The organism is Microbacterium sp. EST19A (assembly GCF_019969685.1).
Taxonomy (GTDB): Bacteria; Actinomycetota; Actinomycetes; order Actinomycetales; family Microbacteriaceae; genus Microbacterium.
This window is the reverse complement of the sequence record NZ_JAHXYZ010000002.1, coordinates 282,191-337,045: the sequence shown is the minus strand read 5'-3', so window position 1 is coordinate 337,045 and position 54,855 is coordinate 282,191. Positions and strand designations below refer to the sequence as shown.

Sequence of the window (54,855 nt, the reverse complement as noted above, 5' to 3'; positions counted from 1 at the left end):
GAGTGCCGCGACCTTGCCTTCGTCGACGTCGATGCCGACGACGTCGTGTCCGATCGAGGCCATGGCCGCGGCGTGCACGGCACCGAGGTACCCGCAGCCGATCACTGACATGCGCATGACGTCAGCACAGCGGATGCCGATCTCGTCCCGGCATCCGGACGGTGAACGCCCCGTGGCCGGGACGTGTCCGATCCGCCGCACAGGTCCGCTCGCGGGATTCCGGGGATCCCGCTGGTAGGCTGGGTGAGGTTGACGTGTGTCGACTGCACAATTTCATATCGACTCATGGAGCGAGCGGCGGAGAAGCTGGTCCCCTGTGGTGGGTTCCTCGGCAGGAGATGTCGGGTGGCTTTCTACTGGTGGCCAGCGCAGGCGATGTTCGCGGGAGTGCCCGCGCGCCCGAACCCTGCTGTTTCCGCTCCTCTTGAATGCGCTCGCGCGTCATACGGATTCGCGAGTCTAAACAAAGAAGGAGAGACCTCTTGGAAGGTCCTGAAATCACCGCCACCGAGGCCGTTCTCGACAACGGCCGCTTCGGCACCCGCACCATCCGCTTCGAGACCGGCCGCCTCGCGCAGCAGGCTCAGGGCGCAGTCGCCGCGTACCTCGACGGCGAGACCATGCTCCTCTCGGCCACCAGCGCAGGCAAGCACCCGCGCGAGGGCTTCGACTTCTTCCCGCTGACGGTCGACGTCGAGGAGCGCTCCTACGCCGCCGGCAAGATCCCCGGCTCGTTCTTCCGTCGTGAGGGTCGTCCCTCCACCGAGGCGATCCTCGTCTGCCGTCTGATCGACCGTCCGCTGCGTCCGTCGTTCGTCGACGGCCTCCGCAACGAGGTCCAGGTCGTCATCACCGTGATGTCGATCGCTCCGGGCGAGTTCTACGACGCCCTCGCGATCAACGCCGCGTCGGCTTCGACCCAGATCTCGGGTCTCCCGTTCTCCGGCCCCGTCGCCGGTGTCCGCCTGGCGTTCGTGCCGGGCCACGGCGAGAACGCCGACCAGTGGGTCGCGTTCCCGACCGCCGACCAGGTGAAGGAAGCCGTCTTCGACCTGATCGTCGCCGGCCGCGTCGTCACCAAGGCCGATGGCACCGAAGACGTCGCGATCATGATGGTCGAGGCTGAAGCCACCGAGGGCAGCTGGAACCTGATCAAGGCCGGCGCGACGAAGCCGAACGAGGATGTCGTGGCCCAGGGCCTCGAGGCCTCGAAGCCGTTCATCGCGCAGCTGGTGAAGGCTCAGGCCGAGCTCGCCGCGACCGCGTCGAAGGAGCCGGGCGTCTACCCGGTCTTCCCGGCGTACAGCCAGGAGGTCTACGACTTCGTCGCCGGCCGTTCCTACGACGAGCTCGTCGGCGTCTACCAGATCGCCGACAAGGTCGAGCGTCAGACGGCGGACGACGCGGTCAAGGATCGCGTCAAGGCCGAGCTCATCGAGGCCACCGAATCGGGCTCGCTGCCTGCTGCGGCCCCGCTCGAGTTCTCCGCCGCGTACAAGTCGGTCACGAAGAAGATCGTCCGCGGTCGCATCCTCACCGAGGGCGCTCGCATCGACGGTCGTGGCCTTGCGGACATCCGTCCGCTCGACGCCGAGGTGCAGGTCATCCCGCGCGTGCACGGCTCCGCGATCTTCCAGCGCGGCGAGACCCAGATCCTGGGCGTCACCACGCTGAACATGCTCAAGATGGAGCAGCAGATCGATTCGCTGTCGCCGGTCACGAGCAAGCGGTACATGCACCACTACAACTTCCCGCCGTACTCGACCGGTGAGACCGGCCGTGTCGGTTCGCCGAAGCGTCGCGAGATCGGGCACGGCTTCCTCGCCGAGCGCGCGCTCGTGCCGGTGCTGCCGAGCCGCGAGGAGTTCCCGTACGCGATCCGTCAGGTGTCCGAGGCGCTGAGCTCCAACGGCTCCACGTCGATGGGCTCCGTCTGCGCGTCGACCCTGTCGCTGCTGAACGCGGGTGTGCCGCTGCGCGCTCCCGTCGCCGGTATCGCGATGGGTCTCGTCTCCGACGAGGTCAACGGTGAGACCCGCTACGCGGCTCTGACCGACATCCTGGGTGCGGAAGACGCTCTCGGCGACATGGACTTCAAGGTCGCCGGTACCAGCGAGTTCGTCACGGCGATCCAGCTCGACACGAAGCTCGACGGCATCCCGACGCAGGTTCTCGCCGGTGCGCTGACGCAGGCGCGCGATGCGCGTCTGACGATCCTCAACGTCCTGAACGCCGCGATCGACGCTCCCGACGAGATGGCGCCGACCGCGCCGCGCGTCATCAGCGTGCAGATCCCGGTCGACAAGATCGGCGAGCTGATCGGCCCGAAGGGCAAGACGATCAACGCGATCCAGGATGAGACCGGCGCGCAGATCTCCATCGAGGAGGACGGCACCGTCTACATCGGCGCGACGGACGGCCCCTCGGCCGAGGCCGCTCGTGCGCAGGTGAACGCGATCGCGAACCCGACCAACCCGGAGATCGGCGAGCAGTTCCTCGGAACCGTCGTGAAGATCGCCACGTTCGGCGCCTTCGTCTCGCTGCTTCCCGGCAAGGACGGCCTGCTGCACGTCACCGAGGTGCGCAAGCTCGCCGGTGGCAAGCGCGTCGAGAACGTCGACGACGTCCTCTCGGTCGGCCAGAAGATCCTCGTGAAGATCACGAAGATCGACGACCGCGGCAAGCTGTCGCTGGAGCCCGTCATCGACGAGGCGCCGGCCGCGGAGGCCGCGCCCGTCGAGGCTGCAGCCGAGTAAGCACCACGCTCGAACCGGAACCCGGGTCCGTCCGCACAGGACGGGCCCGGGTTCTGTCGTCGGAGACGTGATCAAACCGTTATCGGAAGTTTTCGCGCCGTTCCCCTGATTGGTCGGGACGTTCGCCGATGTCGCTTACCCTCGAAGTACGCACCGGGGGGTGCACACGAGCAGTGACGCAGGTCGGCACGCACCGATCGACGCGGGGGTGAGAGTATGCGGTTGTTCAGCGTAGGCGCGGGAGCGTCAGACGAGCGAGCCCAGGGGGCTGCAGAGCCCGCCTCCATCGAGCATCCCTCCGCCCCGATCCCGATCGTCGGACCAGGAGTCGGCGAGAACGTCCGGCAGCCGCTCGGAGAGACGGGTTTCGAGACCTTCCCGCTGATGCTGGGTGCTGCCGAGTTCGGCTGGAACGTCGACCTCGAGACGAGCCACGGCATCCTCGATCGCTACGTGGAGTTCGGCGGCAATGCGATCCACACCGCCGACGGATTCTCGGGCGGGCGCAGCGAGCACATCATCGGACAGTGGCTCCGGTCGCGCGGGCAGCGCGAGCGGGCGATCCTGAGCGTGCGCATCGGCGCCCACGCCGACAATCCCGGGCTCGGCTCCGTGAACCTCGTCCGCGCCGTCGAGGGATCGCTGACGCGTCTCGGCGTCGAGCGCATCGACGTGCTGTACCTCGATGCGACGCTCGACAAGACCACGAACGTCGAAGACACGCTCGCGACGGTCGAGTGGCTCAAGGACGCCGGCAAGATCGGTGCCGTCGGGGCGTTCGGGTTCGCGCCGGAACGTCTGGTCGAGGCGCGCATCCTGGCCTCGGCCGGCTACCCCCGCATCGAGGTGATCGACGCGCCGTACAACCTGCTGCGCCGGCAGCCGTTCGAGGGCGACCTGCGTCTCGTCGCCGGGGCTCAGAACCTCGCCGTGACGCCCTCGCACGCGCTCGAGCACGGCTTCCTGTCGGGTCGTCACCGCAGCAAGGCGCTGACGTCGCAGGGCGTCCGCGGCGAGCAGCTGCGCGGTCACCTCAACCGACGCGGGATCAAGATCCTCCGCGCTCTCGACCAGGTCGCCGCCGAACTCGCGGTACCCGTTGCCGCGATCTCGATCGCCTGGCTCCTGGCGCAGCGCACCATCGCGGCGCCGATCGTGAACACGTTCGCGACCGATCACGTCGACGAGCTGATGCAGGGTGCCGGTGTCACACTGTCGCGTACGCAGGTCGCCGAGCTCACGCGTGCCGGCAACTGAGCAGCGTCCGCCCTGTGACATAGGGTGGATGAGAGGCCCGGCGGATGCTGGCGATGAAGCGAGCGAGTTGTGACGCACTACATATATCTGGTCAGACACGGTGAACATCAGGATGCCGAGCACGGTCTCGCCGACGGACCCCTGTCGCCGCGCGGTCAGCGCCAGGCCGAGTTGATCGCCGACCGGCTCTCGGGTCTCCCGCTCGACGCGGTCTGGCACTCTCCGCTGCTGCGGGCCGACGAGACGGCCCGCGCCATCGCCGGGCGTCTGCCGTCGGTGACCCCCGAGCCGACGGCTCTGCTGTTCGACTGCGTCCCGACGGGTATGACCGACGAGACGCCCGCCGCGTACGAGCCCTTCTTCGGGTCGATCTCGGACGCCGAGATCGACGCCGGTCGTGCGCAGATGGACGACGCGGTCAACGAGTTCCTCATGCGCAAGAACGGCGAGGTCCACGAGGTCCTCATCACGCACAACTTCGTCATCGCGTGGTTCGTCCGTGAGGTGCTCGGTGCGCCGGAGTGGCGCTGGATGACACTCAACCAGGCGCACTGCGGGCTGACGATCATCGCGCAGAAGCAGGGGCGTCCCTGGACGCTGCTCAATCACAACGACACGGGTCATCTGCCCTTCGAGCTGCGCACCGGCATCCCCGACCCGATGCCGGTCTGAGCCCCGCGCGCCCCGGACCGGAAGCGGTCGCCCGCTCCATAGACTGGATGCATGACCTCGCAGGTAGCACTCGTCGGCGGAACCGGGAAGCTCGGAACGATCATCCACGCGGTGATCGACGAGCTCGAGGGCTTCGAGGTGAGCCGCGTGCTGACGTCGTCGAGCGACCTTTCCGAACTCGACGGCGCTGATCTGGTCGTCGACGCGTCGACACCGCAGATCAGCATCGACGTGGTCCGTGCGGCCGTCGAGCGGGGCATCAACATCCTGGTCGCGACGTCGGGCTGGTCGGCTGAGCGCATCGCCCTCGTACGCCCGCTCGTCGACGCAGCCGGCACGGGCGCGGTCTTCATCCCGAACTTCTCACTCGGATCCGTTCTCGGCTCCGCTCTGTCCGCGGCTGCGGCGCCGTTCTTCGGTTCGGCCGAGATCATCGAGGCGCACCGGGAGACCAAGATCGATTCGCCCAGCGGTACCGCCGTGCGCACGGCCGAGCTCATCGCCGCCGCACGCGCCGAGCAGGGCCCGGTGAGCGCCCCGCACGCGGATCAGCGTGCCCGTGGTCAGCAGGTCGGCAGCGTGCCGATCCACTCGCTGCGTCGCCCCGGCGTCGTCGCCAAGCAGGAGGTCATCCTCGCAGGTCCGGGCGAGTCCCTCACCTTCACGCACGACACGGTCGATTCGGCGCTCGCCTACGCGCCCGGCATCCGCCTCTCGGTGCCGTTCGCCCGCAACGCCACCGGCGTGTTCGTGGGTCTCGAGAACATGATCGACATCGGCATCCGCGCATGATGTCGCGGATCGGCGTCGGGCTGATGGCCGCGGCGCTGCTCGTCTACCTGGCCGTCGCGATCTGGCTCGCGGTGATGTTCATCTCGGTCGGCACTCCCATCTCGATCGGGATGGGGATCACGCTCCTCGTGCTCACCCCGATCGGCGCCTGGGCGCTCATCAGGGAGATGCAGTTCGGGTTCGCCGCCGACCGGCTCGGGCGACAGCTCGACTCCGAAGGCGGCATGCCGCCGGTCGAGACGGAGCTGACGCCCAGCGGGCGGATCGCCCGCGCCGACGCCGACCCGCTGATCGCGCGGTACATCGCGGAATCGGATGCTGCGGCGACGGACTGGCGTGCCCGATACCGGCTCGGCGTCGTGCAGGATGCTGCCGGCCGCCGCAAGGACGCGAGGGCCAGCATCCGCGAGGCGATCCGCCTCGCTCGCGCCGACCGCTCGCGAGCCTGATCAGGCGAGCGTGGCCTCGAGGGTGATCTCGATGCCGGCCAGCGCCTGAGAGACCGGGCAACCGGTCTTCGCCTCGGCGGCGATCTCCTGGAACTTCTCCGGCGACAGACCGGGGACGACGGCGTTCACGTTGAGGTGGCTCCCGGTGATGCCCACGCCCGGCTTGAACGTCACCGAGGCGCTGGTGTTGACCTTCTCCGGCGGGGTGCCGTTCTCGGCGAGGGCGTGCGAGAGAGCCATGCTGAAGCACGCGGAGTGCGCGGCGGCGATCAGCTCCTCCGGGGTGGTGGTCGTGTCGCTGCCTTCGCTGCGGGCCTTCCAGTTGATCGGGAAGGTGCCGAGGTTCGACGACGAGAAGGCGACCGTGCCCGAGCCCTCCATGAGGGATCCGGTCCACGTGCTGGCGGCTTCGCTGGTGACGGGCATGATTCCTCCGGTTCTCGCATCCCGCTCGGTGTGCGGGGTGCGTCGCCGCCAGCCTATCGACCGGGCCGACCCGACGGAACAGCGGTCAGGCGGTGGACGCCGCTCGACCGATGATGCCGACGCGCTGCAGCAGCAGGTACAGCTGGCAGCCGAGGCAGAAGGCGAAGGCGGCGTTCAGGAACGCGGCGATGAACGCGGCGGCCGTGGCGATCGGAAGCGCCCACGGCACACCGATCAGATGCAGGACCAGGCCGATGCCGACGACGAAGAGTCCGACACCCTGCGAGAACCGCGGCGGACGGGGGTCTTCGAGCTCAGCGGGGGGCGCGAGGCGCGGTCGGACGAGCCGACGGAAGAGCACGCCCCAGGGGGCGGTCGCCGGAGACGCGACGCTCCAGAGGAACAGCAGGGCGATCACGACGGTGAGGAGGAAGCCCGGGTCGAGCGCGCGCTGCGCCAGCGAGGCGGACGTGATCGCCCACGTGCCGGGGGCGAACGTCGCGTCGGCGAGGGGCTGGTAGGCGAACCAGCCGGGCGCCTGCGCCGTCGAGATGCCGATGAGCGCGAGGAACGTCGCCACGAGCAGCAGCACCGCCGTGATCGTGGCGGCGAAGCGGGGACCGCGAGGGTCGATGCCTGCGGAAGTGGTCATGGGTGCTCCGGTCTTCGAGCCTCAGACGGAGGCGACGGCTTCGGTGAGGGCGTGCCGGTGAGGCACGCCATGGAATCGGGCACGGACGGCCCCGGAGCCGTCGATCAGGAAAGTGGTCGGCGTCTGCAGCACCTTGTACCGGGCCGAGAGATCGGGCCGGTGGGTCAGGTCGACCTCGACGTGCCGCAGCCCGTCGTGGTCCGAGGCGTAGGCGTTCAGCATCCGTCGCACCTGCGGGCACCGCGCGCACATCTCCGTGCTGAACTGCACGAGCGTGGCGCGGGATCCGAGCTCGGCCGACGCGGCATCCGCCGGATCGAAGCGGAGTGCGCCCGCGTCGCGCCGACGTCCGTCGCGGCGGCGCAGGACCACGCCGATGATCGTGGCGAGCACCAGGAGTGCTGCCGCGACGGCTCCTGCGAGGACTGGCGACATGGGTCGAGAGTACGGCTCTCCGAGGGGTGCGAGGGCCGATGTTTCCGACCGTGACGATCGGCGCGCGAGCGGGACGGCATCCGCCCGTGCTCCTGGTCGGGCGGGTATCGTGGCTGTCATGAGCGCTGGCGTCCCGACCCCGTACGAAGACCTGCTCCGCGACGTGCGGGAGACCGGCACGCACAAGTCGGATCGCACGGGCACCGGCACGACCAGCGTCTTCGGCAGGCAGATCCGTTTCGACCTGTCCCAGGGCTTTCCGCTGATCACCACCAAGCGGGTCCACTTCAAGTCGATCGCCTACGAGCTCCTCTGGTTCCTGCGCGGCGAATCGAACGTGCGCTGGCTCCAGGACAACGGCGTGACGATCTGGGACGAGTGGGCCGACGCGTCCGGCGACCTGGGTCCGGTCTACGGCGTGCAGTGGCGCTCGTGGCCGACACCCGACGGGGAGAGCATCGACCAGCTCTCCCAGGTCATCGAGCAGATCCGCCAGTCCCCGGACTCCCGTCGCCTGATCGTGTCTGCGTGGAACCCGGCCGACATCCCCGACATGGCGCTCGCACCGTGCCACGCGCTCTTCCAGTTCTACGTCGCCGACGGCAAGCTGTCCTGCCAGCTCTACCAGCGCAGTGCCGATATGTTCCTCGGGGTTCCGTTCAACATCGCCTCGTACGCGCTGCTCACGATGATGATCGCCCAGCAGGTCGGTCTCGAGCCGGGCGACTTCGTGTGGACGGGCGGCGACTGCCACATCTACGACAACCACCTCGAGCAGGTCGACGAGCAGCTCACGCGCGAGCCGTTCGCGTACCCGACGCTCCGCTTCGCCCGCACTCCGGAGTCGATCCTGGACTACCGGTACGAGGACTTCGTGGTGGAGGACTACCAGCACCACGCTCCCATCCGTGCGGCGGTCGCCGTATGACGTGGGTGGGCCTGATCTGGGCGGAGGCGCACGGGGGAGTGATCGGTGCCGAGGGCGGGATGCCCTGGCACGTGCCCGAAGACCTGGCGCACTTCAAGCAGGTCACACTCGGTGCTCCCGTCGTGATGGGCCGCAAGACCTGGGATTCTCTTCCGGAACGGTTCCGACCGTTGGAGGGCCGCGAGAACATCGTGATCACCCGCCAGCAGGACTGGACGGCGGAGGGCGCGCACCGTGCGGCGAACGTCGCGGAGTCCGTGCGCGGCAAGGACAAGGTGTGGATCATCGGCGGGGCGGAGATCTTCCGTCTCGTCATCGCGGATGCCGACCGCCTCGAGGTCACCGAGCTCGACCTCGCGGTCGACGGCGACGCCTATGCTCCCTCCAAGGCCGGGTGGCGGCTCGTCGACGAGGGGGAGTGGCAGACGTCGCGCACGGGCGTGCGATACCGCTTCCTCGGATACGAGCGCTGATGCCCACTGCACTGATCACAGGGGCCAGCGCCGGGCTCGGCGCCGAGTTCGCCCGGCAACTCGCCCGCCGCCGCGCGGACCTGATCCTCGTCGCACGATCCGAGGATGCGCTGGACGCGCTGGCCGCCGACCTGCGGAGCGCGCACGGTGTCGCGGTCGAGGTGCTCGTCGCGGATCTCGCCGAAGAGGACGGCGTCGCGAAGGTCGCCGACCGGCTGCGGGATGCCGCCGACCCGGTCGATCTCCTCGTGAACAACGCCGGCTTCGGGCTGCCGCTGCAGTTCGCCGACAACGACATCGACGACGAGGTCCGCCATCTGCGCGTGCACGTCGAGGCCTCGATGCGGCTGATGCACGCGGCACTGCAGACGATGCGGGGTCGCGGCGGACGCATCATCAACGTCGCCTCGGTGGCCGGATTCATCTCCCGCTCCACGTACTCCGCCTGCAAGTCCTGGCTGATCGGCTTCAGCCGCTGGGCGGATGCCGAGTACGCGCGAGACGGCGTCACCGTCACGGCGGTCTGCCCCGGATTCACCCACACCACGTTCCATGAGCGGATGGGGCTCGCGGTGGGCCAAGAGGGTGTTCCGGCCTTCATGTGGCTGAACGCCCGCGACGTCGTGCGCGAGGGACTCCGCGATGCGGCACGAGGGAAGGCCGTGTCGATCCCGTCGCTGCGCTACAAGGCTCTCGTCGCCGTGACGCGTGTGCTGCCCAGCTCGCTCACGTCGGGTGTCGCCCGGCGCGGTCGCGTCTGATCGCGGAACCGCACGATGGGGTGGTTCGGCCGGAAGAAGCGCGATCCGCAGGACGCGAACGAGCTCCTGCGCCAGTACAACCAGGCGGAGGCGGCCCGCATCTCCGACCTGACATCGGGTTCGGCCGCGACACGCTCCGTTCCTTCGTTCCTCAGCGCGGGCGGCGCTGCGGCCGAGGTCTCCGTCGAGGACGTCTTCACGATCACCGGGCGGGGGCAGGTCGCGACCGGCACGGTGACGACAGGGACGATCCGCGTCGGCGACGCCGTCGTCGTGCTGCGCGAAGGCGCGCCCGTCGCGGAGACCGGGATCACCGGCATCGAGATGTTCCGCAAGCGCGCGAACGAGGCATCCGCCGGCACCATGATCGGCGTGCTGCTGCGGGACAGGATCGATGTGTCCCGCGGAGACGTCATCCGGGTCGCCTCGTCTGGGTGAGCGGCATCCGAACCGATACGCTGGAGGCATGACGCACTCGGGCAATCCTTTCGGACAGGTTCTCGTCGCGCTCGTCACTCCGATGACGGCCGACGGCGAAGTCGACTGGCCCGCCGTCGAGAAGCACATCGATGACGTGATCACCGCAGGCGCGGACGGCATCGTCGTGACGGGAACGACCGGCGAGACCTCGACCCTGACGGACCCCGAGAAGCTCAAGCTCGTCGAGGTCGGCAAGTCGGTCTCCGCGGGCCGTGCCAAGGTCATCACGGGCGGCGGATCGAACGAGACCGCGCACGCCATCGAGCTGTACAAGGCCAGCGAGAAGGCCGGCGCCGACGGCATCATGATCGTCACGCCGTACTACAACAAGCCGACGCAGGCCGGAATCCTCACGCACTTCCGCATGGTGGCCGACGCCACCGACCTGCCGGTGATCCTCTACGACATCCCCGGTCGCACCGGCGTGCCGATCAAGTACGAGACGATCCTGCGGCTCGCGAAGCACCCCAACATCCTCGCGGTGAAGGACGCCAAGGGCGACTTCTCCGAGGTGAGCCGCGTGCTCAACCAGACCGATCTGATGTACTTCTCCGGCGATGACGCCAATGCGCTTCCGCATCTCGCGATCGGCGCCACCGGCCTCATCGGCGTCACCGCGAACGTCGCCGCCGCTCCGTACCGCGCCATCATCGACGCGGTGAACGCCGGCGACCTGGCGACGGCCACGCAGGAGCACAAGCGCCTCGAGCCCCTCGTGCGCGCCGTCATGACCCACGTGCCCGGCACCGTCGCGGCGAAGTACATCCTGCATGGCCTCGGTCGCATCTCGAGCCCGCGCGTGCGTCTTCCCCTGGTCGGCCCGGAGGAATGGGAGGCCGCGCTCATCGAAGACGAGCTCGACCTCGTGAAGAACGTGCCCGGCGCCGATTTCTCGAACTTCCGACCCGACCGCAACGCGGCTGCGGGTGGTGCCCTGCCGAAGGTGCACGGCACGACGCGCTGAGTCGCGTCGCCACGAACGAACGGACGCGCAGAGTGTCCGACTGAGGAGACAGCATGTCCATCCCCCTGTCCGAACCGTCCGCACTCGACGAAGGGACGCTGCGGGTCATCCCGATCGGCGGCCTCGGCGAGATCGGCCGGAACATGACCATGTTCGAGTACGACGGCAAGATCCTGATCGTCGACTGCGGCGTGCTGTTCCCTGAGGAGCACCAGCCGGGCGTCGACCTGATCCTGCCCGATTTCGAGCCGATCCGTGACCGTCTCGACGACATCGTCGGCGTCGTGCTCACGCACGGCCACGAAGACCACATCGGCGCCGTTCCGTACCTGCTCCGTCTGAAGAGCGACATCCCCCTCATCGGATCCGGTCTCACGCTCGCGCTCGTCGAGGCGAAGCTCAAGGAGCACCGCATCAAGGCGTTCACGCTCACGGTGACCGAGGGCCAGGAGGAGCGCGTCGGACCCTTCGATCTCGAGTTCGTCGCCGTCAACCACTCGATCCCGGATGCTCTCGCCGTGGCCATCCGCACCCCCGCGGGCATGGTCCTCGCAACGGGCGACTTCAAGATGGATCAGCTTCCTCTGGACGGCCGGATCACCGATCTGCGCGCATTCTCGCGGCTCGGCGAGGAGGGTGTCGACCTCTTCCTGGTCGACTCGACCAACGCCGACGTCCCCGGGTTCACGCCCACGGAGCGCTCGATCGGACCGGTTCTCGACCAGGTGATCGCCAAGGCTCCCCGTCGGGTCATCGTGGCGAGCTTCTCGAGCCACGTGCACCGCGTGCAGCAGGTGATCGACGCGGCCTACGCGAACGGACGCCGCGTCGCGTTCCTCGGCCGCAGCATGGTCCGCAACATGACGATCGCCGAGCAGCTGGGGTACCTCAAGGTTCCTGCCGGCGTGCTGATCGACTACAAGAAGGCCCGTGATCTTCCCGACGACCAGATCGTCTACATGTCGACCGGATCGCAGGGGGAGCCGATGGCCGTCCTGAGCCGCATGGCGAACCTCGACCACGCGATCGAGGTGAGCGAGGGCGACACCGTGATCCTCGCCTCGAGCCTGATCCCGGGCAATGAGAACGCCGTCTACCGCGTGATCGACGGCCTCACCAAGCTCGGTGCGAACGTCGTGCACAAGGCCAACGCGAAGGTGCACGTCTCCGGGCACGCCGCCGCCGGTGAGCTGCTCTACTGCTACAACATCCTGAAGCCGAAGAACGTGCTTCCGGTGCACGGCGAGTACCGTCACCTGATCGCCAACGCGAAGCTGGCGCAGGACACCGGGATCCCCGAGGCGAACACGATCATCGCGTCGAACGGCACCGTGATCGATCTGAAGGACGGGGTCGCCCGCGTCACCGGGCAGCTGGATCTCGGCTTCGTCTACGTCGACGGCTCCACCGTCGGCGAGATCACGGATGCCGACCTCAAGGATCGTCGCATCCTCGGCGAAGAGGGATTCATCTCCGTCATCGTGGTCGTGGATGCCGCGACCGGCCGGATCATCTCCGGCCCGGAGATCCACGCGCGCGGCGTCGCCGAAGACGACTCGGTCTTCGACGACGTCACCCCGAAGATCGTCGCGGCTCTCAAAGAGGCGTCCGGCAACGGCGTCCACGACACCCACGCGCTGTCGCAGGTCGTGCGCCGGACGATCGGTCGCTGGGTGAACCAGCGGCTTCGTCGTCGCCCGATGATCGTGCCCCTCGTCATCGAGGCGTGAGACGCGGCCCGCATCGGGCGAAGGCACTCACGGCTGACCGACACATCGCCGTAACAGCGGCCCTCTAGGCTCACGTCATGTTCACGGGCTTCTCGATCCGGCGGGCGACGCAACCCGACGCGGGCTTCCTCGGCGACATGCTCGTCGAGGCCGCGAACTGGCGCGCCGGGGGAGTGCGCCCGCGCCACGAGGTGCTGACGTCGACCGACCACCGGCGATACCTGGCGGGGTGGAAGCGCGCCGCCGACGAGGGACTGATCGCCGTCGGCGACGACGGTGTGCCGGTCGGCGCCGCCTGGTACCGGATGCTGCCGCAGAACGAACCGGGACTCGGGTTCGTCGGTGCCGGGGTGCCGGAGCTCATCATCGGCGTGCATCCGCTCTGGCGCGCCCGCGGTGTCGGTCGTTCTCTGCTGCGGGGGATCGTGGACCTGGCGAGTGCGCAGGGCTACGCGCGCATCAGCCTCAGCGTGGAGCGCGACAACTTCGCGCGGAACCTGTATCGATCCGAGGGTTTCCACGTGACGGCGGAGGGTCGGATGCGCGACACGATGGTGCGGCGCACGGGCTGAGAACGCGTGCCGGATCGCCGGAAAGCCGCGTCATTACGGGAGATGTCGGCTGCTCGTCGTAACGTGAGAACATGGCCAGGAGTTCCACGAAGACCGAGCGTGCGTCGACGAGCGCACCGTCGCGCGCCAAGCGGCAGACGGCTCCCAAGGCCCAGCCCGCGCCCAAGAAGTACATCGACGAGCAGGACAAGCCGCCCGTGGCAGTCCGTGCCTGGGTCGGGCTGGCGCACGGCGTCGGCGGACTGTTCCGCGCCTTCGGTCCCGAGAGCCTCGAGAAGGACGATCGCCGGGACGGCTTCCCGTTCCTGCTCGTGCTCCTCGCCGTCGTCGGCGCCGTCACCGAGTGGTTCTTCATCGGCAATGAGGTCGCCGCGAACATCAGCGCCTACTCGGTCGGCGGGCTGATCGGACGCGTCGCCTTCGTGATGCCCGTGCTGCTGCTCCTGCTGGCGGGATGGCTGTTCCGGCATCCGTCCTCGGTGCACGACAACGGACGCATCGGGATCGGGTTCGGACTGTTCGTGCTGACGCTCGCCGGCATCTGCCACGTCGCCGGAACCCGGCCGCAGCCCAAGGAGGGCATGCTCGCGCTCAGCGAATCGGGCGGTCTCTTCGGGTGGATGCTGGGCCAGCCGCTCACGTACCTGACCGACATCCCCGCCTACATCGTGCTGGGGCTGCTCGCCGCGCTCAGCGTCCTGATCCTCACCAAGACCCCTCCGAACCGCATCGGAGCGCGTCTCGGAGACCTCTACGCGTGGATGTTCGACGCGGAACGCGCGGAGAAGCCCGCGAAGGATGCCGCGGCGATCGATGACGCCGACAAGGTCGACGACCCCGACGTGCTGCCCTGGTGGCGTCGCAACAAGACAGGTCGCGAAGAAGACCCCGACGAGGGCACTCTCGGCTCCGACGACATCACCGCGCTGCTGAACACTGCGGATCCGACCCCGGCTTACGACCAGGCGGTCGTCGTGGAGAACCCCTACGACGCGGCCACTGAGGTGCTGACCGACGTCCGCTCCGTCACCGATTCGCTCGCTGAGCAGCAGGCGACGGCGCTGCTCGACGACGAATCCGATACGGGCGAGGTGCCCGAGCTTCCCGGTCTCGACGGTTTCGGAACAGACGGGCCGGGCGAGCGCGGGCCGCAAGCGCCTGCGGCGCCCTACATCCTCCCGTCGCCCGGTCTGCTGGTCGAGGGGCCTGCGCCCGTCATGCGCTCCGAGGCGACCGACAAGGTGATCGAGCAGATCACGAGCGTCCTGACGCAGTTCAAGGTCGATGCGAAGGTCACCGGCTTCTCGCGCGGGCCGACGGTCACGCAGTACGAGGTCGAGGTCGGCCACGGCGTCAAGGTCGAGAAGATCCTCCAGCTCAGCAACAACTTCGCCTACGCCGTCGCGTCGAACGACGTGCGCATCCTCTCGCCCATCCCGGGCAAGAGCGCCATCGGCATCGAGATCCCGAACGCCGACAAGGAGATGGTGGCGCTCGGCGACGTGCTGCGCTCTCCGGCTGCGCAGAAGAGCACGCACCCGATGACGATCGGCGTCGGCAAGGACGTCGGCGGCAACATCGTGATCGCCAATCTCGCCAAGATGCCGCACCTCCTCGTGGCAGGTTCGACGGGTTCCGGTAAGTCGAGCTTCGTGAACTCGATGATCACGAGCCTGCTGATGCGGGCGCGGCCTGCGGACGTGCGCATGGTGCTCATCGACCCGAAGCGCGTGGAGCTCACCAGCTACGCAGGCGTCCCGCACCTGATCACGCCGATCATCACGAACCCGAAGAAGGCGGCCGAGGCGCTGCAGTGGGTCGTGAAGGAGATGGACATGCGGTACGACGACCTCGCGTCGTTCGGCTACCGTCACATCGACGACTTCAACCGCGCCGTGCGTGCCGGAGAGGTCGTGCTCCCGGTGGGCAGTGAGCGCGTGCTCAAGCCGTACCCCTACCTGTTGGTGGTCGTCGACGAGCTCGCCGACCTCATGATGGTGGCACCGCGTGACGTCGAGGACTCGATCGTTCGCATCACACAGCTCGCGCGAGCCTCCGGCATCCACCTCGTCCTCGCGACGCAGCGACCCAGCGTCGACGTCGTGACCGGTCTGATCAAGGCCAACGTGCCCTCCCGTCTCGCCTTCGCCGTCACCAGCGTCACCGACAGCCGCGTGATCCTCGACAGCCCGGGCGCCGACAAGCTCATCGGCCAGGGCGACGCCCTCTTCTCGCCGATGGGCTCCTCGAAGCCGTTCCGCCTTCAGGGTGCCTGGGTCGACGAGAAGGAGATCGACGCGGTCGTCAAGCACGTCACGCGTCAGGCGCGGCCCGACTACCGCCCCGATGTGCAGGAGGCTCTCGAGCCGACGAGGAAGAAGGAGGTCGACGAGGACATCGGCGACGACCTCGAGCTGCTTCTCGCCGCCGCCGAGCTCATCGTGTCGTCGCAGTTCGGATCGACCTCGATGCTGCAGCGCAAGCTGCGGGTGGGGTTCGCGAAGGCCGGTCGTCTGATGGACCTGCTGGAATCGCGGGAGATCGTCGGACCCTCCGAAGGCTCCAAGGCCCGAGACGTCCTCGCGACGGCCGAGCAGCTTCCCCAGGTGATGGCCAAGCTGCGCGGAGAAGACGCGCCTTCCGCGCCCGCGCCGTCTGCCGCACCGACGTCGACGGCGTCGGCGGGCCCGGCGTACGATGACCCGACCGAAGCCCAGTTCAGCGGGCTGCCCGTCGTGGAGGCCGAGGGCGATGAAGACGCCTGGGGCCTGACGGGTCGCGACTGATGGCCATCCCGCGTCAGCTCCCGAACGCCATCACGATCGCGCGCATCCCGCTCGCCGTCGTCTTCTTCGTGCTGCTGCTGCTCGGCGGCACCTACGGCATCCCGGAGCCGACGCTGCGCTGGATCGCCGGGATCCTGTTCATCATCGGGATCTCCACGGACTGGGTCGACGGCTACCTGGCTCGCAAGTACGAGATCGTCACCGACTTCGGCAAGCTGTGGGACCCGATCGCCGACAAGCTGCTCACCGGTGCCGGCTTCATCGGTCTCGCGATCCTCGGCGAAGTCGACTGGTGGATCGTCGTCATCATCCTGATCCGCGAGTGGGGCATCACCGTGCACCGGCTCATGGTCGCCAGCGAGCATGTGGTCGCCGCCGCCTGGATGGGCAAGGTCAAGACCGCGTTCCAGGGAGTCGCGCTCGGCTGGGCGCTGCTGCCGCTGCACGTCGTCATCGGTCTCGGCCCATGGACGCTGATCACCTTCGTGCTGATGATCATCGTCCTCGTGCTCACCGTCGCAAGCGGCATCGATTACATCGTGGCGCAGGCGCGAGGGGCACGGCAGAAGTCGTGAGCGAAGCCCTGGCGCCCCAGGTGCTGTCGGCACTCGAGCGTCGTGGCTGGACGCTGGGCGTCGCGGAATCCCTCACCGGCGGTGCCGTGTGCGCGGAGCTGGTGTCGGTGCCGGGCGCGTCCGCCGTACTTCTCGGGGGAGTGGTCGCGTACGCCACACCTGTCAAGCACACGGTGCTCGGGGTGGACGCGGAACTCCTGGCGCAGCACGGGCCGGTGCATCCGGCTGTCGCCCGCGAGATGGCCGACGGGGTCAGAGGCGTCGTGTCCGTGGCCGGACGAGCAGCCGACGTCGGGATCGCGACCACCGGCATCGCAGGGCCGGAGTCGCCCGACGGACAGCCGGTCGGCACCGTCCACGTGGGCGTCGTCACTCCCGTGGCGGCCCAGACGAGGGAGCTGCATCTCGTCGGAGATCGCGCGGCGATCCGCGCCCAGACGGTGTCTGCAGCGCTCGCGTTCCTGCTCGAGATGGTCGAGGAATAGTGGCGCACACATTGCGGTTATGACTGATGTGCTCACATTGAAACCACAGAGTGCAAGAGTAGATTCTGTGCAAGCCAGGAGGACTAGACTGGCTGTCTCATCGAGAGGGAACTCGGTGAATCGAACGGGGAGGAGGTTCCGATGATTCTTGTACGACAGGAAATCGGCGATGTGCTGAGGGACTTCCGCCTGCAGAAGGGGCGTACCCTTCGGCAGGTCGCAAGCAAGGCCTCTGTCGCGCTCGGGTACCTCAGTGAGGTCGAGCGGGGTCAGAAAGAGGCGTCGAGCGAGATTCTCGCTTCGGTCGCCGATGCACTCGATGTACCCATCTCGATCATCATGCGCGAGGTCGGCGATCGCATCTCCGTGCTCGAGGGCATCCAGGTGTTCCCGGATGTCGTTCCCGACGACCTCGTGGCGTCGGTCGAGCCTGAACTCTCCCTCCGCTGAACTCCGTCGGTCTGAGACACGATGCGTCGCAGTGAGTTCCTCCGCGCCGTCGACACGGAGTTCCAGGCGCGAGCGTCTTCGCTGGTGAACGATCTCGTCCTCGGCGCGCTCGACAATCGCACGGCGCTCGAGGCCCTCTCCGACGGAACCCCGCCCCGGGAGATCTGGCTCGCGCTGTGCGCCGAGATGGACGTTCCCGAGAATCGCCGTCATGGCGTCGGACGGCAGGAACCGCGCCGGCGCTGACCGGCTTCTTCGCGTTCGAGTCGTGCGGACTCCGACACGCCGATCACGGCGTGTTGTCGAAGATCCGTTCGAAGCGGGCGTAGTCTTCTGCACAAGTGGTCACTGAGTTTCGTTCCGCACAGTTCATGGAAATGCCGATGCAATGTCGGTGGCTCCTTCTACGGTGAAGAACAGGCCCAGAGCCATACGCCTTGTCGGAGAGTTGCTCCCAATCGGGAGCGCCGCGGCAGCCTACAGGCGGCACCACGCGAGCAGAAGGAGCAGACCATGCCATCACCCGCCGACCGCGAGAAGTCCCTCGAGACAGCACTCGCCCAGATCGACCGCCAGTTCGGCAAAGGCTCGGTCATGCGCCTGGGCAGCGACGATCGCGCCCCCGTGGCCGTCATCCCGACCGGTTCCATCGCTCTCGACGTCGCTCTCGGCGTCGGAGGCCTTCCGCGTGGTCGCATCGTAGAGATCTACGGGCCGGAATCCTCCGGTAAGACGACGCTCACGCTGCACGCGATCGCGAATGCCCAGCGCGCCGGCGGTATCGCCGCGTTCATCGACGCCGAGCACGCGCTCGACCCCGACTACGCGGCCAAGCTCGGCGTCGACATCGACGCGCTCCTCGTATCTCAGCCCGACACGGGTGAGCAGGCTCTCGAGATCGCCGACATGCTCGTGCGCTCCGGTGCCATCGACCTCATCGTCATCGACTCGGTGGCCGCACTCGTGCCTCGTGCCGAGATCGAGGGCGAGATGGGCGACTCCCACGTCGGTCTGCAGGCACGACTGATGTCGCAGGCGCTGCGAAAGCTCACCGGTGGTCTGAACCAGACCAACACGACGATGATCTTCATCAACCAGCTGCGTGAGAAGATCGGCGTCTTCTTCGGCTCTCCGGAGACCACCGCCGGTGGTAAGGCCCTGAAGTTCTACGCATCGGTGCGACTCGACATCCGTCGAATCGAGACGCTGAAAGACGGCACCGACGCGGTCGGAAACCGCACCAGGGTCAAGGTCGTCAAGAACAAGATGGCCCCGCCCTTCAAGCAGGCCGAGTTCGACATCCTCTACGGTGTCGGCATCTCCCGCGAAGGCAGCCTGATCGACTTCGGCGTCGAGCACGGCATCGTGAAGAAGTCCGGCTCCTGGTACACCTACGACGGCGACCAGCTGGGGCAGGGCAAGGAGAACGCCCGCACCTTCCTGCTGAACAACGCCGACGTCGCTCTCGCGATCGAGACGCAGATCAAGCAGAAGCTCGGTATCGGTGGGCACGTGGCTCCCGAGGCTCCCGTGGCTGCTGACGAGCTCGCCGAGCGTCGTCCGGCCTGATGAGTGACACACGTGGGGGCGATTCCGAGCGGATCGCCCCCATCATCCCTCTCTTCGGCAGGAAGACGCCCGGTCCTGAGAAGGTGCCCTCGGTGAAGCCTTCTGCTGCCGAATCCGCCGACGCCGAAAAGGTCGTGCCTCGCCGTACCGGCGATTCCGGGCTGTGGCGCTCGACGTGGGACGGTGCGCCCGAGCCGACGCCGATCGGCGACGACCGAGAGGTCGGAACCCCGAGCGATCGCCACCCGGCCCGAGGCGCGGCCGCGAGGGCAGCGGCCGAAGAGTCACCGGCGGAGAAGTCCGCGGGGGAGAGGTCACTGGCGGAGAAGTCCGCGCCGAGGCTTCGCGCCCTGCGCGAGCTCAACGCCGCATTGGACGGCGAGGATCCCGCGTCGGGTCCGTCTCCTGACGAGATCCGCTCCACAGCAGAAGAGTCTCTCCTTCGTAAGCTGCGCGCCAAGTCGCTGTCGATCTCCGAGGCTCGGCTGGTCCTGAGAGGGCATGGACTCCCGGCGGATCAGATCGACGACGTGATCGACGACTTCAGCCGCCGGCACTATCTCGACGACGCGGTCCTCGCCGGTCTGCTCGTCTCGTCCGGCGTGGAGCGCAGGGGGCAGGGACGCGTCGCGCTGTCCCGTGCCCTGTCTCAGCGGGGCCTTCCGCGCGACGTCATCGACGCTGCGCTCGACGAACTCCCCGACGACGATGCCGAGCGGGCTCTGGACTTCGCGCGGACGAAGGCGCGATCGATGGGCCGTCTCGACAACGACACGGCACTTCGTCGCCTCATCGGACAACTGGCGCGCCGCGGATACAACGGTTCCGTCGCGATGAACGCCGCGAAGACGGCTCTGCGCGAGGTGTCGTCGGGCGGGTCCTCGTCGGGCGTGCGGTTCGTGGATTCCGACTGAGGCGACTCGCTCCGAGGCCCGTGATCCGCTCGTACAATGGGATGATCATGACTATCCCGCGGAGCGAACCGACGATCATCAGCGCGTCGTCGGCGGCCATCGATGTCGACGGCCGACAGCGATCATACGAAGTGCGCACCTTCGGGTGTCAGATGAACGTCCACGATTCCGAGAGGCTCTCCGGTTCGCTGGAAAGTGCCGGTTACGTGCGGGCGGGCGAAGGCACTGAGGCCGACGTCGTGATCATCAACACCTGTGCGGTCCGCGACAACGCCGCAGGAAAGCTCTACGGCACGCTCGGCCACCTCGCCTCCGTGAAGCGCCGAAAGGACGGCATGCAGATCGCCGTCGGCGGATGCCTCGCGCAGATGGACAAGCAGGCCGTCCTCGACAAGGCTCCTTGGGTCGACGTGGTGTTCGGCACGCACAACATGGGCTCCCTCCCCGGTCTGCTCGAGCGCGCCCGGCACAACGGCGATGCAGAGCTGGAGATCCTCGAGTCGCTCGAGGTCTTCCCGTCGACACTGCCGACGAAGCGGGACTCCGCGCACAGCGGCTGGGTGTCGATCTCGGTCGGCTGCAACAACACCTGCACGTTCTGCATCGTCCCGAGCCTGCGCGGCAAGGAGAAGGACCGCCGCCCCGGCGACATCCTGAACGAGATCCGCCTGCTCGTCGACGACGGCGCGATCGAGGTCACCCTGCTCGGACAGAACGTGAACTCCTACGGCGTCGAGTTCGGTGACCGCCAGGCGTTCGGCAAACTCCTCCGGGCGGCCGGCGAGATCGACGGTCTCGAGCGCATCCGCTTCACCAGTCCGCACCCTGCCGCCTTCACCGACGACGTCATCGACGCCATGGCCGAGACCCCCAGCGTGATGCCCCAGCTGCACATGCCGCTGCAGTCCGGCAGCGACCGCATCCTCAAGGCGATGCGACGGTCGTACCGCAGCGAACGGTTCCTCGGCATCCTCGACCGGGTGCGTGAGCGCATCCCGCACGCCGCGATCACGACCGACATCATCGTCGGATTCCCGGGCGAGACCGAGGAAGACTTCGAAGACACGATGCGCGTCGTCGAGCAGGCCCGCTTCTCCGGTGCCTTCACCTTCCAGTACTCCATCCGCGAGGGCACGCCTGCCGCCACGATGGAGGACCAGGTGCCGAAGGAGATCGTCCAGGCGCGGTACAACCGCCTGATCGCCCTCCAGGAGCGCATCTCGCTCGAAGAGAATCAGAAGCAGATCGGGCGCGAGATCGAAGTGCTCGTCTCGACGGGCGAGGGCAAGAAAGACGCGGAGACGCACCGTCTCACCGGTCGCGGCGAAGACAACCGCCTCGTCCACTTCGAGGTGACGCCCGGTTCCGACCTTCCGCGGCCGGGAGACGTCGTCACCGTGACCGTCACCCACGCGGCTCCCTTCCACCTGCTCGCCGACGACCCCACGGGCGCACCGCTGCGCATCCGTCGCACACGCGGCGGCGACGCCTGGGATCGCGCCCAGTCCGAGTCGTGCGCGGTGCCGGCACCGGCGTCAGACGGCGGGCCGCGTGCCGTCTCGCTCGGACTGCCGACCCTGCGCGTCGGCGTGTGACCGCCGGGCCACGACTCTGGGCCATCGTCGGCGCGACCGGCACCGGTAAGAGCGACCTCGCTCTCGACCTCGCTGAAGCCCTGCGCGCGCAGGGTAATCCTGCGGAGATCGTCAATGCCGATGCCATGCAGCTGTACCGCGGCATGGACATCGGCACCGCGAAGCTCCCCGTCGCCGAACGCAGGGGCATCCCGCATCATCTCTTCGATGTGCGCGAGGTCGATCAGGAGGCCGCGGTCGCCTGGTATCAGCCGCTGGCGCGCACGTCCATCGCGGCCATCCACGAGCGCGGTGGCGACGCGATCCTGGTCGGCGGCTCCGGTCTCTACGTGTCGAGCGTCGTGTACGAGTTCCACTTCCCGCCCCGTGATCCGGCGATCCGCGAGCGCCTCGAGCGCGAGCTGGAGTCCGACGGCCTCGACGCCCTCCTCGCGCGTCTCCGGACTCTTGATCCGGAGACCGCGGCCCGGGTCGATCCCCGCAACGGTCGCCGTGTGATCCGCGCCCTGGAGGTGCTGGAGCAGGGGAACGAGACCCATGGCGCCGTGCTTCCCGAGCACCCGGTTCTCTGGCATCCGCGCACCCGCATGATCGGTCTGCGCGTCGACCGCGCGGACCTGGTCGAGCGGCTCGATGCACGCGTCGATCGGATGTGGGAGGCAGGGCTCGTCCGTGAGGTCGCCGACCTCCGCGACCGGGGTCTCGAACGCGGCGCCACCGCGAGCCGCGCGATCGGCTACTCGCAGGCGCTGGAACAGCTCGACGGCCGTCTGTCCGAGGGTGAGGCGATCGGCGAGACGCAGGCGCTCACGCGCCGGTATGCCCGGCGCCAGGTCTCCTGGTTCAAGCGCTACCGCGAGGTCGAATGGCAGGACGCGCCCGTCGGCGCGGGGGAGATCCTCGACGCCTGAACCCCCACCGCCCGATGTCGGTGGCCGCTGGCATGCTGTCGGGCATGACGACACACTTCTTCACGGCGTCCAGTCTCGACGGGTTCATCGCGACGGCAGATCATTCCCTCGACTGGTTGCTGAAGCAGGACATCGACCCTGATGGCCCGATGGCGTATCAGGGGTTCGAGAAGACAATTGGTGCGCTGGCGATGGGGGCATCCACCTACGAATGGGTGATGCAGCACGAGGAGGGCCGCTGGGGGTACGCGCAACCGGCCTGGGTCTTCACGCATCGCGAGCTCGAGATCCCGGACGGGGCCGACATCCGTCTCACTCAGGGCGATATCGCGGGCGTGCACGCCGAGATGGTCGAGGCAGCGGGCGATAAGGATCTCTGGGTCATCGGCGGGGGAGACCTCGCCGGCCAGTTCGCCGACGCGGGGCTGCTCGACGAGGTGTGGGTGCAGTACGCACCCGTGACGCTCGGCTCCGGCGCTCCGCTGCTGCCGCGCGCGCTCGATCTCGAGCTGCTCGAGGTCGCCCGCAACCGCAACTTCCTGTGCGGGCGCTACCGGGTGCTGCGCGGCTGATCCACGCGTTCCGGCACGCCTTTCGCAATCCCTAGACTGGGCTCATGGTCGCATTCACCAAGGGACACGGCACGGGCAATGACTTCATCATCATCGCCGACCCTGACGGGGAGCTCGATCTGACGGTCGAGCAGGTCGCCGTGCTCTGCGACCGGCACTTCGGCATCGGAGCCGACGGCATCCTGCGTGTGGTGCGGTCATCGGCCCTCCCCGAGGGGGCGGCGGCTCTCGCCGAAGAACCCGACGCCGAATGGTTCATGGACTATCGCAACGCCGACGGCTCGATCGCCGAGATGTGCGGCAACGGCATCCGGGTCTTCGCCCACTTCCTCGTCCGCGCCGGATTCGCGACCATCGAACAGGGCTCGACGCTGCCGATCGGCACGAGGGCCGGCGTTCGCGACGTGACGCGGAGCGCAACGGGATACCAGGTCGATCTGGGACTCTGGAAGCTCTCCGGCGACGACCCCCTCGTGCGCGTCGACGGGCTGCCCGTCACACGCCCGGGCCTGGGGATCGACGTCGGCAACCCCCACGTGGTCGTCGCTCTGGCGTCGGAGGCCGAGCTCGCATCCGTCGAACTGCACCGCGCGCCGGATCTCGACCCCGTGCTGCCCGCCGGTGCGAACATCGAGTTCGTCGTTCCGGGTGAGCCGCTGGTGCGTGACGGCATCGGCCACGTGAGCATGCGCGTCCATGAGCGCGGAGTCGGCGAGACGCTCAGCTGCGGCACCGGGATCGCTGCGACCGCCCTCGCGGTGCGGTACTGGGCGGGCGAGCAGGCGCCGAACAACTGGCAGGTCGAAGTACCCGGCGGCACGCTGAGTGTGCGCATGTTCCCGGCGGAAGACGGTGAACACGTCGGACTGGCCGGTCCCGCGCAGCTCGTGTACCAGGGCGAGGTCGACCTCCTCTGAGCGACGTGCGCGCCGGGCTCAGCTGACGACGATCGGCTCCGTCGCAGGCGTGCCGTGCTTGCGCACCTTGAGGATGCGGTAGCCCTTGCCGGTCGCCGTGCGGAAGACGCTGTAGCCCGGGTGGAACGTCGCCCCGATCCAGCGCTGCAGAGAATCCGCACCCAGGTTCCGCTGCACCACGAGCCAGGCGTCGCTGCGGTCGTCCAGTCGGGGTATCCAGCGTTCGAGCAGTCCGTGCAACTCGTTCTTGCCGACGCGGATCGGGGGATTGGATCGGATCGTGCGGAACGTGACGTCGTCGGGAACATCGCCGGGCAGCGATGCGTTGACATTGGTGAGACCGAGCGCTGCAGCATTGCGGCGCACGAGATCGAGGGCTCGCTCGTTCACATCGACGGCCCACACGGTCGCGTGCGGCGCGGCGATGGCCATCGACAGGGTGATCGGACCCCAGCCGCTCCCGAGGTCCAGCAGATTGCCGCCCGGAGGGACCGGGGGCATGTTGGCGAGGAGCACTGCGGTGCCGGCATCCAGCCGATCCGGGCTGAAGACGCCACCTGCGGTGGTGACATCCAGCTCACGGCCTGCGAGCGACACACGGATCGATCGCAGATTCTCGGGGCTTGCCGGGGCCGCAGTGAAGTAGTGTTCAGACCCCATACGGTGAGCGTACCGGACACCCCGGGCTAAGGTTAAGGCTCGCAACGAAAGCAGAGATCAGGAACGGATGACGGAGACCACCACACACTCCACCGATGACGAGGCGCTCGACCGCGTGCTCGCGAACGCAGAGAAGCGCTCCGAGGTGCGCGTCTTCGGCGCCGCACAGGCGCTGCAGAGCGACTCGACCGCTGCGCACTCGACCACGGACGGCAACCAGTGGGATCTCGAGGATCGCCATGCGCTGCGTCGCGTCGGCGGCCTGTCGACCGAGCTCGAAGACGTCACCGAGGTCGAGTACCGCCAGCTCCGGCTGGAGAACGTCGTGCTCGTGGGCGTCTACCCCCAGGGTGCACAGGAGGATGCGGAGAACTCGCTGCGCGAGCTCGCCGCCCTCGCGGAGACCGCCGGTGCCGTCGTGCTCGACGGTGTACTGCAGCGTCGCCCGCACCCGGATGCCGCCACCTATCTCGGCCGCGGCAAGGCGCAGGAGCTGAAGGACATCGTCGCGGCCGTCGGCGCTGACACCGTGATCGCCGACACCGAGCTCGCACCGAGCCAGCGGCGTGCTCTGGAAGACGTGGTCAAGGTCAAGGTCATCGACCGCACCACCGTCATCCTCGACATCTTCAGCCAGCATGCCAAGAGCCGAGAGGGCAAGGCCCAGGTCGAGCTCGCGCAGCTGGAGTACCTGCTTCCCCGCCTCCGCGGCTGGGGCGACTCGATGAGCCGTCAGGCCGGTGGACAGGTCGGAGCCGGAGGCGCCGGAATGGGTTCCCGTGGTCCGGGTGAGACGAAGATCGAGCTCGATCGTCGTCGCATCCGCACGAAGATGGCCCTGCTGCGTCGGCAGATCCGTGATTTCGGTCCGGCTCGCGAGGCCAAGCGTGCGGAGCGCAAGCGCAACACCATCCCTTCCGTGGCGATCGCGGGGTACACGAACGCCGGCAAGTCCAGCCTGCTGAACGCGCTCACGAGCGCGGGCGTGCTCGTCGAGAACGCGCTCTTCGCGACCCTGGACGCCACTGTGCGCCGTTCGGAGACCGAGGACGGTCGTGTCTACACGATCACCGACACCGTGGGCTTCGTGCGCAACCTGCCGCATCAGCTGGTCGAGGCGTTCCGCTCGACGCTGGAGGAGGTGGGTCAGGCTGACGTCGTCCTGCACGTCGTCGACGGATCGCACCCTGATCCTGCCGGTCAGCTCCAGACGGTGCGCGATGTGATGGGCGATGTCGGCGTGCGCGACCTGCCGGAGATCGTGGTCTTCAACAAGGCCGACCTCATCGGCGACGACGAGCGGATGGTGCTCCGCGGCCTGCAGCCGCACGCCCATTTCGTGTCGTCACGGTCGGGCGAAGGCATCGCCGAGCTCCGCACAGCCATCGAGGAAGCGCTGCCGAAGCCGGCGGTCGAGGTGCACGCGGTTGTCCCGTATGACCGCGGCGACCTGATCGCGGCGATCCACGAGACCGGGATGCTGCTGTCGGTGGAGCACCGGGAGGACGGCACTGCCGTGCACGCCCGGGTCTCCGAGCGTCTCGCTGCCGACCTGGCGCCGTTTGCTCAGACCGTCTGAGTCCGCTCAGCTGGCCAGGAACCGCGCCTCGACGGTCGCGGAGATCACGATGTCCTCGGGTTCGTACTCCATAGCCGGTCCCGAGTCCGCACTGAATGCGGCTCCGCGTGCCTTCATCATGGGGGCGGCCGGAGACGGCTGACCGCTCGAGATCAGGCCGACATCGGCGATCTCGAGCGGGGTGACCTCGCTGCGTCCGAGTGCGTGGGCGTAGGTCTCGGCGCGGGTGACGGCGACGCCGACCGCCTGCGCGGCGACCTCGCGCTCGATGCGCGCGCTGGTCTCCGGGGTCAGGTGCCAGTTCACCCAGCCCACCTCGACGCCGTCCCAAGGGGAGATGTCCGACACCCAGATGGAGAGCTCGGATGCCTCGACGAAGGTCGCGGTGAAGTCGATGCTCGCGTAGTACACGGGTGCGAGGCGTTTGCCCTCGTTGTTCCACGGGCGCTCCGCGCGCACGGAGAGGCGCTTGCTCGTCCAGTCGACGACGCCCCCGGCATCCGCTCGTTGCGTGATGCTGGTGCGCACCGGCTCGGCGAGCGTCATGACGTGGTCGACGACGGAGGTGCGCTCGGGGCCTTCCGCTCGTACGCTGACGCTGATGGTGGCGCGCTCCGGCGCGACCCGCGCCTCGTGCTCGCCGCGGACGGTGACCGTGACTTCGCTCATGGGGCGACTCTACGCCAGCCGCCGGGGTGGCACGGAATGGCGCAGACTCTTGCGACGTTGTAGTCTGAGATGCTCGGGTGTTCGTCACCCGGGTGAAAATTCCACAGTGCGACAGCGGCTCCTTCGAGAGAAGGACTACGGGGCTGATCGGTTTCGACAGCGCCTGTATATCCACGAGAAGCGGGCCGAGGATGCAGAGTTATCTCGTAAACGCTCTCTGCAAAAAAATAGTTGCCGAAACCAAGCGCAACGACTTCGCCCTCGCTGCATAAGCGAGCCCGATAGTCCGTCAGACCGTGTGTGATTCCGACACGGACCCTGGCGTCATCTAGGAATCTTGCTGTGTGACGGCGTCTGGACGTCACGCGGGACTCTTCCCAGGCTGGGCTCGTCGACTTAGGTGTCTGTGACAAAGGTCGGAGCCGAGCAGAACGTCTTTACAGACTGCGCCCGGAGAAGGCGTGGATTTTCAGCGTTGGACGGGGGTTCGATTCCCCCCAGCTCCACCCAGCCGTTGTCGCAAGCAAAGAGGCCCGCCGCCCTGGTGTTCACGGGGAGGCGGGCCTTTTTGCGCGGGCAGCTCATCGTGCGAGGGTCATCGCGGGAGGGCGAACAGCCCGATGGTGATCAGGATGGCGGCGATCGCGATCGCGAGCACGAGGAAGCCGGGCAGAGAGTTCCTGATCGGTGGCCGTCCGACTGCCGCTGGAATGCCGAGCTGCTCGCGGATCGAATCAGCCTCTGCCTCGAGTTCTTCCGACCGACTCTGGAACGACAACGGCGGACCGTTGGGGAATCGGATGCCGTCAGCAGCGAGTTCGGCCAGTTCACCCCGCACCACCTCGAGCCGACTTTCGAGCGCTCGACGCTGAGCCTCGAGGAGCTCATCAGGGCCAGTGCCGTCGGGGTAGGTCACGATGACCAACGTACAGCCGGGCGCGAAACCGGTCAGCGCTGGAGACCCGCGCCGCGACCGTGAGACCTCTCGAACGTCCGGGTGTCACGTCGCACCTGCACCCACGCCACCGACCCGTAGACAGCCAGGGCGGCGGAGCCGACGAGCAACACCCAGCTCAAGATGTCTCGGCCATCTCCTGTAGGCGTGCTCGCTGCGATTCTCACGACGTGAGAAACGGAAAGCACCGACCAGCCGATCAGCATGATGAGCGCGAAGACCTGACGACGCTGCAGTGCGAGGCGTTGCTGAATCAGCGAGGGAACGGTCTCAGGGGCGGGCTCGCTCATGGGCTGAGCCTAGTCGGGAGGGTTCGGCGCAGAGCCGGTATCGGGGGAGCCGAGGTCGAGCGCCCACTCGTTCATCTCGAGATTCTGCTCGCGGAAGACCCCGCTCATGGTGCCGACGTGGGAGAAGCCCGCGCGGCGGCAGACGGCGTTGGACCCCGGATTGTCGACGCCGGGAAACGCGACCAGCAGATGGCGTCCGTGTTCGTCCGCGATCCGGCGCGCTTCGTCGATCACGAGCGTGAGCGCTCGCGCAGCGATGCCGTGGCCTTGCGCTTCGGGCAGCACGAACCACCCGGTCTCCCACACCTCCTGCTCTCGCCAGCGCACCTTCCAGTACCCGATCGACCCGACGGCGACGCCATCGAGCAGGATCACGAACATCCGTGTCTCGCCCTCCGTCCGGTATGTCAGGTAGCGGGCCTGGCGGTCTTCGACCTGCTCGACGGTCTCGGGCCCGTTGAGGTGGGCCGTCATCTCGGGGGAGTTCGCCCGATGCAGAAGCGGCAGGTCGTCGCTCTGCCAGAGGCGAAGGGCAAGGGTCTCCATCGCCCCAGCGTCGCACGGGCCACCGACACTCCGCTGCGCTCAGGGGCGCGCTGACTGCTCCGGCAAGCGCATGACGAGTCCGTGATAGTCGACGGTGATCGTCGCCGCCGACACGGCGCCCACGGCGTCGCCGTCGAACTGCATGACCTGAGGCTCGGCCAGTCGAATGCTCAGCTTCGAGGCCTGCGCCCAGCGGATGGAGCGGAGACGAGGCGAGACCTGCGTGATCCGTCGTCCGAATCGCGTGTGGCGCAGCATCCGGTTGAAGGCGATGCGCATCCCGATCACCCACCAGCCGGGGCCTCGACCGGGACGGAGGATGACGGCATCGAGGAGGCCGTCATCGATGACGGCGTCGGGGAGCAGGAGCAGACCTGCGGGAAGGTATCCGGAGTTTCCGACGATGACCGTATGCGCACGGGTCTTCCGCTCCGACGCGTCGTCGAGGCGATACGTCAGGTCGAACTGCTTGTTGCCGATCACGCTGCGCGCGATCGGGTCGACGTACGCGAGCCAGCCGATGCGCTTCTTCATCGGCTTGCTGACGTTCGCGGCCATCTGCGCGTCGACGCCGATGCCCGCCATCACGAGGAACGTGTGCCGGGTCAGGCTCCCGTCCTCGCGCTCCACCTCCGCGAGACCCACGTCGATCGAGCGATCGGCGCCGACGAAAGCGATCGAGACCGCTCCCGTGAGGTCGTTCATCGGCAGCCGCAGCTCCCGCGCGAAGTTGTTCGCGGTGCCCACCGGGATCAGGGCCAACGGGACGCTCGTTCCCCGCAGCTTCTCCGCCGCCTCTCGCAGCGTGCCGTCGCCGCCGGCGACGAGCACGACGTCCGGCTCTGCGGCGAGAGCCGCGTCGACGGCAGCGCGGCCATCGTCTTCTGCGGAGGTCGGGAACCATGAGGTGGGCAGCCAGTCCGAGCGTGCCTCCTCGGACGCGACGACCGCCCGGAACCGCTCGATGTCGACCTTCGCGGGGTTGACGACGACCGCGGCGCGTGGTCGGTCGGCGGGGAGGCTCACCCGCTCATCCTAAGCAGTCCCGGCGGCGCTTCCCGCACCGAGCCGAGGGCCGACACCCCGCTTCGATACGATGGGGGGATGGGCGAAGCCGGCATAGAGGACAGGATCTTCCGTGCCGCCCTCGAGATCCTCCGAAAGCGTGGGCCTCTCGCCGTCAGCGTGGAATCGGTCGCGGCGGCATCGGGCGTCGCGAAGACGACGATCTACCGGCGTTTCCAGAACCGTGAGGAGATGCTCACCTCCGCCGTCGCATCCATCTCCGCCGTCGACGTGATCCCAGAGGATCTGGCGACCGAGGACATGATCCGCTGGGTGCTCAGTCACGCGCGGGACACCATCGAGAACGTCGTCGGGCGGGGGACTCTGGCGGCGGTCGTGCTCGATTCGGATCCTGGTTTCACCACCCTGCTGCGCGGGATGATCCGCACGACGACCGCCCCGCTGCGCGACGAGATCCGCGCACGGGCGCAACGAGGGGAGATCCGGCGCGACCTCGACGTCGAGCTGATCATCAGCCTGCTGCTCGGCGGAGTGGTCGCCGAGATGATCCGGGGCCGCCCGACGGACGACGCCTGGGTCGAATCGGTGCTCACCCTGGTGTGGCCGGCTTTCGACGCTCGCTGAGCGTCCGCACGCTCAGTCCGCGAGGATCTTGTTCGGGTTGAAGTTCGCGCCCTTGTCGGCGCCTTCGAACAGCGCCGTCATGACCTTCACTCCCTCTGCCGAGATGTCTTCCTCGAGCCAGGCCGAGTGCTCGCGCCCGACACCGTGGTGGTGTGAGATCGTGGCGTCGTTGTCGACGAAGGCCTGCTGGATCGCGCTCTTGACGGTGTCGTACTCGCCGATCGGGTCGTCGCCGAAGACGAAGGCGAACGTGAAGTACAGGCAGGCACCCGAGTGGTAGGAGTGCGACATGTGCGACATGATCCAGCCCTTGCGGCCGATCTCGTCGTAGGCCTTCTGTGCTGCCGCGTACACCGCGTCATGCACGGCCGTCAGCTTCGACCACGGCGCCGCCGTCTCGGACACGTCACCCGCGGCGCCCATGTCGAGCAGGAAATCGCGCAGGTACGGGGTGTCGAACTTCTTCTGGTCGTAGAGGATGCCGGGGCCTTCGCCCACACCCATGCCGCCGTGCTTCTTCACGATCGCGTCGACGAGCTTCTTCTGACGCTTGGCGTGGGCGGTGCCGCCCTCGTAGCCGATGAACGACAGGCAGATGTCGTCGAGGTTCCAGCCCTTCGATGACATGAGGCGGGGGAGCACCGTCTCTGCCGTGAACTTCGAGAAGCCCTGACGCTGCTTGCTGGTCGCCAGCGTGAACCCCGTCTCGCGGGCATCCGAGATGCGGGTGATCGAGGGCGTCGCATCGGACTCGGCGATCGCGCGCATGGCCGCGATGCCGGCATCCCAGTTCGGGAAGAAGTAGGCGTAGATGTTGCGCTTCTCGGGTACGCGGTGCACCTGCACCGTGACCTCGGTGATGACGCCGAGGCGCCCTTCGCTCCCGAGGATCATCTCGCGGACGCTCGGTCCGCTGGACGTGCTCGGCAGCGGACGCAGGACGAGGACGTCGCCCGGGCGCACGACGCGCAGGCCGCGGGCGATGTCGGCGATGTCGCCGTACTTGTCAGACTGCATGCCGGAGGAACGGGTGGCGACCCAGCCGCCTACCGTCGAGTGCGTGAAGCTGTCGGGGAAGTGGCCGATGGTCCACCCCTGGGCGTTCAGCTGCGCTTCGAGGTCGGGCCCCTGGGCGCCGGCCTGGATGCGGGCGAGGCCCGACTCCGTATCGATGTCGATGACCTCGCGCAGCCGGCCGAGGTCGAGCGACACGATCGTGCGCTTCTCGGCGGGGACGGGTTCGAGGCTGCCGGCGATGTTGCTGCCGCCGCCGAACGGGATGATGACGGCGTCGGCCGCGACGGCGGCATCCACGATCGCCTGCACCTGTGCCTCGTCGGCGGGATAGACGACCACGTCGGGGCTGCGGAGGATCGCATTGCCCCGGATACGCACGAGGTCGCGCAGGCTCTTGCCGTACGTGTGCACCACGCGTGCCATGTCTTCGGTGGTCGCATGCCCGTCGCCGACGATCGCGGCCAGCTGCTGCACGAACGCGGCGGAGGCGTTGCTCTCGGGGACGTTCAGCTCGGCGAAGGAAGGCTCGCTCGCGCGCGTCGCGCTGCCGAGGTCGAGCCCCACGGCGTACTCGACGAAGGGCGCGAAGCCGGGCTTGTCCTCGTGGTGGAAGCCCACCCCGTCCTTGCCCCAGCCCCACCACTTCATGTGCGCGACCGTGTTGCTCATACATGTCCCTTCTGCGCGTGCTCCGCAGGTGCTGCGAGCACGGATGAGTGCAATCGTCGGACTTCGTCTGCAAGTCGACGGGAGAAGTCTTCTGCTGATTCTTGCGCATCGGGCAGCATCGGCGCGCCGAGCACGACCGCGACCGGCAGTCGTCCGGGCTTGGGCCAGTTGCGGCCGCGCGGCATCGCCGTCGACGCACCCACCAGGGCGATCGGCACGCACGGGACCCGGGTCGCCACAGAGAGCGCGGCGGCGCCCGGCTTGAAGCGTCCGATCTCGCCGGACTTCGAGCGACTGCCCTCCGGGAAGATCAGCACCGGCACTCCTCGAGTGAGGAGCGACCGGGAGAGGCCTCCGCGTTTGCGTTCGCCGTTCCGCTCGATCGCGAACGCCCCGAAGAACAGGATGGTCAGCGCCTTGCGCCACCACACGTCGAAGAAGTAGTCCGCGGCCGCACCGGCGGCGAGGTAGCGGGAGAGTCGGCGCGGAAGCCATCCCATGATGAGCGGCGCATCGAGGTGGCTCGAATGGTTGGCGACCGCGATGAAGGGCGCCTTCAGCCCGTCGAGTCTCTCGGCTCCGTGCACGGTGACCGCCACGAGGTTCCAGACCAGGGGCTTGAGGAGCGCGCGCTGCGCGAGGAATCGAAGTGCCGCGAGGGGCTTCGATGTGAAGCGGTCCGTCATCAGGAGTCCTCGGTCGTCGTGGAGGTGGTCAGGGGGTCGGTCTGCTCGACGGGTCTGCTCCGCCGAGAGGAGATCTTGCCGGAGATCCATCGGATGACCGAGCGCGGCAGGTGCCGGGCGAACCATCCGATCGCACGATAGCGCCCCGTGGGGATCGAGATGACCCGGCCGCGGTCAAGATCGGTGAGCGCGGTGCGGGCTACGACCTCGGGTCCGATCCACAGCCAGCCGGGTATCGAGCTGGCACGGGCGCCCGATCCGGTGTGCCAAGGGGTGGTCACCCAGCCAGGGAGCACGGCGGTGACGGTGACGCCCGTTCCGCGCAGTTCGACAGACAGGCTCTGCGAGTACGAGGTCACCCACGCCTTCATCGCGGCGTAGGAGCCCGTGGTGAAGAGGCTCTGCAGGCTCGAGACGTTGATGATCGCTCCGGTGCCGCGATCGCGCATCGTGCGCCCGGCGGCGCCGCCGAGCAGCAGAACGGCGGTGCACATCACGGCGAACCCGCGATCATGGGCAGCGGTGTCGCTCGACGTCAGTTCCGCGCGAACGCCGGAGCCGGCGTTGTTGACCAGCAGATCGATGGGGCGCTCCGGGTCTTCGATGCGGGCGACGACCCGTTCGACGTCGGCTCGTTCGGCCAGATCGGCACTGATCGTGTCGACGGAGATCCCTCGCGTGCTGCTCAGTGCGGCCGCCGCGGATGCCAGTCGCTCCGTGTCGCGGGCGACGAGCACGAGGTCGTAACCACGGGCGGCGAGTTGTTCCGCGAACGCGGCACCGATGCCCGAGGTTCCGCCCGTGATGAGAGCCGTAGCCATGACGTTCACCCTACGCTACGGGACCCGTAGCGTAGGGAGGTTAGACTCCGTCTAGTCGATCTAGCTCAGGGAGGGCAGCGGATGCGGGAATTGGAAGTGACCTCGATGGATGACGCGCGGATCCCTGCCCCGGGATTCGACGTGCGGGAGTTCGCGCGGACAGCCGCCGGGAGCCATCGGGATGCACTCGACCTCGAGTCGTATCGGAGCACACCGGTGACCGACGACACGCTGCGGATCCTGCGATACATGCAGATCATCGAGCGCGCCACCATGACGCACCTGCGGAGCGTCCTCGTCACCGCGACGCACAAGGATGCGCGGATCACTGCCTTCCTCACGACGTGGGCCTATGAAAAGTACTGGATCGCCGACGCGATCGAGCAGATCCTCCTCGCCCACCAGCCCGAGGGCGCCGAGCCGGACCGTTCGCCGTTCATCACACCCGTCGAGCGCACCATCCGGGAGTCGATCTTCGCGAACATCGTCGGCGTGCCCATGATCGCGGTGCACATGGCTCAGGGCGCCGTCGACGAATGGATCACGCAGGCCGCGTACCGCCGCCTCATCGATCTCGACCCGAACCCGCAGCTGACCGCCACCGTCACCAGATTCCTCGAGATCAAGGAACGACAGCTGGTGTTCTTCGAGGCGCAGGCGCGGTTCCGGCTGGAGAGATCCGCCCAGGCCAGGAAGCTCACGCGCCGCCGGCTCGCCCGCGTCTCGTGGCCGATCGGCGCCAAGGCGCAGTCGCGGGCCGACACCGACTTCTACTTCTCCCATCTCTTCGCAGATCGCGCGGCTCTGATCTCTGAGCTCGACGGCCGCGTCGACTCCCTTCCCGGCCAAGGCGGACTGGGACTCTTCCGAAAGGCTGCTCGCCTGTGACCTCTGCCATCACCACGCCCGCCGCATCCCTGACGGATGAGCACGTCTTCCTCACCGGAGGCACGGGGTTCGTCGGTCAGGCGATCCTCGAGCGCCTGCTGTCGAGCCATCCGGGCACCCGGATCACCGTGCTCGTGCGAAGCAAGGGCAGCCAGACGGGGCAGACGCGGCTGGCCAACATGCTGCGCAAGCCCGTGTTCGCGAAGTGGATCGAGTCGCTCGGCGAGGAGGCCGCCCGCGAGGAGTTCGCGCGACGGGTGAAGGCGCACGAAGGCTCGCTGACCGATGTCGGTGAGCTTCCCGACGACATCGACGTCGTGCTGCACAGCGCCTCGACCGTCTCCTTCGATCCGCCCATCGATGAGGCCTTCGACACCAACGTCGGCGGTGCGTACGGCGTCTATGGCGCGCTGCTCGCCAGCAAGAGCGACCCGCACGTCGTCCACATCTCCACCGCGTACGTCGGCGGCATCCGCAAGGGCATCGCCCCTGAGGCCTCGCTCACGCACGATGTGGACTGGCGCGCGGAGTACGAGGCGGCGAAGTCGGCGCGGGTGCGCGTCGAACTCGAATCGCGCCAGCCCGAGGCGCTGCGCAGACAGCTCGAGAAGGCGCGAGGGCGCCACGGCAAGACCGGACCGCAGGCCGTCGCACAGTTCGCGGAGACCGCCCGCGCCGAGTGGGTGCGCGAGCGGCTCGTCGACTACGGCCGCACGCGCGCCGAGAGTCTCGGCTGGACCGACGTCTACACGCTCACGAAGGCGTTCGCCGAGCGCGCCGCCGAGGAACTGTGGTCGCAGGCGGGGCATCGCCTCTCGGTCGTGCGACCCTCGATCATCGAGAGTGCGCTGCGGCATCCGTTCCCCGGGTGGATCGACGGCTTCAAGGTCGCCGACCCGCTCATCATCGCCTACGGACGCGGCCAGCTTCCCGACTTCCCCGGCCTCCCCGACTCGATCCTCGACATCATCCCGGTCGACTTCGTGGTGAACGCCGCGCTCGCTGTCGCGGCGAGGCCGGCCGAGCCGAAGAAGCCGCAGTACTTCCAGGTCGTGTCCGGAGCGACCAACCCGCTGCCGTTCCACCGCATGTACGAGAACGTGAACTCGTACTTCACGCGCAACCCGCTGCCCGACGAGCACGGCGACATCACCGTGCCGCGTTGGCGCTTCCCCGGGGGCGAGAAGGTCGAGAAGGCCCTCGTCCGCCGCGAGCGTCAGGCGGTGCAGATCGAGAAGGTCATCGAACGGCTGCCTGCGGGCGACCGGACGACGCGCTGGCTGGAGAAGATCTCGAAGGGCAAGTTCGCGCTGACCCAGCTGCGGGGATTCACCGAGCTCTACCGCGCCTACGTGCAGACCGAGATCGTCTTCGACGACAGCAACACCCGGGCGCTGCTCGCCTCGCTGCCCGAGGCCGTGCAGCGCGACGAGGGCTTCGACGTCGCCGAGATCGACTGGGAGGACTACTTCCAGGAGATCCATTTCCCCGCCGTCACCACGCTGACCCGGGCTTTCGGCAAGCGACGCCCCGCGGGCACGAAGGCAGAGCGCACGTTGCCGGTGCGCGAAGGCGTCGTCGCGATCTTCGATCTCGAGGGCACCGTGCTGGAGTCCAACCTCGTCAAGCAGTACCTGCAGCTGTGGAGTGCGACCGTGCCGCGGAAGCGGCTCGCGCACGACCTCGTCGACTTCGTCTTCTCGCTGCGTCGGTACTGGCTCGCGGAGCGGCGAGACCGCGGTGCCTTCATCCGCGCGTTCATGCGACGCTACGAGGGCTTCCGGGTGACCGAGATCCAGCGCGAGGTGCGGGGGCGGTTCGGTCGCGCGATGATGCGACGCGCACTGCCCGAAGCGCTCCAGCGCGTGCAGGAGCACCGCGCAGCCGGACACCGCACGGTTCTCGTGACGGGGACGATCGACCTGATGGTGGAACCGTTCGTGCCGTTCTTCGACGAGGTGGTCTCCGGGCGGATGCAGGAGCGCGACGGCGTGCTCACCGGCTTCCTCGCCGGACCTCCGCTGGTCGACGAGGCCCGAGCTGCGTGGCTCCGCCGCTACGCGGAGCAGAACGGCGTCGACCTGGAGCACTCCTTCGGCTACGGCGACAGCCACGCCGACCTGGTGTGGCTGCAGCTGCTCGGCAACCCGCATGCCGTGAATCCGGACATCCCGCTGTCCCGCCACGCGCGGGAGAAGCGCTGGAAGGTGGTTCACTGGAAGCGTGGACCGAAGCGAGACTCCCTGACGGAAGGTGCCTGACATGGCATTCGACATCGACAAGTACACCGCGACCTCGGTCAGCGTGAACTGGCAGGATCTCGACTTCGACGAGTTCAAGACCAACCCGCTGCCGGAGTCGACGCTGCGGAGCCTCCGCTACATGTGCGACATCGAGTACCACACGGTGTGCTACCTGCGCGATCTGCTGGTCACGCCCTCGCACAAGGAAGCCGACGTCAGCGCGTTCATGACCATGTGGAACCGCGAGGAGTTCTGGCACGGCGAGGCACTCGCCGCTGTGCTGGGAGCGCATGGCATCACGGTCGATTTCGACCAGCTCAAGGCGACACGCCTCAAGCTGGGATGGAAGGATCGTCTGGATCCGATCAAGCAGTCCCTGCTCGGCAACATCGTCGGCAAGGACTTCATCGCCGTGCACATGATCTGGGGAGCCGCGAACGAGTGGTCGGCGGTCGCCGCCTACAACCGCCTCGCGGAGCTGGAGAAGCACCCCGTCCTCGCCGAGCTTCTCAAGCGCATCGCCAAGCAGGAGGCCCGTCACGTGGCTTTCTACGCCACCCAGGCGCGCGAGCGCCTCGGAGCAAGCAAGAAGGCGCAGAAGCTCGCGCGGTTCGCCCTCAAGAACGCCTGGGGACCCGTGGGCTCGAGCGTCATGGAGCCTGCCGAGGTCACCCACGTGATGGGGCACATCTTCGCCGGCGAGGAGGGGCTGCGGGAGATCCGCAAGCTCGACGACCACATCTCCAAGATGCCCGGGCTCGAGGGGCTCACGATCGTGGAGTCGTCGATGAAGAAGTACGGCGTCGAGGCGGCTGCCGCCTGACGCCTTGCCGTCACCCGCGTGAGCGGGCCGACCTCCGCGCCGCGACGCTGCCGCGTGCTCTGCGCTTCGCTCGGATGTAGGTGGCCGGGCTCGAACCGAACACCTGGCGGAACGCCTTGATGAATCCGGTCGAGGTGGCGTACCCGACGATCTCCGAAGCTTCCGCGACGGAGAGCCCCTCGACGAGCAGACGTTCGGCCGCATAGACCCTCGCGCGCGTGCGCCACTGCCGGAAGGACAGCCCGGTGTCGGCGAGGAATGCCCGATGCAGCGTCTTGGTGCTGACACCCAGCTCGTGCGCCCACGCCTCGAGCGCGCGATCCTCATGGGGGTCCGCGATGATTGCCGTGGCCACGAGACGCGCCCGTGGGTCAGACGGCACCGTCAGCGCGTCGTAGCTCTCCTCCGTCGCGGCGAGGATCTCGAGAAGCAGATCCAGCGAGGCGTTCAGACGCCGTCCGGCGCCGCGGCCTGCGCAGAGGTCCTCCATGATCGCGGCCGCCACGGCATCGACGGGGAGCACGAGCGGTCGAGCCCACCGATCCTGGGGGAGGCGAATCTCGGGGGAGAGGTACAGGCTGAACATCGCGCCCGCACCGATCATCCGCATCTCGTGCTCGGTGTGGGCCGGTATCCACACGAGGTGATCCGCGTGCAGATGCCATCGGGCGTCTCCGACGCCCACGCGTGCGCCGCCGGGGATCCACGCCAGCTGATCGGCGTCGTGCACGTGAGGTTCGAAGAACTGCTCGGGCGTCACACTCTCGCGATGTGCCTCGAGATTCTCGGATGTCGCTTCAGGCACAGCATCCACTCTCTTCCCCGCTCTGAACGGAACTTGATCTTTCCGAAGGGACACTCCTGGTTCGTCGGTCGACGATCCACGTCCTCTCAGGATGATAGCAAGTGAGGTAAGGCTTCACTATGTTGGTGGCGTCACCCGTGCTTTCCACCCGAGGAGTCCCATGTCCCGCTCGCTCCGGCGCGCCCCGAGAATGCTCGTCGCATTCGCATCGCTCATCGTCGCCGCATCCGCTCTCTCCGCCTGTGCGGCCGCCGACGCCTCCTCGGACGACGCAGGCTCCTCCGACAGCTCCGGCGCCTACCCTTTGACCGTCGAGCACGTCTACGGCGAGACGACGATCGAGGAGAAGCCGGAGCGCATCGTCACGCTCGGCTGGTACTCGCAGGATGTCGTCGCGGCTCTCGGCGAGGTGCCGGTCGGCGTCGAGGACTTCACGTGGGGGAACGTCGACACGTACCTGCCCTGGTTCGCCGACAAGGTGGACGAGCTCGGCGGAGAGCTGCCCGAGATCATCCCGTTCACGGACGCCGGCGAGTACGACTTCGAGCAGATCCTCGCCCTCGCGCCCGATGTGATCCTCGCGAACCACTCGGGCATCACCGAGACCGACTACAAGCGCCTGTCGGAGATCGCCCCGACGGTCGGGTTCGCCGAGTCGGTCTGGGCCTCGGACCGCGAGGACCTCACCCTGACGATCGGCTCGATCCTGGACAAGGAGGAGGAGGCGCAGCAACTGCTCGATGAGGCGGATGCCGCCGTGGCGGCTGCAGCAGAAGCCCACCCCGAGTTCGAGGGCATCGTCTTCACCTATGGCTGGTACCTCGCCGAAGGCGAGACATCCCTCGGCCTCTACCTTCCGCGCGATCCGCGCGTTCCGCTGTTGGAGCAGCTCGGTCTCACCTCCTCGCCGGATGTCGCCGCGTTGGAGGGCACGACCGACCAGTTCTTCGCCAACGTGAGTCTCGAGGAACTCGGCGACATCGAGTCGCAGTTCCACATCGGATGGGCGAACTCCCCGGAAGAGATCGCGTACACGGTGGATGACGCGCTCGTCTCGCGCTGGGCGCCGATCGCCGCGGACTCGTACTACTTCTTCGAGGACCAGCGCCTCGGCTGGGCGACCACCGCGCCGAGCGTGCTCAGCATCCCCGCGACGATCGACGACCTCGCCGCAGCACTGTCCGCGGCCGTTCCCGCGAACTGAGGTGTCGCAGCTGGCGACCCGCGCCGTGGAACGTCTTCCGACGTCCCGCGGCGCGGCCGCGCGTACCGGCGGCCTGGTGCTGGCGGTCGTCATCCTGGCGATCTCGGTCGTCCTGAGCCTGATGGTGGGCGCGAAGGCGCTGTCGCCGGTGACCGTGCTCGCCGCCCTCTTCGACTTCGACGGATCGGACGCGCAGGCGATCGTCCGCGACGCGCGACTGCCCCGAACGATCGTCGGGCTGGTGGTCGGCCCCGCGCTGGGGGTGTGCGGCGCTCTCATCCAGGCCTTCACCCGCAACCCGCTCGCCGACCCCGGCATCCTCGGGGTCAACGCCGGTGCGATGTTCGCCGTGACGCTGGGGGTGGGTGTGCTCGGCATCCGCGCACCTCAGGCGTATGTCTGGTTCGCGCTGATCGGCGCTCTGGTCGTGACCCTGGTGGTCTACCTGATCGGGGCCGCCGGTCGCGGTGGCCCGTCGGCCGCGCGGATGACCCTCGCCGGTGTCGCCATCGGTGCGGTGCTCAGCGGCATCACGTCGATCGTGATGCTCAAGAACATCGAGATCTTCAGCGCGCTGCGCTTCTGGAGTCTGGGGAGTCTTGCCGGACGCGACGAGAACACGGTGGCGATCATCGCTCCGTTCCTCGCCGTCGGCGTCGTGCTGTCACTCCTCCTGGCCCGTCCGCTGAACGCGATCTCGCTCGGCGACGATCTGGGGCGGACCCTGGGCGCACGACTCGTCCGCACCCGGGTGCTGTCGGTGATCGGGGTCACGATCCTGGCGGGCGGCGCCACGGCCCTCGCCGGCCCGATCGCCTTCATCGGACTCATGGTGCTGCACGCGGTGCGCTGGTTCACCGGACCGGATCAGCGCTGGATCATCGCCTATTCGGCTCTCGTGGCGCCGAGCATGCTGCTGCTGTCCGACGTCATCGGCCGCGTCGTGCTGCCGACGGGGGAGTTGCAGGTGAGCATCGTCACCGCGGTCCTCGGTGCGCCGGTGCTCGTCGCCCTCGCCCGCCGGAAGAAGGTGAGTGGACTGTGACCGCCCTGCACACGGAGCAGGCGCCCCGGATGCTGACGATGCGCGTCGGCGCGACGATCTGGCGGCTCCAGCATCGCACGCTCGTGGTGCGGATCGTGCTCGTCGTCCTGCTGCTGCTCCTGGGTGCCGTGGCGCTCACCATCGGCACCTTCCAGCTCGATCTGACCCAGGTGCTCTCCGCGCTGACCGGCGGCGGCGAGGACAACATCCGCAAGCTCGTGGTCGAGTGGCGGCTGCCGCGAGTGCTGTTCGCCGTGCTCGGCGGCATCGCCCTGGGAGTCAGCGGCGCGATCTTCCAGTCGCTCACCCGCAACCCGCTCGGCAGTCCCGACGTGATCGGCTTCGACGCCGGCTCGTACACGGGCGCGCTGCTCGTGATGCTGGTCCTCGGCAGCGTGTCGTACACGTCGATCGCCGTCGGCGCCGTCGGAGGCGGGGTGCTCACGGCCCTGCTCGTCTACGTGCTGGCGTATCGCCGCGGCATCCAGGGCTTCCGATTCATCATCGTCGGGATCGGCGTCTCGGCCTTCCTGGTCGGTATCAACAGCTACCTGCTCATCCGCACGGGTGCGGAGGAAGCGCGCGCGGCGGTGGCGTGGGGATTCGGATCGTTCTCGGCCCTCGGTTACGAGCAGCTCGTGCCGTTCAGCATCGTGCTGCTGCTCATCCTGCCGCTGGTCGCGATCACCCGCCGCGGCTTCGCACTCCTCGAGCTCGGCGACGACGCAGCGACGGCGCTGGGGGTGAATCGTGAGCGCTCGCGCCTGGTGATGACCGTGCTGGGCGTCGCGCTCACCGCCATCGTCACGGCCGCCGCGGGCCCGATCGCCTTCGTCGCCCTCGTCGCTCCCCAGGTCGCGCGACGGCTGGTGCGGGCTCCGGGACTCGACATGACGAGCGCGGGTCTGCTGGGGGCCGTGCTCCTGCTCGCCGCCGACTTCGTCGGTCAGCGCATCGACATCACGGTCGGCCTCGTCACGGTCGTCGTGGGCGGCGCCTACTTCGCCTGGCTGCTCATCAAGGAAGGGTTCCGTCGATGACCGAACTGCCCACCACTCGACTGCACGCCTCGGGTGTGACGATCGGCTACGACCGGAGGATCATCTCGACCGACTTGTCGGTCGAGATCCCGGACGGCTCCTTCACCGTGATCGTGGGGCCGAACGCCTGCGGGAAGTCGACGCTGCTGCGGGCCCTCTCCCGGCTGATCGAACCGGAGGAGGGCACGGTGGTGCTGGACGGCAAGGACATCCACAGCTACCGGGCCAAGGACGTCGCCCGCCGGGTCGGCCTGCTGCCGCAGAGCTCGCTGGCGCCCGACGGGATCCGCGTGGCCGATCTGGTGGGGCGGGGGCGGTATCCGCATCAGTCGATGCTGCGGCCGTGGTCGGATGACGATCAGGTCGCGGTCGACGAGGCGATGGCCGCCACCGGGGTCACCGAGCTGTCGGGACGCCTCGTCGACGAGCTCTCCGGAGGCCAGCGCCAGCGCGTCTGGGTGGCGATGGTCCTCGCGCAGCAGACACCGCTCCTGCTTCTCGACGAGCCGACGACATTCCTCGACATCGCGCACCAGATCGAGCTTCTCGAACTGCTCACCGATCTGCACGATGCCGGAAGCACGCTCGTGGCGGTGCTGCACGACCTGAATCACGCCGCCCGCTACGCCACGCACCTCATCGCGATGAAGGACGGCGCCGTGGTGGCGGAGGGAAGTCCTGCGGACATCGTGACCGCCGAGCTGGTCGAGGAGGTGTTCGGGCTGCCTTGCGTGGTCGTGCCCGATCCGATCACCGGCAAGCCGAGCGTCGTGCCGATCGGGCGGGTGCGCTGAGACGCGGGCGTCAGCCCGCCCACTCGATGAGGACCAGACCCTGTTTGGTGTCGGCGAGTTTCACCCAGCCGTCGCCGAACAGATACGTCATGCCGTAGCCGTCGTCGTCGGTGCCCATGGAGTACTGCGGGTCCTCGGTGAAGTAGATGCCCTCGGGGGCGTCTTCGCGTCGCCAGCCGCCGGCGACCAGCGCCGTCTGAGCCCGCGCCACCTCGTCGACGGTGATCGGAGACCAGCCGTAGAGCTGCCCGTGGTCGGAGCCGACCGAGTAGTCGGCCCAGAAGCAGAGGAGGCCGGCGGTCAGTTCGACATCGCCGATCACGAACTCCTTCGGCTCCGAGGACCAGCCGGCGCTGGAGAGAGCATCGACCGTGCCGGCCGAGATCATCGTCTCGCAGGAGATCTCCGCAGCGGGCTCGGTCGGTTCGGGCGTAGCCACCGGCTCCGCGCTGATGTCGGGGGTCGGCGCCGCGGATGCGGAAGGAGAGGGCTCGGGCGGCTCGGCGGGCGCCGCGCACCCGGCCAGCACGGCGAGGCTCAGGAGCCCACCGGCTGCGGCGGAGATGATGCGGCGTGACATGGCTGGCCTCGTGGTCGGGTTCAGTCGTGCAGGAGCGTCAGGAAGGCGTCGTGGAGGATGCCGTTGGTGGCAAGTGTCGAGCGCGCCGAGATCGTCTCGTCGCCGTCGAACGAGGTCATGCGACCGCCGGCCTCGCGCACGATCGGGACCGCCGCTGCGATGTCGTACTCCTTGACATCGAACTCGGCGACCATGTCGATGCGCCCTTCGGCCAGGAGCATGTAGGCGTACACGTCGCCGTACGCGCGGTCGCGCCAGACACGATCGGCGAGAGCGAGGAGGGCATCGCGCTTTCCGGCATCCGTCCATTGCGCGATGCTCTGGAAGCTGACGCTCGCGTCATCGAGGGAAGCCACCTTCGACGTCTGGAGGCGTCGGGGGCCGTCGTCGGTCGCGGTCCACGCTCCGGCACCCGCAGAGCCCCACCAGCGCCGCCCGAAGGCCGGCATGCTGACGACCCCGACCTGGGGGACGCCGTCGACGGCGAGGGCGATCATGGTGCCCCACAGCGGCACTCCGCGGAGGAAGTTGGCCGTGCCGTCGATCGGATCGATGATCCACTGACGCTGCGTGCTTCCCTGCGCGCCGTACTCCTCGCCGAAGATGCCGTCCTCGGGACGTTCGACCTCGAGGATGCTGCGGATCGCGCGCTCCGTGGCGAGGTCGGCATCCGTCACGTGCGAGTTATCGGCCTTCGTCGAGATCTCGAGGTCGGCGGAGTCGAAACGCGGCAGCGACTGCGCATCGGCAGCGTCTGCGAGGCGGAGCGCGAGCTCGAGATCACGAGACACGAGTCCGTCACGGGGGGAGGTGGTCACGGTCCAAGAATAGTCGCTCGTGCAGAGCGGCCAGAGGGACGTTCCGCCAGGTTTCACGCCCTCGGGTCGACGGCCACGCCCGGGGTGGCTTCGATTTCGCCTGGGACCGATCGGCTGGTAATGTAATTCCTCGGTCGGGGTCATCCCGGGCCACGCACCTCTAGCTCAATCGGCAGAGCAACTGACTCTTAATCAGTGGGTTCTCGGTTCAAGTCCGAGGGGGTGCACGGATCAGCCTCGTGGACACTCTCGCCAGTGTTCACGGGGCTTTTCTGCTTCTCGGGTGCGACGTAGGGTTCGGGTATGGAAACCACGCCCGAACTCGTCTCGGAACTGCGCCCGGACGACGTTTTCGTCTTCGGATCGAACGCCGGCGGTCTGCACGGCGGCGGCGCGGCGCGGATCGCCCATGAGCGCTTCGGCGCGGTGTGGGGCGAGGGGCACGGTCACCACGGCCAGACGTACGCGATCGACACCATGAGCGGTCTCGAGACACTGGCACGGGAGGCGGGCGACTTCGTCGCGTACGCGACGGCACACCCGGAACTGCGGTTCCTGCTGACGCCGGTCGGATGCGGTATCGCCGGGTACACGCCGCAGCAGGTCGCGCCACTCTTCGCCGGCACCCCGACGAACGTCACCGTCCCTGCCGCCTTCGCGTCCTATCTCTGACACGACATGCGCTACCGTGGGCCTCATCTCGGAGGGGGACCAGCGATGCGCAGATCGATGCGAACGGCACTGCTGCTCGTCGGCGCGGTCGTGATGGCGGCGGGACTCGCGTCCTGCGCTGCGGCCGAGAAGACCGTCGACTACTCCGCGGACTCCGTCACGCTCGCTCCGGGCGAGGCGCTCGTCGTCGACTTCGGCGAGGTCAACGCGTCGGTCGGCCAGGAATGGGTGCTCACCCGAGAGCCGGATGCCGCGGTGCTCGGCCCCGGCGAGGAGCGGTCGCGCTACCTCGGCGACGACGGCATGACCGGAGCGCCCAGCGAGGTCACCTACCGTTTCGCGCCCGTCGGCGAGGGCACGACCGTGATCGAGTTCGAGTACCGCTTCCGGGGATCCGTGCCGGAAGAGGCAGACGAACAGAAGACCTCGCGCATCGAAGTCACGGTGAAGTGATGACCGCGATCATCTTCGTCCTCCTGCTGGTTCTTTCCCCGTTGATCGCCGTCGTGATCTTCGCCGTGTTCGTCGCGATCTTCGGGGCGATCTTCCTCTCCGGTGGCCTGGCAACGATCGGTATCGGCGGCGTGGTCTCGCGCGTGCGCCAGGGCTTCAGTGGAACAGCGGATGCTGCACTGTCGCGCGCGTCAGGCGAAGACTTCCTGGCGTCCTTGACTGAGGTCACGCCACCGCGATGACCTGACCCCCGGTGAGGCGCCGCAGCTCGTCGAACGTCAGGGGCATCACCGTGTGCGGGTGCCCCGCCGCGGCCCAGATCACGTCGAACTGCCGCAGAGCCTCGTCGACGAAGGTACGCAACGGCGCGGGGTGTCCGACAGGGGCGACCCCGCCGATGGCCTGGCCCGTCGCTGCGCGCACGACGGATGCCGGTGCCATCGCCACCTCCGCGGCGCCGATGCTGCCGGCGAGCACAGCGAGGTCGGCTCGGTGCCCGCCGCTGGTCATGACGAGCACCGGTTCTCCGTCGGCGAGGAAGACGAGGCTGTTCGCGATCGCCGCGACATCGCAGCCGATCGCGGCAGCAGCCTCGGCGGCGGTGCGAGCGGAATCGGGGAGCACGCGGATCTCCGCGTCGACGCCGGCATCCGCCAGATGACGGTGCACGATGCGGCTGCGTTCGGGGAGGGAGGAGACATCGCTCATCGCCCCACCGTATCGAAGCCCGGCGACGCTGCTCAGGCGGCGTCTCCGATCAGGATGGCCTGGGCGTCTTCGGCCTCGGCATCCGCCGGCTCGTCATCGATGTGCGCGAGCACGCGACGGCCGAGGAACACGGTGAGCGCGGCGAGCAGCACCGAGACCGCGGCGAACACATACGGCACGGTGGCGTTGAACGCGTGCCACAGCAGCGCGGCGATCGGCGGAGCCATGGCGCCGCCCAGGAACCGCACGGCCGAGTAGGCGGACGACGCCACGGAGCGCGGGAGATCCGTCGCCTCCATCACGGCCTCCGTCAGCACGGTGTTCATCACGCCGAGCAGCAGTCCGCCGATGACGATGCAGGCGACCAGGGCGCCGGCACTGCCGACGACGAGCCCGGCCACGACGAGGTCGACGGCGAGCAGCGGCAGGACGATGAGGATGATGCGCGTCCGCGGCATCCGACGCATGAGGACGGGCGCGACCCAGACGCTCGTGACGGCGAGGGCGACGCCCCACCCGAAGAACGTGAATCCGATGCCGAGAGCACCGAAGCCCAGGGGGAACGGCGAGAACGCCAGGAGCACGAAGAAGCCGATGTTGTAGAACAGAGCGGCGACCGCGAGGATCGCCAGTGCGGGACGACGCAGCGCCGTGAACGGCGCCGAGAACGGCACGGGCTGGCGCTTCTCGGCGGGGCCGCGGAGCAGCACCAGCACGGCGAGGAACGCGATGGCCATCAGCACGACGACGCCGAAGAACGGTCCGCGCCAGCTCTGCTCGCCGAGGATCCCGCCGAGGAGCGGCCCGATGGCGATGCCGAGCCCGAGGGCCGCCTCGTAGAGGATGATCGCCGCGCTGCTGCCACCGGATGCAGCACCGACGATCGTCGCCAGAGCCGTGGAGATGAAGAGTGCGTTACCGAGCCCCCAGCCCGCGCGGAAGCCGATGACGGCGTCGACGCTGCCGCTCAGGGCGCACAGCAGCGAGAAGGCGACGATCAGGGCCAGGCCGATCAGCAGCGTGGCCTTGGCGCCGATCCGGCTGGAGATCCAGCTCGTCACGAGCATCGCGAGGCCGGTGACCAGGAGGTAGCTCGTGAACAGCAGCTCGGTCTCGACGGGCGAGGCCTCGAGCGACTCGGCGATCGCCGGGAGGATCGGATCGACCAGCCCGATGCCCATGAAGGCGACGACGCAGGCGAAGGCGACCGCCCATACCTGCGCGGGCTGCTTCCACACCGAGGTGGTGGCGGGGGTGTTCAACGTGCTTCTCCTGTCGAGTCGGGGGCGGTGTGCGCGGCGAGGATCTCCGCCGCGCGGGTGAGGGCGGACCAGTCGTCATCGCCCAGAGCGGCGAAGCGCGGGGCGAGGGTCTCGCGGAACTCGGTGCGCCATGCGGCGAGCGTCGCGGAGCCCTGCGGAGTGATGTCGACGACGATGGCGCGCGAATCGTCGGGGTCGGGGGAGCGGACTACGAGTCCGTCGCGCTCCAGTCCGCCGAGCAGACGCGTCATCCCGGGCTGAGTCGTTCGCGCGGATGTCGCGAGAGCGCCCACGCGCTGTGATCCGGCCTGTTCGAGCAGGCTGAGCACCCGCCACTGGGCAGCGGGTGCGTCGTTGCCGGCATCCTGCGCGGCGATGCGGCCGAGCGCATAGCCCGACAGCACGAGCGAGGGGATCACATCCGAACGATTCATACCAACAAGTATATACCTGTTGGTATGAATAAGCGAGGTTACCGCCGGACGCTCGCGATCCGCGCGGACAGCTGATGCGCGTGGGCCAGTAGCGTGCGCCCGAGCTCCGCGATGCGGTCGTGTCCGAAGCGGAATTCCACGCCGGTCAGGCTCAGGGCCCATTCCGGGCGACCGGACCGGTCGAACACCGCCGCCCCCATGCCCCAGCTGCCTTCGACGATCAGCCCGGGGTTGACGGCATAGCCGCGCTCCTTCGTCTCGGCGAGCCGAGTGCGCAGGGGGGTGTCGCCGTGAGCGCGACCCCAGCTGCTCTCGAGCTCCGGATGCCGCTCCAGGTACGCATCCACATCGTGGTCAGGCAGGAAGGCCAGGATGGCGAGTCCGGCGCTGGCGACGCCGAGGGGGAAGCGCACGCCCTCGCTCAGGACGAAGGAGCGGATCGGGAACGAGCCTTCCTCGCGGAGGAGGCAGACGGTCTCATCCGCCCGGCGCACGGAGAAGAAGGCGCTCTCCTCGGTCTTGACGGCGAGAGAGCGCACGATGTCGCGGGCCAGTGCCGTCACGTCGTACCGCGCCGCCGCCGCAGAGCCCATCAGGAACAGCTCGGGACCCGGCATCCATCGCGTGCTCTCGGCGTCGCGATCGACGAGCCCTTCTGCCTTCAGAGCACTGAGCAGCCGGTGCGTCGTCGAGCGCGTGAGGTCGGCGGAGCGGGCGAGGTCCTGCAGCGCCGCGCCGTCGGCTCCGGATGCCGTGACGAGGCGGAGGAGTCGGGCGGCGCGGGCGATGGCCTGAGCGCCGGGGACGCTGCGGGATGGCGATTCCATAATGTGGACGCTACGCGCACGATCGCCCACATCGCAAGAAGTTCGTTCCGCTCACCACGCAGAAGGCGGATGCTGGAGGGACGCACGTATTTCGAAGGAGCAGGCGTGATCGACAAGCAGTGGGAATCGGCGGCTTCGGCCGTCGCCGACATCACGGACGGTTCATCTCTCGCGGTCGGAGGTTTCGGTCTCTCCGGCAACCCGATCGCCCTGATCGAGGCGCTGCTCGCGCAGGGGACGAAGGACCTCAGCATCGTGAGCAACAACTGCGGCGTCGACGACTGGGGCCTGGGCGTGCTCCTCGCCGCCCAGCGCATCCGCAAGATGACCTCGTCATACGTCGGCGAGAACAAGGAGTTCGAGCGGCAGTTCCTCTCCGGCGAGCTCGAGCTCGAACTCACCCCGCAGGGGACGCTCGCCGAGAAGCTCCGCGCCGGCGGATCCGGTATCGCCGCGTTCTACACCCAGACGGGCGTCGGCACGCAGGTCGCCGAGGGCGGACTGCCGCGGCGGTACAACGCCGACGGATCGATCGCCGTCGCCTCTCCCGTGAAGGACGTGCGCACGTTCGACGTGAACGGCGAGCCGAAGGAGTTCGTCCTCGAAGAGGCCATCACGACCGACTTCGCCCTCGTACACGCCGCTGCCGGCGACCGGCACGGCAACCTCGTCTTCAACAAGGCGGCACGCAACTTCAACCCGCTGGCGGCCATGGCCGGCCGCGTCTGCATCGCCCAGGTCGAGCGTCTCGTGGAGCCGGGCGAACTCGACCCCGACAGCATCCATCTGCCCGGCGTCTTCGTCCACCGGATCATCGAGGTCGGCACCGACATCCCCAAGCGCATCGAGCGACGCACGGTGTCCGAGCCCGTCGCCGCGGAAGGAGCCTGACATGGCACTCACCCGAGACCAGATGGCCGCCCGTGCGGCCGCGGAGCTGCAGGACGGCGCTTACGTCAACCTCGGCATCGGCCTCCCCACCCTCGTGCCGAACCACGTGCCGGCTGACGTCACCGTGGTGCTGCAGTCGGAGAACGGCATCCTCGGCGTCGGCCCGTACCCGCACGAGGACGCCGTCGACCCCGACCTGATCAACGCCGGCAAGGAGACCGTCACGATCCTTCCCGGATCCTCGTTCTTCGATTCGGCGGCGAGCTTCGGCATGATCCGCGGCGGGAAGATCGACGCCGCGATCCTCGGAGCCATGCAGGTCTCGGCATCCGGCGACATCGCCAACTGGATGATCCCCGGCAAGATGGTCAAGGGGCCGGGCGGTGCGATGGACCTCGTGCACGGCGCCGGCCGGGTCATCGTGCTGATGGAGCACGTGGCGCGCGACGGATCCGCGAAGATCGTCGACGACTGCTCGCTCCCGCTCACCGGCCGCGGCGTGGTCGATCGGATCATCACCGATCTCGCGGTCATCGACGTGACCGACGCCGGACTGGTGCTGGTCGAACTCGCCCCCGGAGTCACGGTCGACGAGGTCGTCGCGGCCACCGAACCGCCCCTCATCATCTCGGATGTCCTCTCGGACGCCCTCACCGACGGAAGGACCACGGAAAATGGTTGAGAAGAGCACGGCTGCAGAAGACATCGTCATCGTCGCCGCCGCCCGCACCCCGCAGGGACGCCTGAAGGGCCAGCTCGCCGCTTTCACCGCGCCGCAGCTCGGCTCGCTCGCGATCAAGGGAGCGCTGGATCAGGGCGACGTGGATCCGGCGGACGTCGACGCGGTCATCGTCGGCCAGGTCCTCGCCGCAGGCTCAGGGCAGAACGCCGCCCGCCAGGCCTCGATCGGTGCCGGCATCGGCTGGGACGTTCCGGCGCACTCGGTGAACAAGGTCTGCCTCTCGGGCCTGACGGCCATCATCGACGCGGCACGCATGATCCGCACCGGAGACGCCGAGGTCGTGGTCGCTGCCGGCATGGAGTCGATGACCCGGGCACCGCACCTGCTGATGGGCTCCCGCGACGGCTGGGCGTACGGCAGCGTCGAGGTGCTCGACCACATGGCGTACGACGGCCTCACGGATGCGTACGACCGCGAGAGCATGGGTGCGTCGACCGAGCGGCACAACGCGCGCTACGAGCTCACGCGCGAGGCGCAGGATGCCGTCGCCGCACTGTCGCACCAGCGCGCGGCGGCTGCGCAGGAGGCCGGGACGTTCGACGCGGAGATCGTGTCCGTGTCCGTGCCCCAGCGCAGGGGCGAGCCGGTGCTGGTGACGAAGGACGAGGGCATCCGCCCCGAGACCACCGTCGACACGCTCGGCGGGCTGCGCGCGGCCTTCGCCGAGGGCGGCTCCATCACGGCGGGCAATTCGTCGCAGATCTCCGACGGCGCGTCCGCGGTCATCGTGACGACCCGCGCGATCGCCGAGGAGAAGGGTTGGCCCGTCCTCGTGACGGTCGGGGCGAGCGGTCAGACGGCCGGCCCGGACAACTCCCTCCAGGCGCAGCCGGCGCGCGCGATCGAGCAGGCCTGCGCGAAACAGGGGATCACCCCCGCCGACCTCGATCTCGTCGAGATCAACGAGGCCTTCGGCGCCGTCGTGGCCCGCTCGCAGGTGGAGCTCGGCCTCGACAGCGAGATCGTCAACATCCATGGCGGCGGGATCGCCATCGGTCACCCGATCGGCGCGTCCGGCAACAGGCTCGTGGTGCACGTGGCGCATGAACTCGCACGTCGCGGCGGCGGCACGGCCGCTGTCGGTCTGTGCGGCGGCGGCGGTCAGGGCGAGGCGCTCATCCTCACACGCTGAACAGGCGCGTCGGGGACCGTCTCAGCTGCGACGGTCCTTGGCGTGATCCTGGGCGTCGGCGAGAGCCTTCTGCGACCGGAACTGCAGTCGCTGGGCCTTCTTGGACTTCTTGACGGACTGCGGCGAATCGGCGTCGACGAGCACGCCGCGTCGTTCGCGGTTCATGTCGACGACGGCTCCGACGGCGAGCGCCATCGTGATGCCCCAGCTCACCCAGGAGAGCGCGGCTCGCCACGTGATGGGTTCCTGACGGGTGCCGCGCAGCAGGGAGATTCCCGCGGAGATCGCGGCGATGAGTCCGGTGCTGAAGAGGTAGCGCATGCCCCTACGCTACCCGCCTGCGCCCCAGGCCGTCCCGAGCCTTGACAACCCCTCCCGGATGCTGGCAGGGGGGTAGGTGGTGAAGGAGAGCCGCAGCGTCCGCTCATCCGCCGCGCCGGAGAAGAACGACGTGCCGGGAACGTAGGCGACGTCCTCGGCGAGGGCACCGCCGAGGGATGCCACAGCATTCATGCCGTCCGGCAGACGCACCCACACGAACATGCCGCCGTCCGGGCGGTTCCAGGTGCTTCCGGCGGGGAGCACGCTCGGCAGCGTGTCGAGCATGGCGTCGCGCCGATCCGCGTAGGCCGAGCGGATGCGGTCGAGCGCCGGCTCTCCGCGTCCGGACACCAGGTAGTGAGCGGCCGCGGCCTGGTCGATCGTCGAGGTGTGCAGGTCTGCGGCCTGCTTGGCGATCGTGACCGTGGGGCGGACGTCGTGAGTGGTGCGGATCCAGCCGATGCGGAGGCCGGGCGCGATCACCTTCGAGAAGCTGCCGAGGCTCAGGACGTGATCGGGAGCGAACGAGGCCAGCGACGGGAGCGCGTCACCCGAGTAGCGCAGCTGGCGGTAGGGCTCGTCCTCGATGATGCGGAAGCCGCGTCGCTGCGCGATCTCGGCGATGTGCCGCCGTTCGTCGAGGTCGTGCGTGCGCCCGGTGGGGTTCTGGAACGTCGGGACCGTGTAGAAGAACTTCGGAGCGTGCTCGTCTGCCGCCCTGTCGAGGGCATCGAGGTCGAGACCGTCGTCGCCGTAGGGGATGCCGACGACCCGGGCGCCGGCCAGCGCGAACGTCTGCAGGGCGGCGAGGTAGCAGGGCTCCTCGACGAGGATCGTGTCACCGGGGTCGATCAGCGAGGTGGCCAGGAGCCCGAGTGCCTGCTGCGACCCCGTGGTGATGATGAGGTCGGATGCCGCCGTCTCGAGGCCGTCGGCGGTGTAGCGCCGCGCGACCTCCTCGCGCAGCGCGGTGCTCCCCTCGGACGTCGAGTACTGCAGGACACCGGGGGACGTGAGGACCGCATCGAAAGAGGCGCGGATGCCGTCGAGATCGAACAACTCCGGTGCGGGGAGCCCGCCGGCGAACGAGATGACCTCGGGACGCTCGGTCAGCGCGAGGAGGTCGCGAACCGGAGAGGTCTTCGCGGAGCCCGCGCGCTGCGAGCGGTCGGGAAGGCCACGGGTGGGCGTGGAGATCTGCGGGGCAGAGGACAACGGTTCCTCCTGAGGCGAGAGGCGCGGTACGGGGAGTGTCGACCAGACTAGCGCCGCGGCGCACGCCGCATTCTCCCTGCTGCGGTCGTGTGCGACCCGATACCATGGAGAGGTCGCGGCTCGTCCGCGGCCGCACAACCGTGTAACTACCGGGCCGCGGGCATTCCCGCGGACAGCGGCGGCACCCGACATCGCGTCATCGACGTGCGAGAGCCATGACACACGCAACACCCCAGACCCAGCCGCACCCCTCGGCCGCACCGAACCTGTTCCGCCTGGCCGGCCTTCCCTACTTCCTCATCGCCTTCGTCGCGCGCCTGCCGTTCGCGATGATGGTCGTCGGCGTGCTCACCGTGGTCGTCTCGGCCCGTGGTTCGCTCTCGCTCGGCGGTCTCACCTCGGCCGCCGTCGGGCTCGGGACCGCGTGCTTCGGTCCGCTCCTCGGGGCCGCCGCCGACCGCTTCGGTCAGCGCGGCGTGCTCCTCGCGCTCGCTCTCGCCAACGGGACGATGCTCGTCGTGTTCACGGTCGTGGTCTACGGATCGGCGGCCGACGGTTTCGTGCTGCTCGCCGCGGCAGGCATCGGCGCGACGGCTCCTCAGGTGGCGCCCCTGTCGCGGTCGCGTCTCGTCACGATCATCCGTGAGCGGATGCCGGACGAGCGCCGGGCCCGCACCCTCTCGGGCACCATGGCGTACGAGTCGGCGGCCGACGAGACCGTGTTCGTGTTCGGTCCGTTCCTGGTGGGCGTCCTCGCCTCGGCGATCGCTCCGTGGGCACCCCTCGCGGGAGCCGCGGCCCTCACCGTGCTGTTCGTGGGCGCCTTCGCGCTGCACCCGAGCGGGCGTCATGTGTCGCAGGAGCGCGGTGCGGACGGCAAGGCGCCGTCGGTCGTCTCCGAGCTCTTCCGCCCGCAGCTGCTCATCGTGGTGCTCGGCATCCTCGGGGTCGGGATCTTCTTCGGCGGGATGCTCACCGCTCTCACGTCGTTCATGGCGGACCGCGGTGCGCCCGAGCAGGCCGGACTCCTCTACGGCGTGATGGGCGTCGGCTCGGCGATCCTCGCGCTGGGCGTGGCCTGGCTGCCGCCGGCGTTCACCCTGCGCGCGCGGTGGCTCGTGTTCTCCGGCATCCTGCTCGTGGGAAGCCTCCTGCTCGCTTTCGTGGATTCGCCGGTGACGATGATGATCGCTCTCGGCATCATGGGCATCGGGATCGGACCGACCCTCGTCACGCAGTACAGCTTCGGTGCTGCGCGCAGCCCGCTCGGACGCTCCGCGACCGTGATGACGATGCTCGGCTCGGGTGTCGTGGTGGGCCAGTCGCTCGGAGCCGCGACGACGGGTGAGATCGCCGAGAGCATCGGCACGGCCCCGGCGCTCCTCATCCCGATGATCGCGACCGCCATCGTGTTCATCGCGGGACTCGTGAACTGGTTCCTCAGTCGCACCGCGCCGCGTGCCGCACGCGTCGTCGCCTGACGCGCTGGCGAAAGCCGCGCGGCAACCTCGGTAGCCTGGGGAGTATCCAACCCCTGGCGTGAGGAGTCATCATGGCCGCCGCAGATTTCGTCGTGGTCGCCAATCGGCTGCCCGTCGACCGTGTCGTCGGAACCGACGGAGAAGAGCTGTGGCGCACGTCTCCCGGCGGACTCGTCGCTGCTCTCGAGCCCGTGATGAAGGCGGTGAACGGCGCCTGGGTGGGCTGGCCGGGGCAGGCCGGGCTCGAGCACAAGCCCTTCACGTCCGACGGCATCCGGCTGATCCCGATCGCGCTCAGCGAGCAGGAGATCGCCGAATACTACGAGGGTTTCTCGAACGACACCATCTGGCCGCTGTACCACGACGTCATCGCGCCTCCCCAGTATCACCGCGAGTGGTGGGACGCCTATGTCGCCGTGAACCGTCGATTCGCGGATGCCGCCGCTGCTGCCGTGGCGGACGGCGGCACGGTCTGGGTGCACGACTACCAGCTGCAGCTCGTCCCGCAGATGGTCAGGGCCCTGCGGCCCGACGTGACGATCGGCTATTTCCACCACATCCCGTTCCCGACGCACGGCCTGTACGCCCAGCTGCCGTGGCGAGGGCAGGTGCTGCGCGGTCTCCTCGGGGCCGATGTCATCGGCTTCCAGCGCGCGACCGACGCCACCAACTTCCTCAACGCGATCCGGCGCCGCCTGAAGTACGACATCAAGGCCTCGACGGTCACGGTGCCGTCGGCCAACGGCGAGGTCGATGAGAAGGGAGACTCGCACAAGGCGCTGGTCAAGGCCTTCCCGATCTCGATCGACACCGT

62 protein-coding genes, 1 tRNA gene and 1 other RNA gene (2 of these 64 only partly in view) are annotated in these 54,855 nt (G+C 68.3%); 42 read left to right on the top strand and 22 right to left on the bottom strand.

Going from position 1 to position 54,855, the window contains the following annotated elements; all coding sequences use genetic code 11:
• Positions 1-117: the beginning of a UDP-glucose/GDP-mannose dehydrogenase family protein gene (locus tag LC452_RS11685; RefSeq protein ID WP_223625394.1), read on the bottom strand. The gene continues 1,194 nt to the left of window position 1, outside the view; 117 of the gene's 1,311 nt are visible here — the first part of the coding sequence; it begins with the start codon at positions 115-117; its stop codon lies beyond the left edge, outside the window.
• A gap of 365 nt (positions 118-482) precedes the next feature.
• Here LC452_RS11685 and LC452_RS11680 point away from each other — a divergent pair, with 365 nt between their 5' ends.
• From LC452_RS11680 to LC452_RS11660, 5 genes are all read left to right on the top strand, one after another.
• Entirely contained in the window at positions 483-2,756 is a 2,274-nt protein-coding gene (locus tag LC452_RS11680; protein ID WP_223625391.1) for a polyribonucleotide nucleotidyltransferase, read from the top strand.
• 216 nt (positions 2,757-2,972) lie between these two features.
• On the top strand, positions 2,973-4,013 hold the full coding sequence (locus tag LC452_RS11675; protein ID WP_223625389.1) for an aldo/keto reductase: 1,041 nt from the start codon (positions 2,973-2,975) through the stop codon (positions 4,011-4,013).
• 69 nt (positions 4,014-4,082) lie between these two features.
• The gene (locus LC452_RS11670; RefSeq protein ID WP_223625386.1) at positions 4,083-4,685 is read left to right on the top strand and encodes a histidine phosphatase family protein; all 603 of its coding nucleotides are present in this window, start codon (positions 4,083-4,085) and stop codon (positions 4,683-4,685) included.
• Positions 4,686-4,736: 51 nt separating this feature from the next.
• Positions 4,737-5,477 (top strand): 4-hydroxy-tetrahydrodipicolinate reductase, encoded by a 741-nt coding sequence (gene dapB / locus LC452_RS11665; protein WP_223625382.1) that lies wholly within the window; start codon positions 4,737-4,739, stop codon positions 5,475-5,477.
• Entirely contained in the window at positions 5,474-5,926 is a 453-nt protein-coding gene (locus tag LC452_RS11660; RefSeq protein WP_223625379.1) for a hypothetical protein, read from the top strand. The genes dapB and LC452_RS11660 overlap by 4 nt, the downstream gene beginning before the upstream one ends.
• On the opposite strand, the gene LC452_RS11655 is transcribed toward LC452_RS11660, so the two are convergent.
• The 3 genes from LC452_RS11655 to LC452_RS11645 form a co-directional block, all read right to left on the bottom strand.
• Entirely contained in the window at positions 5,927-6,352 is a 426-nt protein-coding gene (locus LC452_RS11655; protein WP_223625377.1) for an OsmC family peroxiredoxin, read from the bottom strand. It abuts the gene before it with no gap.
• 85 nt (positions 6,353-6,437) lie between these two features.
• Positions 6,438-7,004, bottom strand: a complete 567-nt coding sequence (locus LC452_RS11650) for a DUF4395 domain-containing protein (RefSeq protein WP_223625373.1) — start codon at positions 7,002-7,004, stop codon at positions 6,438-6,440.
• Positions 7,005-7,025: 21 nt separating this feature from the next.
• Positions 7,026-7,439 carry a thioredoxin family protein gene (locus tag LC452_RS11645; RefSeq protein ID WP_223625370.1) on the bottom strand — a complete coding sequence of 138 codons (414 nt, stop codon included), beginning with the start codon at positions 7,437-7,439 and terminating at the stop codon, positions 7,026-7,028.
• 118 nt (positions 7,440-7,557) lie between these two features.
• On the opposite strand from LC452_RS11645, the gene LC452_RS11640 reads away from it, so the two are divergent.
• From LC452_RS11640 to dapF, 18 genes are all read left to right on the top strand, one after another.
• Positions 7,558-8,367: a thymidylate synthase gene (locus LC452_RS11640; RefSeq protein WP_223625367.1), complete on the top strand. Its 810-nt coding sequence runs from the start codon at positions 7,558-7,560 to the stop codon at positions 8,365-8,367.
• On the top strand, positions 8,364-8,840 hold the full coding sequence (locus LC452_RS11635) for a dihydrofolate reductase (protein WP_223625364.1): 477 nt from the start codon (positions 8,364-8,366) through the stop codon (positions 8,838-8,840). The genes LC452_RS11640 and LC452_RS11635 overlap by 4 nt, the downstream gene beginning before the upstream one ends.
• Positions 8,840-9,601 (top strand): SDR family oxidoreductase, encoded by a 762-nt coding sequence (locus LC452_RS11630; protein WP_223625361.1) that lies wholly within the window; start codon positions 8,840-8,842, stop codon positions 9,599-9,601. The genes LC452_RS11635 and LC452_RS11630 overlap by 1 nt, the downstream gene beginning before the upstream one ends.
• A gap of 15 nt (positions 9,602-9,616) precedes the next feature.
• Positions 9,617-10,039, top strand: a complete 423-nt coding sequence (locus LC452_RS11625; RefSeq protein WP_223625359.1) for an EF-Tu/IF-2/RF-3 family GTPase — start codon at positions 9,617-9,619, stop codon at positions 10,037-10,039.
• A gap of 28 nt (positions 10,040-10,067) precedes the next feature.
• Positions 10,068-11,045 carry a 4-hydroxy-tetrahydrodipicolinate synthase gene (dapA, locus tag LC452_RS11620; protein WP_136056683.1) on the top strand — a complete coding sequence of 326 codons (978 nt, stop codon included), beginning with the start codon at positions 10,068-10,070 and terminating at the stop codon, positions 11,043-11,045.
• Between the two features lie 53 nt (positions 11,046-11,098).
• The gene (locus LC452_RS11615; RefSeq protein ID WP_223625356.1) at positions 11,099-12,775 is read left to right on the top strand and encodes a ribonuclease J; all 1,677 of its coding nucleotides are present in this window, start codon (positions 11,099-11,101) and stop codon (positions 12,773-12,775) included.
• A gap of 77 nt (positions 12,776-12,852) precedes the next feature.
• Positions 12,853-13,347, top strand: a complete 495-nt coding sequence (locus LC452_RS11610) for a GNAT family N-acetyltransferase (RefSeq protein ID WP_223625355.1) — start codon at positions 12,853-12,855, stop codon at positions 13,345-13,347.
• A 71-nt stretch (positions 13,348-13,418) separates the two neighbouring features.
• Positions 13,419-16,133 (top strand): DNA translocase FtsK, encoded by a 2,715-nt coding sequence (locus LC452_RS11605; protein WP_223625352.1) that lies wholly within the window; start codon positions 13,419-13,421, stop codon positions 16,131-16,133.
• Positions 16,133-16,708 (top strand): CDP-diacylglycerol--glycerol-3-phosphate 3-phosphatidyltransferase, encoded by a 576-nt coding sequence (pgsA, locus tag LC452_RS11600; protein ID WP_223625348.1) that lies wholly within the window; start codon positions 16,133-16,135, stop codon positions 16,706-16,708. Before LC452_RS11605 ends, pgsA begins: the two co-directional genes overlap by 1 nt.
• A complete protein-coding gene (locus tag LC452_RS11595) occupies positions 16,705-17,193 on the top strand; it encodes a CinA family protein (protein ID WP_223625346.1) in 489 nt (162 codons plus the stop codon). Before pgsA ends, LC452_RS11595 begins: the two co-directional genes overlap by 4 nt.
• A gap of 141 nt (positions 17,194-17,334) precedes the next feature.
• Entirely contained in the window at positions 17,335-17,643 is a 309-nt protein-coding gene (locus tag LC452_RS11590; RefSeq protein ID WP_056308102.1) for a helix-turn-helix domain-containing protein, read from the top strand.
• A gap of 21 nt (positions 17,644-17,664) precedes the next feature.
• Complete coding sequence (locus tag LC452_RS11585) at positions 17,665-17,889, top strand: DUF3046 domain-containing protein (protein ID WP_223625343.1); 225 nt, start codon at positions 17,665-17,667, stop codon at positions 17,887-17,889.
• A 267-nt stretch (positions 17,890-18,156) separates the two neighbouring features.
• Positions 18,157-19,212, top strand: coding sequence for a recombinase RecA (gene recA / locus LC452_RS11580; protein ID WP_223625338.1), 1,056 nt, complete (start codon positions 18,157-18,159; stop codon positions 19,210-19,212).
• A 92-nt stretch (positions 19,213-19,304) separates the two neighbouring features.
• Positions 19,305-20,126: a regulatory protein RecX gene (locus LC452_RS11575; RefSeq protein ID WP_223625336.1), complete on the top strand. Its 822-nt coding sequence runs from the start codon at positions 19,305-19,307 to the stop codon at positions 20,124-20,126.
• Positions 20,127-20,173: 47 nt separating this feature from the next.
• On the top strand, positions 20,174-21,721 hold the full coding sequence (gene miaB, locus LC452_RS11570) for a tRNA (N6-isopentenyl adenosine(37)-C2)-methylthiotransferase MiaB (RefSeq protein WP_223625333.1): 1,548 nt from the start codon (positions 20,174-20,176) through the stop codon (positions 21,719-21,721).
• The gene (miaA, locus tag LC452_RS11565) at positions 21,718-22,632 is read left to right on the top strand and encodes a tRNA (adenosine(37)-N6)-dimethylallyltransferase MiaA (RefSeq protein WP_223625330.1); all 915 of its coding nucleotides are present in this window, start codon (positions 21,718-21,720) and stop codon (positions 22,630-22,632) included. Before miaB ends, miaA begins: the two co-directional genes overlap by 4 nt.
• Positions 22,633-22,676: 44 nt before the next feature.
• Complete coding sequence (locus LC452_RS11560; RefSeq protein ID WP_223625327.1) at positions 22,677-23,204, top strand: dihydrofolate reductase family protein; 528 nt, start codon at positions 22,677-22,679, stop codon at positions 23,202-23,204.
• 44 nt (positions 23,205-23,248) lie between these two features.
• Positions 23,249-24,121, top strand: coding sequence for a diaminopimelate epimerase (gene dapF, locus LC452_RS11555; protein ID WP_223625325.1), 873 nt, complete (start codon positions 23,249-23,251; stop codon positions 24,119-24,121).
• Between the two features lie 18 nt (positions 24,122-24,139).
• On the opposite strand, the gene LC452_RS11550 is transcribed toward dapF, so the two are convergent.
• Positions 24,140-24,781: a class I SAM-dependent methyltransferase gene (locus tag LC452_RS11550; protein ID WP_223625321.1), complete on the bottom strand. Its 642-nt coding sequence runs from the start codon at positions 24,779-24,781 to the stop codon at positions 24,140-24,142.
• A gap of 67 nt (positions 24,782-24,848) precedes the next feature.
• Here LC452_RS11550 and hflX point away from each other — a divergent pair, with 67 nt between their 5' ends.
• Positions 24,849-26,360 (top strand): GTPase HflX, encoded by a 1,512-nt coding sequence (gene hflX, locus LC452_RS11545; protein ID WP_223625317.1) that lies wholly within the window; start codon positions 24,849-24,851, stop codon positions 26,358-26,360.
• Between the two features lie 6 nt (positions 26,361-26,366).
• On the opposite strand, the gene LC452_RS11540 is transcribed toward hflX, so the two are convergent.
• Entirely contained in the window at positions 26,367-27,029 is a 663-nt protein-coding gene (locus tag LC452_RS11540) for an SIMPL domain-containing protein (protein WP_223625315.1), read from the bottom strand.
• Between the two features lie 139 nt (positions 27,030-27,168).
• Here LC452_RS11540 and ssrA point away from each other — a divergent pair.
• Positions 27,169-27,538: a transfer-messenger RNA gene (gene ssrA / locus LC452_RS11535) on the top strand.
• An 86-nt stretch (positions 27,539-27,624) separates the two neighbouring features.
• Here the strand turns inward: ssrA and LC452_RS11530 are convergent.
• The 4 genes from LC452_RS11530 to LC452_RS22080 are packed head-to-tail and all read right to left on the bottom strand — an operon-like array spanning position 27,625 to position 29,846.
• Positions 27,625-27,945, bottom strand: coding sequence for a hypothetical protein (locus tag LC452_RS11530; protein ID WP_223625312.1), 321 nt, complete (start codon positions 27,943-27,945; stop codon positions 27,625-27,627).
• Positions 27,946-27,977: 32 nt separating this feature from the next.
• Complete coding sequence (locus tag LC452_RS11525; RefSeq protein WP_223625309.1) at positions 27,978-28,274, bottom strand: hypothetical protein; 297 nt, start codon at positions 28,272-28,274, stop codon at positions 27,978-27,980.
• Between the two features lie 9 nt (positions 28,275-28,283).
• On the bottom strand, positions 28,284-28,820 hold the full coding sequence (locus LC452_RS11520; protein WP_223625306.1) for a GNAT family N-acetyltransferase: 537 nt from the start codon (positions 28,818-28,820) through the stop codon (positions 28,284-28,286).
• A 39-nt stretch (positions 28,821-28,859) separates the two neighbouring features.
• Complete coding sequence (locus LC452_RS22080) at positions 28,860-29,846, bottom strand: diacylglycerol kinase family protein (RefSeq protein WP_223625302.1); 987 nt, start codon at positions 29,844-29,846, stop codon at positions 28,860-28,862.
• A 78-nt stretch (positions 29,847-29,924) separates the two neighbouring features.
• On the opposite strand from LC452_RS22080, the gene LC452_RS11510 reads away from it, so the two are divergent.
• A complete protein-coding gene (locus LC452_RS11510; RefSeq protein WP_223625299.1) occupies positions 29,925-30,470 on the top strand; it encodes a TetR/AcrR family transcriptional regulator in 546 nt (181 codons plus the stop codon).
• A gap of 12 nt (positions 30,471-30,482) precedes the next feature.
• Here the strand turns inward: LC452_RS11510 and LC452_RS11505 are convergent, their stop codons facing one another.
• The 3 genes from LC452_RS11505 to LC452_RS11495 are packed head-to-tail and all read right to left on the bottom strand — an operon-like array spanning position 30,483 to position 33,663.
• The gene (locus tag LC452_RS11505) at positions 30,483-32,156 is read right to left on the bottom strand and encodes an FAD-binding oxidoreductase (protein ID WP_223625297.1); all 1,674 of its coding nucleotides are present in this window, start codon (positions 32,154-32,156) and stop codon (positions 30,483-30,485) included.
• Positions 32,153-32,842 carry a lysophospholipid acyltransferase family protein gene (locus tag LC452_RS11500; protein ID WP_223625294.1) on the bottom strand — a complete coding sequence of 230 codons (690 nt, stop codon included), beginning with the start codon at positions 32,840-32,842 and terminating at the stop codon, positions 32,153-32,155. The genes LC452_RS11505 and LC452_RS11500 overlap by 4 nt, the downstream gene beginning before the upstream one ends.
• Positions 32,842-33,663, bottom strand: a complete 822-nt coding sequence (locus tag LC452_RS11495; RefSeq protein WP_223625291.1) for an SDR family oxidoreductase — start codon at positions 33,661-33,663, stop codon at positions 32,842-32,844. The genes LC452_RS11500 and LC452_RS11495 overlap by 1 nt, the downstream gene beginning before the upstream one ends.
• Before the next feature lie 105 nt (positions 33,664-33,768).
• Between LC452_RS11495 and LC452_RS11490 the strand changes: the two genes are divergently transcribed.
• The 3 genes from LC452_RS11490 to LC452_RS11480 are packed head-to-tail and all read left to right on the top strand — an operon-like array spanning position 33,769 to position 37,617.
• Positions 33,769-34,551 (top strand): hypothetical protein, encoded by a 783-nt coding sequence (locus tag LC452_RS11490; RefSeq protein WP_223625288.1) that lies wholly within the window; start codon positions 33,769-33,771, stop codon positions 34,549-34,551.
• Entirely contained in the window at positions 34,548-36,812 is a 2,265-nt protein-coding gene (locus LC452_RS11485) for an SDR family oxidoreductase (RefSeq protein ID WP_223625285.1), read from the top strand. The genes LC452_RS11490 and LC452_RS11485 overlap by 4 nt, the downstream gene beginning before the upstream one ends.
• Before the next feature lies 1 nt (position 36,813).
• On the top strand, positions 36,814-37,617 hold the full coding sequence (locus tag LC452_RS11480) for a ferritin-like domain-containing protein (protein WP_223625282.1): 804 nt from the start codon (positions 36,814-36,816) through the stop codon (positions 37,615-37,617).
• Between the two features lie 10 nt (positions 37,618-37,627).
• Here the strand turns inward: LC452_RS11480 and LC452_RS11475 are convergent, their stop codons facing one another.
• Positions 37,628-38,422: an AraC family transcriptional regulator gene (locus LC452_RS11475; protein WP_223625280.1), complete on the bottom strand. Its 795-nt coding sequence runs from the start codon at positions 38,420-38,422 to the stop codon at positions 37,628-37,630.
• 160 nt (positions 38,423-38,582) lie between these two features.
• Between LC452_RS11475 and LC452_RS11470 the strand changes: the two genes are divergently transcribed.
• The 4 genes from LC452_RS11470 to LC452_RS11455 are packed head-to-tail and all read left to right on the top strand — an operon-like array spanning position 38,583 to position 42,505.
• Positions 38,583-39,626, top strand: a complete 1,044-nt coding sequence (locus LC452_RS11470) for an ABC transporter substrate-binding protein (protein WP_223625278.1) — start codon at positions 38,583-38,585, stop codon at positions 39,624-39,626.
• Positions 39,627-39,651: 25 nt separating this feature from the next.
• On the top strand, positions 39,652-40,671 hold the full coding sequence (locus LC452_RS11465; RefSeq protein ID WP_223625275.1) for an iron chelate uptake ABC transporter family permease subunit: 1,020 nt from the start codon (positions 39,652-39,654) through the stop codon (positions 40,669-40,671).
• Positions 40,668-41,711: an iron chelate uptake ABC transporter family permease subunit gene (locus LC452_RS11460; RefSeq protein ID WP_223625272.1), complete on the top strand. Its 1,044-nt coding sequence runs from the start codon at positions 40,668-40,670 to the stop codon at positions 41,709-41,711. The genes LC452_RS11465 and LC452_RS11460 overlap by 4 nt, the downstream gene beginning before the upstream one ends.
• A complete protein-coding gene (locus LC452_RS11455) occupies positions 41,708-42,505 on the top strand; it encodes an ABC transporter ATP-binding protein (protein WP_223625270.1) in 798 nt (265 codons plus the stop codon). Before LC452_RS11460 ends, LC452_RS11455 begins: the two co-directional genes overlap by 4 nt.
• A 10-nt stretch (positions 42,506-42,515) precedes the next feature.
• Here LC452_RS11455 and LC452_RS11450 read toward each other — a convergent pair whose 3' ends face one another.
• A complete protein-coding gene (locus LC452_RS11450) occupies positions 42,516-43,085 on the bottom strand; it encodes a hypothetical protein (RefSeq protein WP_223625269.1) in 570 nt (189 codons plus the stop codon).
• 20 nt (positions 43,086-43,105) lie between these two features.
• On the bottom strand, positions 43,106-43,903 hold the full coding sequence (hisN, locus tag LC452_RS11445; protein WP_223625267.1) for a histidinol-phosphatase: 798 nt from the start codon (positions 43,901-43,903) through the stop codon (positions 43,106-43,108).
• A gap of 154 nt (positions 43,904-44,057) precedes the next feature.
• Between hisN and LC452_RS11440 the strand changes: the two genes are divergently transcribed.
• The 4 genes from LC452_RS11440 (at position 44,058) to LC452_RS11425 (ending at position 45,270) form a co-directional block, all read left to right on the top strand.
• Positions 44,058-44,130 (top strand) — tRNA-Lys (locus tag LC452_RS11440).
• Between the two features lie 76 nt (positions 44,131-44,206).
• The gene (locus tag LC452_RS11435) at positions 44,207-44,575 is read left to right on the top strand and encodes a hypothetical protein (RefSeq protein WP_223625265.1); all 369 of its coding nucleotides are present in this window, start codon (positions 44,207-44,209) and stop codon (positions 44,573-44,575) included.
• A gap of 57 nt (positions 44,576-44,632) precedes the next feature.
• On the top strand, positions 44,633-45,028 hold the full coding sequence (locus tag LC452_RS11430) for a protease inhibitor I42 family protein (protein WP_223625263.1): 396 nt from the start codon (positions 44,633-44,635) through the stop codon (positions 45,026-45,028).
• Positions 45,028-45,270, top strand: coding sequence for a hypothetical protein (locus LC452_RS11425; RefSeq protein ID WP_223625262.1), 243 nt, complete (start codon positions 45,028-45,030; stop codon positions 45,268-45,270). Before LC452_RS11430 ends, LC452_RS11425 begins: the two co-directional genes overlap by 1 nt.
• On the opposite strand, the gene LC452_RS11420 is transcribed toward LC452_RS11425, so the two are convergent.
• Genes LC452_RS11420 through LC452_RS11405 form a run of 4 tightly spaced genes read right to left on the bottom strand, consistent with a single transcriptional unit; the run spans position 45,254 to position 48,259 of the window.
• Positions 45,254-45,736, bottom strand: a complete 483-nt coding sequence (locus LC452_RS11420) for a YbaK/EbsC family protein (protein WP_223625260.1) — start codon at positions 45,734-45,736, stop codon at positions 45,254-45,256. The genes LC452_RS11425 and LC452_RS11420 overlap by 17 nt on opposite strands.
• A 32-nt stretch (positions 45,737-45,768) precedes the next feature.
• On the bottom strand, positions 45,769-46,998 hold the full coding sequence (locus LC452_RS11415) for an MFS transporter (protein ID WP_223625258.1): 1,230 nt from the start codon (positions 46,996-46,998) through the stop codon (positions 45,769-45,771).
• Positions 46,995-47,432, bottom strand: coding sequence for a MarR family winged helix-turn-helix transcriptional regulator (locus LC452_RS11410; RefSeq protein ID WP_223625256.1), 438 nt, complete (start codon positions 47,430-47,432; stop codon positions 46,995-46,997). Before LC452_RS11410 ends, LC452_RS11415 begins: the two co-directional genes overlap by 4 nt.
• Positions 47,433-47,470: 38 nt before the next feature.
• A complete protein-coding gene (locus LC452_RS11405) occupies positions 47,471-48,259 on the bottom strand; it encodes an IclR family transcriptional regulator (RefSeq protein ID WP_223625254.1) in 789 nt (262 codons plus the stop codon).
• Between the two features lie 105 nt (positions 48,260-48,364).
• Between LC452_RS11405 and LC452_RS11400 the strand changes: the two genes are divergently transcribed.
• The 3 genes from LC452_RS11400 to LC452_RS11390 are packed head-to-tail and all read left to right on the top strand — an operon-like array spanning position 48,365 to position 51,024.
• Positions 48,365-49,150 carry a CoA transferase subunit A gene (locus tag LC452_RS11400; RefSeq protein WP_223625252.1) on the top strand — a complete coding sequence of 262 codons (786 nt, stop codon included), beginning with the start codon at positions 48,365-48,367 and terminating at the stop codon, positions 49,148-49,150.
• Between the two features lies 1 nt (position 49,151).
• Positions 49,152-49,832: a CoA transferase subunit B gene (locus LC452_RS11395; RefSeq protein ID WP_223625250.1), complete on the top strand. Its 681-nt coding sequence runs from the start codon at positions 49,152-49,154 to the stop codon at positions 49,830-49,832.
• A complete protein-coding gene (locus LC452_RS11390; protein WP_223625248.1) occupies positions 49,825-51,024 on the top strand; it encodes an acetyl-CoA C-acetyltransferase in 1,200 nt (399 codons plus the stop codon). The genes LC452_RS11395 and LC452_RS11390 overlap by 8 nt, the downstream gene beginning before the upstream one ends.
• 21 nt (positions 51,025-51,045) lie before the next feature.
• Here the strand turns inward: LC452_RS11390 and LC452_RS11385 are convergent, their stop codons facing one another.
• Positions 51,046-51,345 carry a hypothetical protein gene (locus LC452_RS11385; RefSeq protein WP_223625247.1) on the bottom strand — a complete coding sequence of 100 codons (300 nt, stop codon included), beginning with the start codon at positions 51,343-51,345 and terminating at the stop codon, positions 51,046-51,048.
• A 9-nt stretch (positions 51,346-51,354) separates the two neighbouring features.
• Positions 51,355-52,560, bottom strand: a complete 1,206-nt coding sequence (locus LC452_RS11380) for a PLP-dependent aminotransferase family protein (RefSeq protein WP_223625245.1) — start codon at positions 52,558-52,560, stop codon at positions 51,355-51,357.
• 215 nt (positions 52,561-52,775) lie between these two features.
• On the opposite strand from LC452_RS11380, the gene LC452_RS11375 reads away from it, so the two are divergent.
• On the top strand, positions 52,776-54,041 hold the full coding sequence (locus LC452_RS11375; RefSeq protein WP_223625243.1) for an MFS transporter: 1,266 nt from the start codon (positions 52,776-52,778) through the stop codon (positions 54,039-54,041).
• Positions 54,042-54,112: 71 nt separating this feature from the next.
• A protein-coding gene (locus LC452_RS11370) for a trehalose-6-phosphate synthase (protein WP_223625241.1) crosses the window boundary here: on the top strand, positions 54,113-54,855 show its 5' portion. The gene runs 688 nt beyond the window's last position; only the first 743 of its 1,431 coding nucleotides appear in the window; the start codon lies at positions 54,113-54,115; its stop codon lies off the right edge, out of view.

Excerpts from the sequence above, each read along its gene's own strand:
- LC452_RS11675 (WP_223625389.1), top strand. The coding sequence starts at position 2,973 with ATGCGGTTGTTCAGCGTAGGCGCGGGAGCGTCAGACGAGCGAGCCCAG.
- dapB (WP_223625382.1), top strand. The coding sequence starts at position 4,737 with ATGACCTCGCAGGTAGCACTCGTCGGCGGAACCGGGAAGCTCGGAACG.
- LC452_RS11660 (WP_223625379.1), top strand. The coding sequence starts at position 5,474 with ATGATGTCGCGGATCGGCGTCGGGCTGATGGCCGCGGCGCTGCTCGTC.
- LC452_RS11655 (WP_223625377.1), bottom strand. The coding sequence starts at position 6,352 with ATGCCCGTCACCAGCGAAGCCGCCAGCACGTGGACCGGATCCCTCATG.
- LC452_RS11650 (WP_223625373.1), bottom strand. The coding sequence starts at position 7,004 with ATGACCACTTCCGCAGGCATCGACCCTCGCGGTCCCCGCTTCGCCGCC.
- LC452_RS11645 (WP_223625370.1), bottom strand. The coding sequence starts at position 7,439 with ATGTCGCCAGTCCTCGCAGGAGCCGTCGCGGCAGCACTCCTGGTGCTC.
- LC452_RS11640 (WP_223625367.1), top strand. The coding sequence starts at position 7,558 with ATGAGCGCTGGCGTCCCGACCCCGTACGAAGACCTGCTCCGCGACGTG.
- LC452_RS11635 (WP_223625364.1), top strand. The coding sequence starts at position 8,364 with ATGACGTGGGTGGGCCTGATCTGGGCGGAGGCGCACGGGGGAGTGATC.
- LC452_RS11630 (WP_223625361.1), top strand. The coding sequence starts at position 8,840 with ATGCCCACTGCACTGATCACAGGGGCCAGCGCCGGGCTCGGCGCCGAG.
- LC452_RS11625 (WP_223625359.1), top strand. The coding sequence starts at position 9,617 with ATGGGGTGGTTCGGCCGGAAGAAGCGCGATCCGCAGGACGCGAACGAG.
- dapA (WP_136056683.1), top strand. The coding sequence starts at position 10,068 with ATGACGCACTCGGGCAATCCTTTCGGACAGGTTCTCGTCGCGCTCGTC.
- LC452_RS11615 (WP_223625356.1), top strand. The coding sequence starts at position 11,099 with ATGTCCATCCCCCTGTCCGAACCGTCCGCACTCGACGAAGGGACGCTG.
- LC452_RS11610 (WP_223625355.1), top strand. The coding sequence starts at position 12,853 with ATGTTCACGGGCTTCTCGATCCGGCGGGCGACGCAACCCGACGCGGGC.
- LC452_RS11605 (WP_223625352.1), top strand. The coding sequence starts at position 13,419 with ATGGCCAGGAGTTCCACGAAGACCGAGCGTGCGTCGACGAGCGCACCG.
- pgsA (WP_223625348.1), top strand. The coding sequence starts at position 16,133 with ATGGCCATCCCGCGTCAGCTCCCGAACGCCATCACGATCGCGCGCATC.
- LC452_RS11590 (WP_056308102.1), top strand. The coding sequence starts at position 17,335 with ATGATTCTTGTACGACAGGAAATCGGCGATGTGCTGAGGGACTTCCGC.
- LC452_RS11585 (WP_223625343.1), top strand. The coding sequence starts at position 17,665 with ATGCGTCGCAGTGAGTTCCTCCGCGCCGTCGACACGGAGTTCCAGGCG.
- recA (WP_223625338.1), top strand. The coding sequence starts at position 18,157 with ATGCCATCACCCGCCGACCGCGAGAAGTCCCTCGAGACAGCACTCGCC.
- miaB (WP_223625333.1), top strand. The coding sequence starts at position 20,174 with ATGACTATCCCGCGGAGCGAACCGACGATCATCAGCGCGTCGTCGGCG.
- LC452_RS11560 (WP_223625327.1), top strand. The coding sequence starts at position 22,677 with ATGACGACACACTTCTTCACGGCGTCCAGTCTCGACGGGTTCATCGCG.
- dapF (WP_223625325.1), top strand. The coding sequence starts at position 23,249 with ATGGTCGCATTCACCAAGGGACACGGCACGGGCAATGACTTCATCATC.
- LC452_RS11550 (WP_223625321.1), bottom strand. The coding sequence starts at position 24,781 with ATGGGGTCTGAACACTACTTCACTGCGGCCCCGGCAAGCCCCGAGAAT.
- hflX (WP_223625317.1), top strand. The coding sequence starts at position 24,849 with ATGACGGAGACCACCACACACTCCACCGATGACGAGGCGCTCGACCGC.
- LC452_RS11540 (WP_223625315.1), bottom strand. The coding sequence starts at position 27,029 with ATGAGCGAAGTCACGGTCACCGTCCGCGGCGAGCACGAGGCGCGGGTC.
- LC452_RS11525 (WP_223625309.1), bottom strand. The coding sequence starts at position 28,274 with ATGAGCGAGCCCGCCCCTGAGACCGTTCCCTCGCTGATTCAGCAACGC.
- LC452_RS11520 (WP_223625306.1), bottom strand. The coding sequence starts at position 28,820 with ATGGAGACCCTTGCCCTTCGCCTCTGGCAGAGCGACGACCTGCCGCTT.
- LC452_RS11510 (WP_223625299.1), top strand. The coding sequence starts at position 29,925 with ATGGGCGAAGCCGGCATAGAGGACAGGATCTTCCGTGCCGCCCTCGAG.
- LC452_RS11505 (WP_223625297.1), bottom strand. The coding sequence starts at position 32,156 with ATGAGCAACACGGTCGCGCACATGAAGTGGTGGGGCTGGGGCAAGGAC.
- LC452_RS11500 (WP_223625294.1), bottom strand. The coding sequence starts at position 32,842 with ATGACGGACCGCTTCACATCGAAGCCCCTCGCGGCACTTCGATTCCTC.
- LC452_RS11495 (WP_223625291.1), bottom strand. The coding sequence starts at position 33,663 with ATGGCTACGGCTCTCATCACGGGCGGAACCTCGGGCATCGGTGCCGCG.
- LC452_RS11490 (WP_223625288.1), top strand. The coding sequence starts at position 33,769 with ATGGATGACGCGCGGATCCCTGCCCCGGGATTCGACGTGCGGGAGTTC.
- LC452_RS11480 (WP_223625282.1), top strand. The coding sequence starts at position 36,814 with ATGGCATTCGACATCGACAAGTACACCGCGACCTCGGTCAGCGTGAAC.
- LC452_RS11470 (WP_223625278.1), top strand. The coding sequence starts at position 38,583 with ATGTCCCGCTCGCTCCGGCGCGCCCCGAGAATGCTCGTCGCATTCGCA.
- LC452_RS11455 (WP_223625270.1), top strand. The coding sequence starts at position 41,708 with ATGACCGAACTGCCCACCACTCGACTGCACGCCTCGGGTGTGACGATC.
- LC452_RS11450 (WP_223625269.1), bottom strand. The coding sequence starts at position 43,085 with ATGTCACGCCGCATCATCTCCGCCGCAGCCGGTGGGCTCCTGAGCCTC.
- LC452_RS11435 (WP_223625265.1), top strand. The coding sequence starts at position 44,207 with ATGGAAACCACGCCCGAACTCGTCTCGGAACTGCGCCCGGACGACGTT.
- LC452_RS11430 (WP_223625263.1), top strand. The coding sequence starts at position 44,633 with ATGCGAACGGCACTGCTGCTCGTCGGCGCGGTCGTGATGGCGGCGGGA.
- LC452_RS11425 (WP_223625262.1), top strand. The coding sequence starts at position 45,028 with ATGACCGCGATCATCTTCGTCCTCCTGCTGGTTCTTTCCCCGTTGATC.
- LC452_RS11420 (WP_223625260.1), bottom strand. The coding sequence starts at position 45,736 with ATGAGCGATGTCTCCTCCCTCCCCGAACGCAGCCGCATCGTGCACCGT.
- LC452_RS11410 (WP_223625256.1), bottom strand. The coding sequence starts at position 47,432 with ATGAATCGTTCGGATGTGATCCCCTCGCTCGTGCTGTCGGGCTATGCG.
- LC452_RS11405 (WP_223625254.1), bottom strand. The coding sequence starts at position 48,259 with ATGGAATCGCCATCCCGCAGCGTCCCCGGCGCTCAGGCCATCGCCCGC.
- LC452_RS11395 (WP_223625250.1), top strand. The coding sequence starts at position 49,152 with ATGGCACTCACCCGAGACCAGATGGCCGCCCGTGCGGCCGCGGAGCTG.
- LC452_RS11390 (WP_223625248.1), top strand. The coding sequence starts at position 49,825 with ATGGTTGAGAAGAGCACGGCTGCAGAAGACATCGTCATCGTCGCCGCC.
- LC452_RS11385 (WP_223625247.1), bottom strand. The coding sequence starts at position 51,345 with ATGCGCTACCTCTTCAGCACCGGACTCATCGCCGCGATCTCCGCGGGA.
- LC452_RS11375 (WP_223625243.1), top strand. The coding sequence starts at position 52,776 with ATGACACACGCAACACCCCAGACCCAGCCGCACCCCTCGGCCGCACCG.